We start from the raw sequence: 56,820 nt of genomic DNA on the forward strand, positions 1-56,820 counted from the left end.
GTCACCTTTTCGCCCCTCGGCGACCTACTTTGATGGGGCCAAAGTAGGCAAAGCCCGCAGCTCCGTTTCCGGCCCGACTTCGTCGGGTTCCTTCGCCCTGTCATTGATCCGGGGGTCGCCGCAACGGGCCCTCCATGGCCCGGTGCGGGTAGCCTGGCGTCCTGCCAGGCTACCCCCGGATCAGCGCCAGGACTCAGCCGTCACTTACGTCGCACTCTGCGCCGTCAGTGCCATCGCGTTAAAAAGCGCTTTCAGGCGCGGCGCTGCAGATCAATTCAGGCCCAGTTTGCCGCGCAGGGTCGAGAGGTCTTCTGCCAGGGTGTTGACCGGACCGATCAGGGCTTTGCGATCGTTCTCTTTGACCTTGTCGTAGGTCTCAAAGCCACCGTCCTTGGTTTTGTACTTGGCGAGGATCTTGTCCACGGTGGCGAAGTTCTTGTCGACTTTGCTGGAGAAGGCCTTGTCCTGCTGTTCGATCTGCGGGCGGAACAGGTCGACGATTTTCTTCGCACCATCGATGTTGCCCTGGAAGTCATACAGGTCAGTGTGACTGTAACGGTCTTCTTCGCCGGAGATCTTGGTCGCTGCCACTTCTTCCAGCAGGGCTGCTGCGCCGCCGACGACTTTTTCAGGCGGGAAGGTCAGGTCGGCCACGCGCTTTTCCAGGTCCTTGACGTCGCTCAACAGCTTGTCGGCGATAGGGCCCTGATCCTTGGTGGTGTTCTGCGAGAACAGCGCATATTCCAGACGATGGAAGCCAGTAAAGTCTTCTGCCGTCACGCCTTGTTCATGGTCGTCGACGCGTGAGTCGATGGACGCGTCCAGGTCACTGAACAGTTCGGCAATCGGTTCTACCGACTCGTAGTAAACGCGGGTAGGGGCGTAGAGCTTTTTGGCTGTCGCGATGTCGCCTTTTTTCACGGCATCGGTGAATTTCTGGGTGTGGCTGACCAGTTCTTCAATGTTTTCGGTCACGTAAATCTTGTAGTCCGACACCGGGCCTACCAGATCCAGCGGCGCGGTGGCGGCAAAGGCAGCCAGCGGGGTCTGGAGCAGGCCAAGGGTCAGGAGCAAAGCCAGGGGCGTCTTTTTCATGAGTGTCTTCCGGGTCAGGAGTGGATAGGTCATGCGTTTTTAGTGGGCGCTACGGCCGCCAGCAGTGAGCGACCGATGTAATCCTGGTCGCCGTTTACCCCCGGCAGGGTGAAGAAATAGCCGCCACCGACCGGTTTGAGGTATTCCTCCAGCGGCTCGCCGTTAAGTCGGCTCTGTACCGTAATGAAGCCTTTTTCCAGATCGGCCTGGTAGCAGATGAACAGCAGGCCCATGTCCAGCTGACCGTTCTTGTTTACCCCGTTGGAGTAATTGAACGGGCGGCGCAGGATCAGGTTGCGCTGGCTTTCGGCGGTACGCGGGTTGGCCAGGCGGATGTGCGAATCCAGCCGGGTTTTCTTGCCTTCCGGGTCTGCCGCGTAGTTGGGCACATCGCTCTCGACCTTGCCGTCCATGGGTGCACCCGTGCTTTTGCTGCGGCCGAAAATCGATTCCTGCTCCTGCAATGGCGTGCGGTCCCAACGCTCGACGAAGTTGCGGATGATGCGCACCGCCTGATAGCTGCCATTGGCGGCCCAGGCCGGTTCATCGCTGCCCGGCTGCACCCAGACCAGCTCGTTCATGGTCTTCTGGTTGTTGGAGTCCGGGTTCGCCGAACCGTCCCGGAAACCCAGGAAGTTGCGCGCGCTTTCCGGCGGCTGACCGGGTTTTTTCGGTGCCTGGGGCGGCACGGTGCCTTCCTGTTTCCAGCGCACCAGCAGCAGGTCGGGGAGGTTCTTGACGATGTCGCGCAACGCATGGATGTTGCTGTCGGCGGTGTTGGCGCAGAACTGAATGCTCAGGTCGCCGTGGCAACTGGCCGGATCCAGCGCATCGTTGGGGAAACCGGTCATGCGGCTCAAGCGTTTCGGCTTGAGCGGGGCCAGGCCGAAACGCTCATCGAACAGCGATTCGCCCACCGACACGGTGATGGTCAGGTTGTCCGGGGTCACCACCGGACCGAGAATGCCCGAGTCTGGCGGCGGCAGTTTCGGATCGATCTCCGGCACCGGGCCACCGGTCATCAGGAACGCGATGCGCTCGTTCAACGTGCGGAAAAGACGCTCCAGGTCTTCACGGTCGGCGGCCAGAACATCGAACGCCACCAGCATGCCCGCTGCCGGGCGCGGGTTGACGATACCGCTCTGATGCAGGCCGTGAAACTCGTTGTGGTCCTGCGTTTTCTCACTGTTCGGCGCTTCGGCGACTTGCGCAGGTGCTGCGCCAAGTACATTGCCACTCAGGCTGCTGCCAGCCAGCGCGGCCCCTGCAGCGCCGAGCCCCATCAGAACGCGGCGGCGTTGCGCGGAGGCCGGAGCGTTGCTTGTGTCTGGATTGCTGTCCGGATTTTTCATCGTGGTGTGCTGTGCTCCAGTAAATCAGAGGCCGGAAAGGCCAAGTGCCGGGTCTATGCCATTGAGCGCGTCAGCCAGAGCGCCAGCCTTGGCTGCGATCTGCTTGCGCTGCGTCTCATCCACCTGATCGTAGGGGCGCACGCCACCATCGGCGGTGCTCAACGCATCAAGCGTGGTGTCCAGATCAGCCATGGCTGCATCGATCTTCTGCAGCAGATCGCCCGCACTGCGGGTCAGCAGCGGACGCAGCAGGTCGACGATCTTGCGGGTGCCGTCCAGGTTGGCTGCAAAGCCGTTGACGTCGCTGTGGCTGTAGCGTTCCTCTTCGCCGTTACTGCGTACCTCAGCCAGGCTGCGCAGTGTGCGAGTGGCAATGGCCGCCAGTTGTTCGGGTGCCAGCGATTGCGCCATCAACTGTTGCTTGAGCTGGGTGACATCGGTTTGCAGACGCTGCGCGACGGGCGCCAGGCCCTCGACGCTGTGTTGCTCGTACAGGCCGTATTCAATGCGGTGAAAGCCGCCGAAACCGGGGTCCTGTTCACGTTTCTCGTAATAGTCGGCGCGGGCATTGATCGCATTGTCCAGCTCGGCGAGGCGCTGTGCAGCCGGTGCAATGCGCTGGTAAGCGGTGCGGGCGGGCAGGTAGGCCGCCTGGGCGGCGCTCAGGTCGCCGGCATCAATGGCCTGTTGCAGAGCGGTGACGGCCTTGATCAACGCCGAACTCTGCAGGCTCAGGTACACGCGGTATTCGGAGAGCGGACCGATGAAGGCGGTCATGGACGGACGCGCTTTGGCCTTGGCGTCGGACTCTGCCGTCGGCGTGACGTGCAGGGTGCCGCGCGGGTTGCTCAGCAGACCGCAGGTAATCGCGTAATCGCCGGGTGCCAGGTTGGCGTTGATCACCTGGCTCAGCCCTGGGGCGATGTTTTCCCGTTCTTCAATTACCAGCACGCCATCGAGGATTTCCCATTCGACGGCGCGCTCGGAGCGGTTGACGATGCGGAAGGCGTTCTTGCCCGCGGCAACCGTCAAGGCGTTCGGTTCGCAGTTGTGCGCGTGGATATTGACCACGGTTTCAGTACCGGCATTGGCTGCGCGCTTTTTGGCCGCGACCTGCGAGGCATAGTAGAACAGCCCGCCAGCGGCGATCATCAGGATCACTGAGCCGGCGACTGCCAATCGCAGGACACGGGGCGGCCGGGCTTTCCCGGAAGGCCCTGAAGGACGGTTAGACATGGAGGCCCTTATTCGTTCGTAACAGAAGATGTGTTTGGCTGCATGACCTTGCCAGCGGTCGGGGTATGCGGCTTGAAGAACAGCAGCAGCGCCCCGATCAGGTAAATCAGGTAAGCACTCAGGGTGCTGACCGTCGGCGCGTCCTGGTAACCGAACATGCCTGCCAGTACCGAACCGGCAGGGCCGTCCATCGGCAACAGCGCACTGATGTCGAAGACCACTTCCTGCAGGTGATTCCAGACCCCGGCTTCATGCAGTGCCTGAACGGAGTTGGCGAGAATGCCCGCCGCCACTACCAGAATGAACAGCCCGGTCCAGCGGAAAAACAGACTCAGGTTCAGGCGCATGCTGCCGCTGTAGATGGCCACGCCGAAACCGACCGCCAGCAGCAAGCCGAGCAGGGCGCCCAATGGTGCACCGGAGCCTTCGCTCTGCTGGAATACGGCGAGCAGAAAGAACACGGTTTCCAGGCCTTCGCGGGCCACGGCGAAAAACACCATGGCGATCAGCGCGTAGGTCTGGTTTTTCGAGCCGGTGAGGGCAGCGTCGAGTGATTCGTGCAGCGCGTGTTTGATCGACCGTGCGACCTTGCGCATCCAGAACACCATCGAGCTGAGAATGCCGACCGCGATCAGGCCGACGATGCCTTCGAACAGTTCCTGTTGCTTCTGCGGAAACTCGGCGCTCATCAGCTCAAGCCCGCCACCGACGAACAGCGAGAGCGCGGCAGCCAGAAATACGCCGATCCACACCGCAGGCATCCACTCGCCGCGGCCGGTCTGCTTCAGGTAACTGGCGATTATGCCAACGATAAGCGCGGCTTCGATGCCTTCGCGCAGCATGATCAAAAAGGGAACGAGCATATCTCACCGGGTCAAAGCTGAAGGGTGAAGCTGTCGCAGCAGGCCATAGACCTGAAACACTGCGTAACATAATGATACTCATTCTTGAATGCGGATAGTTGTTTTTTATCTGTCTTTGGTTTTTAGCAGGTCGTTCAGGTCAGGTTCAGCTAATCGATCACGGTGTTTTGAACGTTCCGCTGTCTTCGAAAATCAGCGATCATTTTCAACGCCTTTGTAAACCGTAGATGCCCTTCAGGCTGCCTCAATCCGGAAATCATCATGTCATCAGAATCAGACAGCGCTGACCGCGAGCATGCCCAGGCGGTGGCGTCGCTCAGGTCCATAGACCCGCAATGGCAATTGCTGATCGACCAGGTCGGACCTTGTCTGCATCCGGTCAGCGCAGCGCAGGACCCGTTTCAGGCGCTGGTCAAGGCCGTTGCCTATCAGCAATTGCATGCCCGGGCGGGCGACGCGATGGTCCGTAGATTGCGCGCGCTGTTTCTGGACGACAGCTCTCCAGAGGTCAGCTTTCCCGGGGCACAGGCGCTAGTCGAGCTGGATGACCAGGCACTGCGCTCCTGTGGCTTCTCGGCGTCCAAATGCCGGGCGATCAAGGCGATTGCCGCTGCGCGGCTGGACGGTCTGGTGCCCGAGGTCAGTGCTGCGCTGGCGATGGGCAACGAAGCGCTGGTCGAACGCCTGATCCAGCTACCGGGAGTGGGGCGCTGGACCGTGGAGATGATGCTCATTTACGGGCTCGGTCAGCGGGATGTGATGCCAGCCAGCGACTTCGGCGTGTGCGAAGGCTATCGGCGACTGTATGCTCTCGAACTCAAACCGTCTCACCGGCAAATGGCCCGCCTTGCCGAGCGCTTCGCGCCTTACCGAACCATCGCTGCCTGGTATCTGTGGCGAGTGCCGGTCGATTTCAGTGAAATCGGCTCATCTCGAATTTGAAAGCAAGACTCGGAGTGCCCAGTGGCTCTGACAGGCGCAGGCTTATCGAAACTCAAGGCGGGCTCCACCATGGACAGCACAGAACGCACTCAAACGGCACGCGCCCTGCGCACTGAAGACGACCCGCGCTGGGACATCCTGGTCAATCGGCGTTCACACGCCGGCGCTGACTTCGTTTACGGCGTGCTGACCACCGGCGTCTATTGCAACCCGTGCAGCCCGACCCGGCTGCCGCGTCCGGAAAACGTGGTGTTTTTTGATAATGCACGCGAGGCCGAGGCCGCCGGATTTCGCCCGTCCCTGCGCAACGCTGGCGATTCACATGCGCTGCAACTCAAGCATGCAGAAGCCGTTGCCCAGGCTTGCAGACTGATCGATGCCGCCGATGTGATGCCCAATCTGACCGAGCTCGCGGAGCAGGTCGGGATGAGCGGTTTTCATTTCCACCGTATTTTCAAAAAGCTGACCGGGCTGACGCCCAAAGCCTACAGTGTCGCCTCGTTGCGCTCGCGGGTGAAAGTCCAGCTCTCACAGGACGTAAGCATTACCGATGCGTTATACGAGGCGGGCTACAACGCCAACAGTCGTTTCTATGAGGCTTCGCAGAAAATGCTCGGCATGAAACCTTCCGAATATCGCGCGGGCGGCGCCAATGTCGACATCAGGTTCGCCCTGGGTGAAAGTTCGCTGGGCTCGATTCTGGTGGCCACGAGCAGCAAGGGCATCTGCGCGATTTCGCTAGGTGATGATCCGCATGCACTGATCGAAGCTTTCCAGGACCAGTTTCCCAACGCCAACCTGATCGGTGCAGACGCAGCGTTCGAACAGCTGGTTGCCGAGGTCGTGGGTTTTGTCGAATCACCGGCGACCGGCCTGGCGCTGCCACTGGATATCCGCGGCACGGTGTTTCAGCAGCGGGTCTGGCAGGCGCTCAGGGACATCCCTGCCGGATCGACGGCCACCTATACGCAGATCGCCACGCAGATAGGACTGCCCAGTGCAGTCCGTGCGGTTGCCAATGCCTGTGGTGCGAACAAGCTCGCGGTGGCCATTCCCTGCCACCGCGTGGTGCGCAGCGACGGATCGCTGTCGGGCTATCGCTGGGGCGTCGAGCGCAAGCGCAAGCTGCTTGAAATCGAGGCGGCCGAGGGGTCAGGGCTCTTTTCAGGGCGTTGAACAGCAGCCCATCTTCTGCAGGATCCGATAGGCCAGTTTCACCCGCTCCTCGTTCGGGTAATTCTTGTTGGCGAGGATGGCAATCCCCAACTGCTGTTCCGGAATGAACGCCACATAGCCGCCGAAACCGTTGGTTGAACCGGTTTTGTTGACCCAGACCGCAGATTGCGCTGCCTGCGGTGGCTCGATCATTTCGGCTTTGACCGTGTTCAGCATGGCGCTGGCATTGCCCTCAAGCAGCGCCTCCAGACGGACCGGCAGCGGATACTGCTCCCAGATCAGGTCCTGAGTCATGCCGCCGACCTTGAAATAGCCGGTCCGCGTGTCGCGCAGGGCTTTTTGCAGCGCGGCGTCGTTTTGACCGAGCCCGATGTTCGCTTCGACAAAACGGAGCATGTCCCGGGCACTCGATTTCACCCCGTAGGCTTCAGCCGCCAGTGGCCCTGGATTGACCCTGACCGGCTCGTCGAGTTTGTTGTAGCCCTGCGCATACAGCGCCTGTTTTTCATCGGGCACATTGATATAGGTATTACTCAGACCCAGCGCCGGAAACAGCCGCTGCTGCAGGGCTTTTTCATATGGCATCTTCATGCTGCGTGCCGCGACCATGCCGAGCAGGCCCACACTGGGATTGGCGTAGGTGCGCTGGGTGCCGGGCAGATATTCGGGCTGCCACGCCTTGAAATACTCCATCAACTGACGGGTGTTGTGCACTTTATCCGGCACCTGAAGCGGGAAGCCGCCAGCCGTATGGGTGCCCAGATGGAACACCGGCACCTTGCCCAGCCGCGAGGCCTGCAACTGCGGAATATAGCTGTCGATGCTTTGCGTCAACGACAGCTGCCCATTGGTCTGCGCCCAGGTAGCGAGGGTGGCGGTGAAGGTCTTGCTGATCGAGCCAAGTTCAAACAGCGTATCGCGCGTGACTGGCTGGCCGGTGGCTTTTGATGCGACGCCGTAAGCGTAGAACTGCTGTTTGCCCTGGCGAGTGACGGCGATCGACAGGCCCGCGATATGATTTTCCTGCATCACTTTGCTGGCTTCTGCCTGCACGAATGCGTCGACAGCCGCTGTGTCGTCGTCGGCAACAGCCATCGCACTGGCCAGCAGAAGTCCTGTGCAGAGCAGCGTTCCATTCCATTGCATCGGTTTACTCCTTGTTGTTTCAGGTTCGGGCCGATCATCAGAGAGCCTTCCTGGAAGCCCCGCCGTGGTGGTCGGTCATCAAAGGTTTGCGTAATATGCCCACTTTTTTGCGCTTCCTCCATGGAGCGCCGCTCAGGTAACCCATGAAAACGATCCGAATACGTGCCGAAGTCCTGGCAGGCCTCACCACATCTTTTGCATTGGTGCCCGAGTGCATCGCCTTTGCGCTGGTGGCCCATCTCAATCCGCTGATGGGGCTCTACGGCGCGTTCATCATCTGTACCCTGACCGCGCTGTTCGGCGGGCGTCCGGGCATGGTGTCCGGTGCGGCAGGTTCCATGGCGGTGGTGATCGTCGCGCTGGTGGTTCAGCAGGGGGTGCAGTATTTGCTGGCGACCGTATTGCTGGGCGGTCTGATCATGATCCTGTTCGGCTTGCTGCGGCTGGGCAAACTGGTGCGGCTGGTGCCTTATCCGGTGATGCTGGGCTTCGTCAACGGTCTGGCGATCGTCATCGCGATGGCGCAACTGGAGCACTTCAAGGTGGGGGAATCATGGCTCAGCGGTACGCCGCTGTACGTGATGCTCGGGCTGGTGGCTCTGACCATGGCCATTGTCTACCTGTTGCCGCGCGTGACCCGCGTTGCGCCGCCCGCGCTGGTGGCGATCCTCAGCGTCGGGCTGGCGGTCTACCTGCTCGGCCTGCCAACCCGCACTCTGGGCGACATGGCGCACATTGCCGGTGGCCTGCCGGTATTCGCCATGCCGGACATTCCGTGGAATCTGGAGACGCTGCGCATCATCGCGCCTTACGCGATCCTGATGGCGCTGGTCGGTCTGCTGGAAACCCTGCTGACCCTGAACCTGACCGACGAGATCACTGAAACCCGTGGTTATCCGGATCGCGAGTGCGTAGCGCTGGGCGCTGCCAACGTGGTCTCCGGTGCCTTCGGCGGCATGGGCGGCTGCGCGATGATTGGTCAGACTGTGATCAACCTGAGTTCTGGCGGCCGCGGTCGTCTGTCGGGCGTGGTCGCGGGTTTGATGATCCTGATGTTTGTGCTGTTCCTCTCGCCGCTGATCGAGCGTATTCCATTGGCGGCGCTGGTCGGAGTGATGTTCGTGGTCGCCCAGCAGACCTTCGCCTGGGCCTCTTTGCGTGTGTTGCGCAAAGTGCCGCTCAACGACGTGCTGGCGATCATTGCCGTGACCGTGGTCACGGTGCTGACCGACCTGGCCACCGCAGTGCTGTTCGGGATTATCATCGCGGCGATCAATTTCGCCTGGCAGCAGGCTCGCGAGCTATACGCCGACAGCCACATCGAAGCCGATGGCAGCAAGGTCTATCACCTGCATGGCACGCTGTTCTTCGCCTCGACCACACCGTTTCTCGACCAGTTCAACCCGGCCGAAGACCCTGCGCAGGTGACACTGGATTGCCGCCACCTGAGCTTCGTCGATTACTCGGCCATCGCCGCGCTCAAGACCCTGCGCGAGCGTTACGCCAAAGCCGGCAAGCATCTGCGTGTAGTACACCTGTCCGAGCGCTGCAAGCGACTGCTCAAGCGTGCCGGCGTGCAGCCTGCCTGAGTCGACTTGATGAGTTGAGTTGCGCGGCGCAGCCTCGTACAGGCTGGATATCTTTTCTCTGATACTGAAGGTGTGTGCCTGATGGATGCCGTCTCTCCTCTGCAAGCCTACGAACGTGCCGTTCAGCGTGGGTTTCAACCCGATCAGGCGCAGTTGCAGGCCGCCCGCCAGTTGCAGGCGTGTTATGAGGGGCTGGCTGCCGCTCGCGGTCGGGCACGCGGCGTTTATCTGTGGGGGCCGGTCGGGCGTGGCAAGACCTGGCTGATGGACCGCTTTTTCGAAAGCCTGAGCGTACCCGCCCGGCGTCAGCATTTTCATCATTTCATGCGTTGGGTGCATAAACGCATGTTCGAGTTGATGGGCACTTCCCAGCCACTGACCGTGGTTGCCAGGGAACTGGCGCGTGACGTGCGAGTGATGTGTTTCGATGAGCTGTTCGTTACCGATATCGGCGACGCAGTGATTTTGGGTGGGCTGTTGCAGGTGATGTTTGAAGAGGGCGTGGTGCTGGTCTGCACGTCCAACCAGCCACCGGAGCAGTTATACAGCCATGGCCACAATCGCGAACGCTTCCTGCCCGCGGTTGCGGCGATTCTGAAGTACATGGATGTCGTGCCGGTCGACGGCGGCGAGGATCACCGGCTGCACCCCGGGCAACTGCATCAGCGCTACTGGATTGCCGAAGCCGGTCGACCCAGCGCCTTGCAGGGTATCTTCGAAGCGTTGAGCGCGGATCAGCCGGTTCACGACTCGCAGGTCATGCTCGGTTATCGCAGCATCAACGTGGTTCGGCATTCCGACACCGCCGTGTGGTGCCGCTATCGCGACCTTTGCGAACAGCCGCTGGCAGCCATGGATTTCATCGCCCTGTGCGATCGCTTTTCAGTGATTCTGCTCAGCGAGGTGCCGCTGCTGGGGGCCGCACAGCGCGAAGCGAAAATTGCCCGCGGTACCGAGGATGGCGTCGAGCAAGTGATCGCAGGCGATCGCGAGCTACCGCAGTTGTCGCCCAACGATGATGGCGTGCGCCGTTTCATCGCGCTGGTCGACGAGTGCTATGACCGGCGCATTCCGCTGTATGTCGAAGCGCCGGTGCCGATGGACGAGCTGTACACCGAGGGCTACCTGTCGTTTGCCTTTCGGCGCACCCTTAGTCGACTTCAGGAAATGCAGCTGGAGCGTTTCACCGAGTCCTGACGCTCAGCTCGCGTCCCGGCGGCGCTGGGCCAGCATATGCTTGGCGCCTTCGATCATCAGGACCACGACGGCCATCCAGATCGGCAGGTATGTCAGCCACTCATCGCGACCGATACTCTCGCCCAGCAGCAGGGCGACGCCTACCAGCAGCACCGGCTCGACATAACTGAGCAGCCCGAACAGGCTGAACGGCAGCAAGCGACTGGCAAGAATGTAACTGACCAGCGCCGAGGCACTGATCACCCCGAGCAGCGGGATCAGCAGGTACAACAGCGGTGCCTGCTGAATGGCCTGCGGATGGCCGTTGGCGATGAACCACAGGCCGATGGGCAGCATCAGCAGCATATCGAACCAGAGCCCGCCGAGGTGATCGGTCTTGAGCTTGCGACGCAGCACGAAGTACAGCGGATAGCCGCCCGCCACCAGCAGGGTTTCCCAGGAGAAACTGCCCAGCCGCCACAGCTCATGCGCCACACCGATCATGGCAAACACCGCAGCGACTTTCTGCAGGTAGGAGAGGTGCTCGCCATACACCACGCGGCCAGTGAGAATCATGCTCAGCGGCAGCAGGAAATAGCCCAGTGATACTTCCAGACTGCGCCCGTGCAACGGTGCCCACATGAAGATCAGCAACTGCGCCCCGAGCAGCACCGAAGACAGCAGCAGCGCGAAGATCAGCAGCGGTTGCTGCCTGAGTCGGACAGCCACTTCGCGGACTCGCCGCCAGTCACCGCTGACCAGCATGAACAGGGTTGCGCATGGCACGGTGAGCAGCATGCGCCAGCCGAAGATCTCTTCACCGTCGAGCGGGGTCATCAGTGACGTATAGAAATACATGACCCCGAACAGCGTAGACGCCAGGACCGACAGCACCACACCTTTGTACACAACGGCCTCCGCAACAACTTATTCGACAGATTGCGCACCTGTCTGGTGCGCGTGGTCGCCAGTCTACTGGCCTGAGGTGCAAAAAGCTGCAAATCAGACGGCCCCGGCACGGCGATGGAACGAGCCTCCTTCAAGTGCATCAGAGGTTTTGGCTAATCGATCAGCTTTGTTAGGCTGTCGCGCTGGCCGGTGTGACCGTACTCGGTAAATTACAAGGAGCATGCATGACCTCTTTCAGCACCGCAGCCCAGGATGCCAAGGCTCGGGCGGAGCAGTCTTCGACGCGTATCGCGTTTTTCATTGCCGGTTTCAGTGTGGCCTCTTGGGCGCCACTGGTGCCTTACGTCAAACAGCGCATGGGCCTTGATGAGGGCACACTCGGGCTCTTGTTGTTGTGTCTGGGGGTGGGCTCGATCATTTCGATGCCGCTGGCTGGAGCGCTGGCGGCGCGGTTCGGCTGTCGGCGTTTGCTGGTTTGTTCGACGCTGCTGATCTGCCTGTGCCTGCCGTTACTGGCTACGATCTCCAGTCTGCCGCTGTTGATCGCCACGCTGTTTCTGTTTGGCGCGAGCATGGGCGGGGTGGATTGCACGGCCAACGTGCAGGCGGTGATTGTCGAGCGCGCCAGCGGCAAGACCATGATGTCGGGGTTTCACGGCCTGTTCAGCCTTGGCGGGATTGTCGGTGCGGCGGGTGTCGCCGGCTTGCTCAGCCTGGGCATCTCGCCATTCACGGCGATGCTGATCGTGGTATTCCTGACCTTGATTGCGCTGGCGAAAGCGGCGCCGAATCTGTTGCCTTACGGCAGTCCGTCCGATGGGCCAGCCTTCGCAATCCCGCGTGGTGTGGTGCTGTTCATCGGCCTGCTGTGCTTCACCGTATTTCTGGCCGAAGGCGCGATGCTCGACTGGAGCGCGGTATTCCTGACCTCATTGCGTGGTGTCGAGCCTTCCTATGCCGGGTTGGGTTATGCGGTATTCGCCGCGACCATGACGCTGGGGCGTCTGTTTGGCGATGCGGTGGTAAAACGGGTCGGCTCCAATCGAGTGATCATTCTCGGGGGGCTGTGTGCTGCGGCGGGGCTGGCCGTCGCGACGTTGATCCCGGTCTGGCAGGCTGCGCTGCTGGGCTATGCATTGGTGGGCGCGGGTTGTTCGAACATCGTACCGGTTTGCTACAGCGCGGTCGGCCGGCAGAAGACCATGCCCGAAAGCGTGGCGATCCCGGCCATTACCACAGTCGGTTACGCCGGGATTCTGATCGGTCCTGCGGCAATCGGTTTCATCGCCCATGTCAGCAGTCTTGAACTGGCGTTCATGATCGTCGCGGTGATGCTGTTGGGCGTGGCGATCGGTGGCAGCAAACTCAGGACCTGATCCCGGTTACAACCTGCGCGCCATCCCTGACACCCGGATCGAGCTCCCCGGTTGCTGCGGGATTTCGGCGCGCAGGCGCGACGGGCTGCCCATGTCCTCGCCCTGAACAATGTCTATCAGGCCGCCGTGCGGCCAGCCGATATCGCGCAGATAACCGCCCAATGCTGCAGTGGCCGCACCGGTGGCCGGGTCTTCATAAACACCGCCGAAAGCAAACGGGTTACGGGTGTGGAACAACTGATCGGTTTCGGCCCACACCAGCAGAATCGTCGCCCAGCCTTCACGGACCATCAGGTCGTGACCCGCCTGCTGGTCATAGCGCATGGCCTTGAGCCTGGCCCGGCTGTTCAGCGCCAGCAGCAGGTGTCCGGCACCGCCATTGATATGCGCGGGCGTAATACGCTCATCCAGATCGGCATGGCTGTAGCCGAACAGCGCCAGGGCTTGTTCCAGCAACGGCGTACTGACCGGCTTGCTGAACGTGGGCGGCGATTGCAGCGCCGCCGACGTCAGCGAACCCTGCGCATGGCCCTCGACGGTAATCTGCGCCTGATTGAGCGTCAGCTGAAACACGCCATCGCCTTGCTGTGCCGCCAGCGCTGCGCCCAGGGCGATGGTTGCATGCCCGCAAAAAGGTACTTCTGCGAGCGGCGAGAAATACCGCACCCGCCAACCGCTTTCGACAGGCGCAGCGAACGCCGTTTCGGAGAAACCGATGTCGGCGGCAATCTGCTGCATGACGGCATCATCGGGTAACGCATCGCCAATCCACACGCCTGCCGGATTGCCTCCGCGATCGCCATCGCTGAACGCCGCCAGTTTGAGTACTTCAGTTGTCATCGAAGGGTGTCCTTGCCTGGGTCAGTGGGGAACAGTGTGCAATGGCGAGGATTTGATTATCCAGTAAGAACATTTGATGCACGGCATGCGTGTGCCTGATGCATTACACCTCACACCTTGCCAGACGTCGCTGTACCAAGCGCTCACGCAGCGTGTCGTATGCCCAGTTGAACAGCAGGGTGTAGGGCAGAAACATCAGCAGCAGGCCGATGTCCAGCCAGAACGCTTCCATCAGGCTGATCGTCAGCCACCATGCGGCCAGCGGCACCACGGCCAGAATGAGTCCGGCTTCGAAACCCGTTGCGTGCAGGACGCGCACCGTCAGGCTCATGGTAAATCCGTAGCGGTTGCGCAGGCGGTCGAACAGCGCGTTGTAGGTCATGTTCCACAGCATGGCGATGGTCGAGATCATCACTGTCATGGCGCCCATCATTGCCAGCGACTGGTTCATCAGCCAGGCCAGCAGCGGTGCGACCAGAATCACGCCGCCGACTTCGAACAGGGCGGCATGCAGTGCCCGCTCACGCAGGGTTTTGCTGACTGCGCCGGGTTGCCGGTCGATGTGCGGTTGGCTGTTACTCATGACTGCGCTGCCCTTGGTACTGATGGATGGCAGTATTATCATCGGTGTTTGCGTTAAGCTGAAAATCAATACCATCGGTTAAACCGATATGAGAGCGCCATGAGTTATTCGCCAGAAGCCCTGGAAGCCTTCGTTCAGATTGCAGCGCTGGGTTCGTTCAGTGCCGCCGCACGCCGCCTGGGCAAGAGTCAATCGACCATCAGTGAAGCGATCGCCCGCCTGGAAATCGATCTGGGGCTGGAGCTGTTTGATCGTTCTTCCAGGCAACCGGTGCTGACCGAAGCGGGGAGGGTCATGCTTGGTCGTGTCGATGATCTGCTGTGCGCCTCGGACCGGCTGCGTCGTGCTGCCGCGCGGCTTGCGGCAGGCGTCGAGCCACGGCTGACGCTGGTGCTGTCGGATGCCAACCAGTTTGCCGATTTCGAAAGGCTGATGACCGAACTCGATCAACGCTTTCCAGAGCTCGAGATGGAATGCGTGTTCGCCGAGCACGGCGACGCCATCAGCCTGGTGCAGTCCGGGAGGGCGTCACTGGGGCTGCTGTCGGCGCAAGCCAGCTATCCACCGGAGATCGGTCACGCGACCATCGATGAAAGTGCCGATTTCGGCCTGTTCGTGTCGCACAAACATCCGCTTGCCGCGCTGGAACGGGTCGATTACCAACAGCTGGCCCGCTATCGCGCCTTGCGCCTCAATACGCTGATCGAGCACAGCATCCCTACCGACGATCTGCCCACCAGCGGCCATCGGCATTGGTCGGCGCCCAATTACCTGCTGTTGATGGACATGGCTGCGTTCGGTTTTGGCTGGTCGGCATTGCCGCGCTGGCTGGTGTCGCGCTATTCGGGCGGCCTTCTGAAAGAGCTGCAAGTCTCCGGCTGGCCGCGGCGCTCGGCGGTGGACGTTATCTGGTCGTTCCAGCGCAGTCTGGGGCCTGCGGGCGCGTGGCTGCTGGAGTCGCTGGTGCCGTTTGCGGGAGAGTGAGGCGGGTTTGCGCAATTTCCTGTACGCCACGAGCTTTTCCAGCCTCGCGACTGCAACAGAATCCCGCTATAAAGAGTGCCTGCAACCCGACAGCACAAGGAATCAGGCATGGCTTTCGATTGGCACTCCGATCTCATTACGCGCGATACGCCGGTGAATGAGCATTATCGGAATACGCAGAACGTGAGGCGCTTCATGACCGGACAGTGCGGGACGTCGTTCAGGTTCGACCGGCCATTCATGGCGTGGATCAACAATGGCGAGCCCAAGAACATGGGCCAGGTCGCAGACCAATGGCTGCGCCTGCATGCCACCGCCGCAGCGTCGAACTGAGACCACGCGCGGCACAGGATCCGTCCGGCAGGGCATGCTCCTGTTCTTCTCAATGCCGTACACACAAACCTGTCTCGCGCTGGTTTGGCGAAAACCAACAAATTTGAGCTCAAAACGCCATTGTTTTTGCATGCGATCGGTTTTTCTCGTAGCGTGCTCGTGCCGCCCCGCATGACGGGAAAGCGGCGCAACCAATACCTCAGGTGCTGCCGCTGTGACCCCGACAGATTTACAACATCTCCAGAGCCGGTTAGCGGCTCTGGAGCAGGAAAACGCTTCGCTCAAAGAGAGCCTGAGCGTCACCGGTCGGGAGGCCGAATATGCCCTGGCACAATCCCAGGAGCGTTATCGTTTTCTGTTCAACGCGATGGATGAAGGCTTTTGCATCATTGAGTTCTTTGACGGGCCGCACGGTCCGCTGAGCGATTACATTCACGTTGAAGCCAACCCGGCCTACGAGTACCACGCCGGCATTTCCAATGTGGTGGGCAAGAAGCTGCGCGAGATGGTTCGCGAGGAGGCCGATGGCTGGGTGGAGTTTTACGGCGACGTATTGCGGACTGGCAAGCCGATCCGTTTCGAGCGCGAACTGGTGGCCACCGGGCGTTATCTGGCCTTGACTGCGTTTCGCATCGAGCCGGCCAGCCGCCGGCAGGTCGCTGTGCTGTTTCAAGACATCACTGAACGCAAGCGCGCTGAACTGGCGCTCAAGCAGTTGAACGAGACACTGGAGGCGCGCATTGTCGAAGCCGTTGCCGAGCGCAATGTGCTGGCCGATGTCGTCAACGGCACCAATGCGATCATTCATGTCGTGGACTGCAATTTTCGCTGGATGGCCATCAATGGCGCAGCGCTGCGCGAGTTCGAGCGCCTGTTCGGCATCCGGCCGCAAGTCGGTGACAGTATGCTCGACTTGCTCGACGACCGGCCGCAGAGCAAGGCTGACCTTGAACGGCGCTGGACGCGCGCATTAGCGGGCGAAGAGTTCGCCGAAAGCGTCAGCTTCAGCGACTCGAACGATCCTGCCAGCCATTTTGAAATACGTTACAGCACGCTGCGCAATGCTCAGGGGCAGGCTATTGGCGCTTACCTGTTTGCCTACGATGTCAGCGAACGGCTGCGCGAGCAGAAGCGCCTGAGCCAGGCTGAAGAAGCCTTGCGCCAGTCGCAGAAGATGGAAGCCGTAGGCCAGTTGACTGGCGGTATCGCCCACGACTTCAACAACCTGTTGACCGGCATCACGGGCTCGCTGGAACTGCTCAAGACGCGGGTGAGCCAGGGCCGCTTCAATGAACTGGATCGCTACATAGGGGCTGCGCAGGATGCCTCGAAACGTGCGGCGTCGTTGACCCATCGATTGTTGGCGTTTTCGCGTCGGCAGACCCTGGACCCCAAACCGGTCGACGTCAATCGGCTGGTTATCGGCATGGAAGAGCTGATTCGGCGCACGGTCGGGCCGCACATCACCGTGGAGGTCGTGACCTCGGTCGGGTTGTGGTCAACGTTCATCGACGCACCGCAGCTGGAAAATGCCTTGTTGAACCTGTGCATCAATGCCAGGGATGCCATGCCGCGAGGCGGGCGGATCACCATCGAGACAGCCAACCGTTGGATTGACGAGCGCGGCTCACAAAGCCGCGAACTGATCCCCGGGCAGTATCTGTCGTTGTGTGTCAGCGACACTGGTACCGGCATGTCGCCCGAGGTCATCAATCGGGCATTCGATCCTTTCTTTACTACCAAGCCACTGGGGCAGGGCACGGGGCTGGGGTTGTCGATGGTGTACGGTTTCGTGCGCCAGTCCGGCGGCCAGGTGCGCATTTATTCCGAGCCTGATCAGGGCACGAACATGTGCCTGTACCTGCCGCGTCATTACCTTGGGGCGCCGGAAGAGATCGAGTCTGCGGATGCCTCTGAATCGACGTCGGTACAGACCGAGCGCACCGTGATGATTGTCGACGATGAGCCGACCATCCGCATGCTGGTGGCTGAAGTGCTGGAGGATCAGGGCTACATTCCGATCGAGGCGGGCGAAGGCGCATCTGCGCTCAAGGTGCTGGAGTCGGATGCGCGTATCGACCTGCTGGTGACTGACGTCGGGTTGCCGGGTGGCATGAATGGCCGGCAACTGGCCGATGCCGCGCGCATCATTCGACCCGACCTCAAAGTGCTGTTCATTACCGGGTACGCAGAGAACGCCATCATTGGCAATGGCCACCTGGATCCGGGGATGTGGGTGCTCACCAAACCCTTCACCATGGAAGCGTTTGCCAGCCGCATCTACGAAATGATCGAGCGCGAAGACTGATGCCAATAGCCGTCAGCGGGTAGGCGGCGCCTGGAATTCACCTTTGGACAAGCCTTCCACATCGTTACCCATGCTGTCACGAATGCTCAGGTCTGCGCCCTTGTCGGTCAGCTCCTTGAGCACTTCAGTGCGTTTGAACAGGGCGGCGTACATGGCGGCGGTCTGCCCGGCATTGTTGGTGAGGTTCGCACCACAATCTGCCTGAACCAGACGCTTGGCGATGCTCAGCTCACCTTTGAAAATCGCACCCATCAGCGCCGTGTTGCCGCGATTATCCTTGGCGCAAGGGTCTGCTCCGGCGTCTATCAGGCGTATCACCGAGTCCTCATGGCCGTGATAGGCCGCCAGAATCAGACCGGTATAGCCTTGTTCGTCACGGATGTTGAGGTCGTAATGAGCCTCGATAAACGTGTCCAGCATCGGGTTGTTGCCTTCGCGGGAGGCATCGAAAAACAGCGTGCGCAGCTGGCTGGCAGTCTGTTCGGCGGTCAGTTCCGAAGGCGGTGGAGTGGGGGTGGGTGTCGATGTCGGCGGTGTGGCGTGCGCGGCTGCGGCAAACAGCAGCAAGCCATAGATCAGATGTTTCATGGGCGTTCTCCTGACGGGAACCGTCCCGGCGACTGAGCACCGGGACGGGGTATCAGATCATCAGTCCTTCAGGCTTGCAGCCAGAGACTTGACCTTGCTCAGATCGCCTTTGGCGACTTCGGCTACCCGAGTGCCGTAGTCCGGATCTGCCTTGTACAGGTACGACAGCATGATGTTCTTGCTTTCGGTGTCGGTGTCGGCCAGCGACTCGCCAAAGCTCTGCACCAGGTCGGTCTTCTCTTTCGCGCTGTAGGAGCGATACAGATCACCCGCCTGCTTGAAGTTCTGCTCACGCGTGATCTTCGCCTGCTGGGTAGTACCACTGAGCGGCAGCTGGCTGTAACGCGCCTTGTCATCCGCTGGACGCGGTTCCAGACGGCTCGGCTCGTAGTTGACGCCGCTGGTGGTGTGACCGGTATTCAGCGCACCATCCTGATTACCGTTGTTGACCGCAACCTTGGGCTGGTTGACAGGCAGGCTCAGACCATTCGCGCCCAGGCGATACATCTGGGTGTCCGCGTAAGAGAACACACGGCCTTGCAGCAGACGGTCTTCGGAAGGTTCGATACCCGGTACCAGATTGGCCGGAGCCATCGCGACCTGCTCGGTTTCCTGGAAGAAGTTATCGACGTTCTTGTTCAGGACCATCTGCCCGATCTTCTTCTCGGGAACGTCCGGCCAGATCTTGGTAGCGTCCAATGGATCGAAGTCGAATTTCGCCAGCTCTTCAGGCTTCAGAACCTGAACGTACAAGTCCCATTTCGGGAAGTCACCCTTTTTGATCGCGCCGACCAGATCGTTGGTCAGGTGGCTGTAGTCCTTGGACTGGACCTGAGCGACTTCCTTGGGATCAAGGTTCTTGAGGCCCTGCAGGGATTTCCAGTGGAACTTGACGTAGTGCACTTCGCCCTTGGCGTTGACCAGTTTGTAGGCGTGCACACCGTTGCCGTCCATGAAGCGATAGCCCGCCGGGGTACCCTCGTTCGAGTACAACAGGGTCAGTGTACGGGTGGCTTCCGGTACGTGAGAGAAGAAGTCGAAGCGACGTGAATCGTTGTCCAGGTTGGTACGCGGGTCAGGTTTGAACGCGTGGACCATGTCCGGGAACTTGATCGCGTCACGGATGAAGAAGGTCGGGAAGTTGTTGCCAACCAGGTCCCAGTTACCGTCAGCCGTGTAGAACTTGGTGGCGAAGCCGTGCGGGTCGCGCAGGGTTTCAGGCGAGTGATTGCCGTGAACCACGGAGGAGAAGCGAACAAATACCGGGGTCTTCTCGCCGGATTTGAAAACGGTCGCCTTGCTCAGATCGCTGATGTCGGCCGAGGCAGTGAACTCGCCTTTGACACCGGTACCACGGGCATGCACGACGCGCTCAGGAATGCGTTCGCGATCAAAGCGCTGCAGCTTTTGCAGCAGTTGTACGTCTTGCAGCAGGACGGGCCCTTCGGCGCCTGCGGTCTGAGAATTCTGATTGTCTCCGACGACGGCGCCATTGTCGCGGGTCAGGGTGTCGGCTGCAAAAACGGTCGGAACAGTAATCAGACCGGCTGCAGTTAGACACACCATGTGTCTGGACCAGTTTAATAACGGCATTTTGAATCCCTCATATTTTTAGTAGGCCGGATAATCTTAGGCGCGTGAGGGAAACGCGGTGATTATAAAAATGTATGGGGGTGATTGATATAAATACCCGGGCAAAAGGTGGACCCGGTAAAGAAAGTTTGCACCGGTATCGCCTGATGCGCTGATTGCACGTTCGGATGCCGGGAATCAAGTTATATTTCAGTAGTCCCGCTAGTTCTGCATCCATTTGAAAAATATATATTTTTATAAAATGTCGATAATCATTAAATTTGCGTGCGTCGCCTGGTGCGGGTAGATGTGAATCATTATCAACTTTATTATTTGGTGACAGACTGGCGACCGTGATGTGTGCTGGTACGATCGTACTGATAATTGCGGTCGACTTTTTGGTGGGTGGCTATTTGACATTCTTTTTTTCAGGTCATCGTATAAGTTGCAACTAAGTTGCCGCGCGGCAGGATGCTGGCCATATGACAATATCGGTCTTGAATGCCTCGACGCGCTATCATGTGGCAACTTTCTGTACAGACACACCTTTTAATGGAGCCCCTTGTCCCATGCCGACGATCATGCTGCTACAAACCCCGCCGCCGGAATTCATCCGCAGCCAGATCCAGCAGATGGTTGTCGACTACGTGACGGACATCAGTCTGGTGGCCATCGCCCCGAGCAACCCGCTGTACAACCTTTATCAGTACGGCGTGGGCTACGAGGTGCATTTGTACCTGAATGCCATGGACGGTTCGCAACAGCTGGCAGTAGAGCTGATCGTCGCGCTGGACGACGAAGATCCCGAAACCGTATTGGGCTTTTTGCTTTACCTGCCCGTGCAGGATGATCCGCAGGCCTGCGCCGTAGCCTACATGGCGGTGCGCGACAGCCATCGTCGCCAGGGCATCGCACGCGCGATGCTGGAGAAAATGACCGGTCGCTATCCGCACGCAGAGCTGTATTGCGTGGTCGACAAAGCCGCGTATTTCGAGGCAATGGGCTTTCAGGTGCTGGGCGCGCGTGGTCCGCAGGTCATCATGAACACGCGTGATCACGGTACTGACGGTCTGCTTGCGGTCATGGATATCGAGCCGATCTACAACTCCGTGGAGGTGCGACAGATTCACGCCTACCTGCTCAAACAGCACGGCAAGAGCGCGATGGTCGATGCGGAGAAGCAACGCGATCGCCATTTGGACCGCATGACCCTTGAGGCGAGAACGTTCGTCGAGCAACGTCTTGGCGAAGGTGAGCTGGCAGACGGCGTGCCGCAGACTTTGCGGCTGCACTGATAAAGAAGGGCGACGACGCAGGACCGATAGAGGGCATTAGGCGCACAAGTGCTACCTGTCAAAGTTTTCTATCAAAAAACGGGAGGAGGTGGAACGATCCAAATGAGGTGAAGTCATTATGACATCATCGCTATTTGATCAATTCATTTTGGCACTGACACCACTCCTCATTCAGCAACAGGTAAGCCCCATGAACGTCCTGCGTCAGTCCAAGTTCTCTACCAAGCTTCTCTCTGCTTTCATCGTTTGTGCATTGATCACGCTGGCCGTCGGCGCTCTGGGGATGGTCGGAGTGACCCGCCTGGGCAATAACCTTGAGCTTACTTTTTCCAACAACCTCGTCTCGGTTGGCAACACTAATGAAGCGCTGACCAGCTTCACCGCTCACAACCGCGGGCTTTACCGTTTGCTGGATGCGCAGGATGGCGGTGTCTCCGAAACGGACAAGGATCGCGTTCGTCAGGCGTTAAGCGATGACCTGGCCCGTGCGCAAAAAGTGTTCGCGACTTACCGCGCCACGCCACTGGAAGATGACGAGCGCGCCGCCGGCGATCAGTTGGAGCTGATGCTGCCCGCTTATGTTTCCGGTTCTCAACAGGTTGTGGACCTGATGAAGGCGGGTAATTACGAGGCTGCCCGGACCCAGTTGAACAGCCTGTCCTCGGAAAGCTTTACCAAGGTGCGCAGTTACCTGCGGACCATTATCGATTCCAACAATCGTCAGATCAAGGAAGGCGCAGCCGCTGCTGCCGACCTGAAGGCCAATTCGGTAATGATGCTGGAGATTGGCGTGGTGATCGCCTTTCTGGTGGCCATCATGCTGGGTGTGCTGATTACCCGCATGATCACTCGTCCTTTGGCTGTCGCAGTCGCCAGTGCTCAGCGCATTGCGGGTGGTGATCTGACTCAACCTATTGTTACTGACCGTGGCGATGAAGCCGGACAACTGTTGAACGCACTGTCCGATATGCAGAACGGTCTGAAAAATACTATTCAACAGATTGCCAGTGCCTCCGACCAGCTGGCTTCCGCTGCCGAAGAACTGAGCGCCGTCACCGATGAAAGCACCCGCGGGCTGACTCGCCAGAATGACGAAATCCAGCAGGCGGCAACGGCCGTCAACCAGATGACTGCCGCAGTGGAAGAAGTGGCGCGCAACGCGGTGTCCACGTCCGAGGCTTCGAAGTCTGCTACAGATGATGCCGTCGATGGCCGTGGTCAGGTCGATCACACGGTCAAGGGCATCACCACCATGGTCCACGAGATCACCGCGTCCACCGGCGCTGTATCCGAGCTGGCCGGGCATGTGCGGGAAATCAGCAAGGTGCTTGACGTGATTCGCAGTATCGCCGAACAGACCAACCTGCTGGCCTTGAACGCCGCCATTGAAGCTGCGCGTGCTGGCGAACAGGGTCGTGGTTTTGCGGTGGTGGCTGACGAGGTTCGGGCCCTGGCGCACCGTACCCAGGCATCGACAGTGGAAATCGAAGGCATGATCAGCACCGTACAATCGGGTGCCGACGGTGCGGTTGCGGCGATGGGCAAGAGCCTGTCGCTGGCCACCAACACCCAGGAACTGGCCCTGCGGGCGGGCGCAGCGCTGGAGAAAATCACCCTCGGTGTGGCAACCATCAACGAGCGCAACCTGGTCATTGCCTCCGCTTCGGAAGAGCAGGCTCAGGTGGCTCGCGAGGTGGACCGCAACCTGATCAATATTCAGGACCTGTCGACCCAGAGCGCTGCAGGTGCCAACCAGACCAGCGCGTCCAGTCAGGAACTGTCGCGACTGGCCACTTCGTTCAACTCACTGGTTGCCAATTTCAAGCTGTAAGTCGTTCCCGCAAGGCATTGTCTGGCGCACGTCCTGGCCTGATCGGTTGTGAAATTCCGGTCAGGCATAAAAAAGGCATTGCGCCCGACCGGGTCATTTCGCGCATCATAGGCGGACTCAGCCCGAGAGAGACTTTTCATGCCTGTCATTCATTACCTTCTGCGCCTGTCGCTCCCGCGAGTGTCGTTATCCTTTCTGGCAGTGTTGTGCTCTGGCGTGTTTGCCAGTGCTGCGCTGGCCGGTGACGAAACACAACTGATCGAATCCCTCAATGCCTATCGCGGCCAGGCCCAGCGCTGTGGCGAGCAGGTATCCATGGAGCTGCCACCGCTGACCAGCGACGCACGTCTGGTGCTGCCGGCCAGTGGCAATCTGGACCTGCAACAGGCGCTGACGCGTGCCTCCTATCCGATGGTTACTGTGCAGGCGATAAGCCTGTCCGGCCCGAACACTGCAGACGCTGCACTCAAGGCAGTACTGGAGAGTTTCTGCCGCGTGGTGCTGGACCCGCAGTTCGTCGACATCGGGGTCAGCCGCGAAGGGCGAGACTGGCGTATCGTGCTGGCGCGCTCGCTGGTCGCGTCGCGTCTTGGCGACTGGCAGACAGAGGGGCAAAAGATTCTGGAAATGATCAACAACGCCCGCACTCAGGCACGCCAGTGCGGCACACAATCCTTCGCCGCTACCACGCCGCTGGCCTGGAACCTGGTTCTGGGCACCGCTGCGCAACGTCATTCCCAGGCGATGGCCAATCAAAACTTTTTTGACCACAAGGATCGTGACGGCCGTACACCTGGCGACCGGGCCGAACTGGCCGGGTACGTGGGGCAGCAGGTGGGGGAGAACATTGCCGCCGGTCAGGACAGTGCGCGCAAGGTGGTGGATGGCTGGCTGCTGAGCCCGGGCCACTGCGCCAACCTTATGAATCCGGATTTCCGCGAGTTGGGCGCAGCCTACGCAATGGACCCCAAAAGTGACGCAGGGATCTACTGGACGGCAATGTTCGGTACGCAGCAGTAGCGTCTATAGCTGCGCAACGGACTGGCAAACCTGGAATCAGAAACGGAATGCCTGACGGCCGATGAGCAACCATTGGCCGTTCTGCTTTTGCCAGATCTGGAAGTTCTCGATTTCAGTCGGCACAACCTTGCCGCTATTCACCGCTTCTGCCGAAAAGTGATTGCGCACCAGCGCAACGTCGCCGGACAGGGTGATCTTTTGATTGAGCATCTTCAGGTCATTGAAGGCGCTCTTGCCGGTTTCGATGTCCGCGATGAACGCCTTCTTGTCCTGAATAGTACCGCCGGAGTGGCCATACGTGAGGTTGTCGGCGGTCAGCGCATTGAGTTGCGCTATGTCCTTGTGCCACATGGCCTGTGTCAGTTTGTCCACGGCATTGGCGACATCGGCCTCGTCGGAGGTTGAGGCTGCGACGTAACCGGTAAACAGGCACAGAAAGCCCATCAGCAGTGTCAGCTTTTTCATGTTCATCCCTTTTCTTGTCGTTATTGAAGGTGAGTGAAACCGGCGCAGGTGAGGAGTTCATCTGTCGTCGTACAACTTAGATGAGGGCAGGCCATTCGACAAGGGGAGATGCCGGGAAGCGTACTTCCCGGCATAGGGTATTAGATGCGGAATTGCTTGGTGAGACGGTTCAGGCTTGAAGCCAGGGTCGACAGTTCGGCAGTGGCAATGGCCGTCTGGTTGGAGCCCTCGGACGTCTGACTGGACAGATCACGAATACTGACCAGGCTCCTGTCTACTTCTCGAGCGACCTGAGCCTGTTCTTCGGCGGCGGTGGCAATCATCAGGTTGCGTTCATTGATCTGGCTGATGGAATCGGTAATTTCCAGCAGCGCCTTGCCGGCGCCATTGGCCATCTCCAGCGTCTTGTGGGCCTGAACGCTGGTCTGCTCCATCGCGCTGACGGCATTGCCGGTGCCCGTCTGAATCGAGCCGACCATCTGTTCGATTTCACGGGTCGATTGCTGGGTGCGATGCGCCAGTGCCCGGACTTCGTCCGCAACCACCGCAAAACCACGTCCGGCTTCACCTGCGCGGGCCGCTTCGATGGCTGCGTTGAGTGCCAGCAGGTTGGTCTGTTCCGCGATGGCGCGAATCACATCCAGCACCTTGCTGATGTCCGTCGCCATGACGGCGAGGCCTTGTACCTCGGTCGAAGTGATCTGCACTTTGGAAACCATCAGGTTGATCGCCGTGACGGTCTCATCGACCTGCGCGCGTCCGGCCATGGCTGCAGTGCTGGATTGTGAGGTCACTTCCGATGCCGATGCGGCGTTACTGGCTACTTCTTCCACCGCCGCGCTCATCTCGTTGACGGCGGTGGCTGCCATTTCGATCTCGTTGGTCTGGCGCTGAATGGTGCGCGATGCGTCTTCCGTGACCGCATGCATTTCTTCGGAAGTGGCCGCCAGCTGGGTGGAGGAGTCGCCGATCAGGATCAGGGCATCGCGCAGGTTGGTTTGCATGGTGGCGAGTGCGGCAATCAGTTTCGCCGCCTCGTCAGTGCCCTGTTGCGGGATATCCTTGCTCAGATCATTGGAAGCGATGCGTTGCGCGATACTCAACGAATCGCCAATCGGGCCAGTCACACTGCGCGTGTACATCCAGGCGAGGAGCAGCGTGGTGATGACGCCCACGGCGATGAAGATACCCACCATCCACAGCGTCTGCTGATAGGCGGTCTCAGCAGCATCACCGGCTTTCTGAGCCTTGGAGTCATTAACGCCAATGAGTTTCTTCAGCCCGGCTTCAACCTGATCGGCCGCGCTTCTCATTTCGCCATTGGAGGTTGCCACTGCAGCTTCCAGATTACCGGCTGCCACCGAAGCCAGGTAGCGATCCTGCGCCACCTGGTACCCAGCCTGTGCCTGGGACAATTCGTCGAATGCCTGGCGCCCTTGCGGAGTCACGATCAGTTTGCCGAGCGTGTCAAAATAGCCAGCGATCAGCGAGCGAGACTGCTGGATATCGCTGAGCGCCTTGGTCTTTCGATCCTGCGGTTCAATCGGATTGCGCACGCGGGCGTTGTTGCCCCGGATGCTGACGAACTCCCGGTCAATAGATGCGAGCTGTTTCACGCTCGGAAGCACATTGGTCTCGATGAATTTTTCCGCCGCATTGAGCTCGGCCGCCTGACGCAGGGCGAGCAAGCCCAAGGAAATGATCATCAGGCAGAACACGCCGAAACAAAGCGTCGAGCGAGCGGCCAGGTTGAGTTTTCGCAGGATCATGAGTATTTCTCCGAGAGGGTAAACAGCTATCGCCCTCATTCGGATTAACTTGGCCGTGAAAGAGTAACAAGGTGTTTCAGATGGGTTGCAGTTTCGGCTCTTATCTGTACCGCTTGGTTCTTTTTTGCGGGCTTAACGTTTCTCCATACCCAACATGAATGTATCCACTGCGCGTTCGACCATGGCGCGAATTTCTTCGATGCTCAACGGCATGGGCGCCTGTTGGTAAAGGCGAATGTCGGTCTCGGCAGTCAATAGCGAGGTCAGCTGCAAGGCGGCGATATGCGGGTCGGCGTCACGCAACTGACCTCGTCGCATCGCCAGCGCCATCAGTGAGGTGACTGTCTGCAGGCACTGGGTGGGGCCGGACTCGTAGAACATCATGCCGATGTCCGAGTGTCCGGACTCGGCCACCACCATGCGATACACGGCCAGGGCTTTATCATCATTGATCAGCACCATCAACATGCGCTCCCCGAAACGCGTGAACAGGTTCCTCAGATCGATCTGTTGGTCATCCTGGATCACCAGCTCTGAAACCGCGTCGGCCAGATGAGCGGTTGCAAGCCTGTTGACCACGGCGATGAACAGTTCTTCCTTGGAAGGGAAGTAACTGTAGATCGTCGCCTTGGAGCCACCCATTCGTTTGGTGACCTCATTCATCGAGGTACGCTCGTAGCCCATTTCGAGGAAGACGCTTGCTGCGGCATCAATGATGGCTTCGCGTCGAGCTTCAGTACGAACCTTCATTTATATCCTCAATTCTTCAGTGAGCAGACCATGTACAAAATTCTCTAGACGGGAACTGAACCGTTCGGTACGATTTCAGCCGACTCCGTGGAGCTTACTGGAAAAGCAGGCTTAGATAAATGCCGATGGACTGCACCCGGCCATTCGTTGCCCGAATCCATTCAAAGATGGAGTGAACAGTTCTATGACCATTATCGACTTCAACAAATCCGTCAAACGCTCTTTTCGTGGTAATACGGCAACGGCTCCTCAGCTGGAAAAAATGCTGACGGTGATTCTGAAGACCGATGCTCCTGTGCTCATGGGCATATGCAGCGATGGACTGCGTAGCAACAGCACTGTTTTGGGCGGGGAGTTTTACGGCGAAAACTTCAGCGGCTCGGTACTTTCCGGCGGTAGCAATACGCTAGTTGAGTTGTCATCCGAGCTGGCCTTTCTGGAAACCCGTTTCACGCTGGTTACCCAACTGGGTGAAATGATCAACGTTGAAAGCAGAGGCGCTCTGCTCGTTGACGAAACGGGCCAGCACGAACTGCAGAACGGAGTATGGCCAATCAGCGAAGGCCATTACCGGTGCACTTGCACACCCCGCTTTCAGGTCGCTCTGGGCCCTAACGAGTGGCTGGAGAAGAGCGCGTTCATCGGCAGGTTCGAATACCTGTATGGCAATGAAGCGCTGATCAGCTTTTACCGAATGAAGTTCTGATACATCCCTTCAAGTCCACCGAGCAAGCCCGCGCAGGCCTGCTCCTTGCAACCTGTTAAAACGTGACGCTGGCGCTCAGGCGTGCGGTACGCGGCTCCCCCACATTGACTTGCAACTGGCTACCGGTACTGGACGGGTAGTACTGCTTGTCGAACAGGTTATCCACGTTCAACTGCAGACGCGTTTTATAACCGGCCATGGGCACGTCCCAGCGCAGAAACGCATCGGCCACGGTATAGCTGCTCATATAGAAAGTGTTGGCATCGTCGCCGGCGCGTTCGCCGACATAGCGTGCGCCGCCACCGGCGTGCCAGTCGCCCAAGCCGGACGGGACTTGCAGATGGTGGGTGAGGTACAGGCTGGCCGTGTGCTTGGGTGCCTGAATGAGACGATTGCCCTCGTTCTTCGGATCGTCGAGCACTTCGGTATGGGTGTAGGCGTAAGTACCGATCATGTCCCAGCGCTCGGCGATGCGTCCTGTCACGTCCAGCTCCACGCCCTGTGAGCCCACTTTGCCAGCCGCTTCGCTGACGCCAGTAGCAACGGTGGTCACAACGTTTTTCTTCTCGATGTCGAACACGGCGAGGTTGAAGTCGAGCTCCGGTGCCAGTGCATATTTGGCCCCGACTTCGTAGCTGCGGCCTTCTTCCGGGTCGAAGGTGGTGCCGTCATCGTTAACGGCCTCGTTTGGGACGAAGGAGCGGCTGTAGTTGCCGTACAGCGACAGGTCTTCATTGACCTTGAACACCAGGCCCGCCATCGGCAGGAATATATCGTCATTTTTGTTCAGGTTAGTGTTGCGGCTTGCGCCGAGGCCTTGGGCGATGTACTGGTCGTAATGCTGGTAACGGCCACCCAGGACCAGAATCCAGCGGTCATTCAGGTGCCAGTTGTCCTTGAGGTAAACGGACGACGAGGTCAGTTGATTGCTCAGGTTGCTGGTGGTCGTACTGACGACACTGGGCTCTGCCAGGCTGCCATAGCTGGGCGAAAAGATATTGAAGCCACCCTGGACGGCGTTGCGGTAGGTCTTGCCGCGGTACTTGTCGGAATCCTCCTGCTCGGCGCCGATCAGCAGATCATGTTGCTGACCGAATACCTCCTGCTTGCCGATGAAGTCCCAGCTGGCATAACGCGTTTCATAATCGTAATGGCCGCCATTGGCCTGGCGGCGCAGCACGCCGCTGCTGGACAGCGTGCTCGGCTGGGCAATCGAGAGGCTGTAGCGGTCGTTGTTCCAGCCGTAGGTCAGGCGGGTTTTCCAGTCATCGCTGAGCTGGTACTCGAAGCGCGCGGTTGCGGTTTCGCTGATGCCGACCGTATTTGCCCATTTTTCGTCCAGGCGCTTGTCGTAGCTGATATCGGCCGGATGGCCGTTCGTGAATACCGTGCCACGATCGAAGGGGCTGACGTAGTCGTTGTATTCGTAAGCCAGCGTCAGGCTGGCGCGCTCCCCGGTCCAGGACAGCGACGGTGCAACCAGCGTGTGCTGATCAACGCCATAGTTACGCCAGTAGTCCTCGCTCTGACGCTCGGCCACCAGGCGGTAGGCCAGCCCCGAGTCGCCCAGCGGGCCGGTGGTGTCGATGCCGAAACTGCCGCCGCCTTCGCTGTATGCCGAACCACTGAGCGTGGTGCTTTGCACGTATTGCGGCTGTTTGCTGATCACGTTGATCACGCCACCCGGCTCCATCGCCCCGTACAGCAGCGAGGCCGGGCCTTTGAGTACTTCAACGCGTTCGGTCGTGGCCCCGAAATTTTTCGACACCACTGAACGCACGCCGTCACGCAGCACGGAGCCATCATCGTTGGTGCCAAAGCCGCGCTTGACCAGTGAGTCCTTGGTATTGCCGAGCGTATTGCCCTGGCTGACGCCACTGACAAACTTCATGGCATCGTCCAGCGAGCGCACGTTGTAGTCGGCGATGGTCTGCGGTGTCACCACGTTGACCGACTGCGCTTCTTCCTTCAGGGGTACATCACTCTTGCTCGCGGTGCTGGCGCTTTTGGCGCTGTAGCCTTCCTGCGCTTCGGTCGCGGTTGCCGACACCTGCGTAGCGGGCAGCGTTGCAGTTTCGGCTGCATGTACTGCGCCGCCGGAGAACATCGCCAGAGAAAGCGCGGACAGCAGAAAAGTGCCGGGACGGCGAGGGCATTGCAAGGAAGTGCTCAAGGGAAATGCTCTGCTAGGACGTTAATAGCAATAATTGTAATTTGATATTAATTCTCATGTAAATAAATGATTGAAGCGCCCGATGGTTGCGGTCGCCTCGGCAAACAAAGGGCGCGACGCTCAGGACTAAGCCGTTACGTTGGCATCGATCCGCTTGCCCATGCTGATAATGAGCTCAGGCGTATAACCCAGGGTTTGATAGAAGGCCTGCACGCTTTCATTGAAAGTATGGATCTGCAGGTTGATCTTCACGCAGCCAAGATCCGCAAGCGCCTTTTCTGCATGCCTGACCAGCCGGGTACCGAGGCCTTTGCCGCGCTGTTGCGGATCAACGGCAACCGAATACAGCCAGCCGCGATGACCGTCATAGCCGGCAAGGAGGGTACCGACCACCTCGTCATTGGTGAGAGCAACGAAGAACAAATGGTCGTCGACAGCCAGTTTCTTGTCGATCGACAGGTCTGGGCGATTGTGTGGCATGTCGTCATTGAATACGGTCTTCCACAGCTGGATGACCGCGAGGCGGTGATGCGGGTCTGAGTACTCGACAATACAGTTCATTGCGTGGTCCTTCGGCCATGAATCCGAAGACTACTGCCACGCGCCCTGAACTGTCTAACCGGCAGTCTTTGAGCTTTTGCCCTGTTTTGTCACCTGAGGCAGTGATGCGGGTGTATCGAGCAGGGCACGGATGGCCCGGCTGTAAGCGGGCTGCCCGAGTTGCATGCTGTTGTTATGCGTACCGCCAGGTACCAATAGCAGTTTCTTCGGTTCCTGCGCGGCTGCAAACAGCTGTTCGCTGAAGCGGGCCGGTACATAGCGATCCTCGGTGCCATGCACGATCAGCACCGGCATACGGATGTCTGCAATCTTGTCCAGTGAGTCGAACTTCTGCGACAGCAGCCAGCGTACCGGCAGCGAGGTATTGGCAAGCGCGGTGGCCACATCGGCCAGGTTGGTGAAGGTGGATTCTATGATCAACCCGCGGGCCTGAATCGGCGCATCGCCCTTTTCAGCGTCTTCGCCCAGCTCCGCGGCCAGGTCCACTGCCACCGCACCGCCCAGAGAGTGTCCGTAAATCAGCCTGCGCTGCGGATCGGGTTGCAATTGCTTCAGGCGTTCCCAGGCGATGCGTGCGTCTTCATACACGGACTTTTCCGACGGCAACTGGCCCATGCTTTGCCCGAAACCCCGGTAATCGATCGCCAGTATCGAGTAGCCCTGAGCCTTGAGTTGCTGGATACGGAACAACTGGCCGGTGAGGTTCCATCGTGATCCATGCAGGTACAGTACCGCCGGGGCGTTCTTGTCCGCAGCGGGCCACCACCATGCGTGGATATTCTGCGAGGTACCGAATGACGGTGTACTGAGTTCGATCTCCTGCACATCTGCCGGCAAACCGCTGTACCAGCTAGCGGTACCGGGCTCGATGCGAAACACCAGTTCGCGCTCCTTGTGTTCAAGCACCGCACAGCCGACGGGCAGGCCGAGGATGATGGCTATCATGCACACCCATCTGAGCGGACGAGCCTTGAAGCGAGCCAGAGGCGAAATCGACATAAGAGGGATATTCCGGTCAACAAAGTGAAATAAATGCAGAATCTGCATCCGGTATGCAAGACCAGCCGACGAACACCGGGTTACAGGATATTGCGTACATGCGCCGGAAATACCCATAGGCTGAGCGGCAATCCGATATGCGAGTAAAGCCCGATGCGTCAATACCTTGCGCGACGTGGGCCAAAGGCAACCTCGATAACCACGCTCTTTAGCACGATTCGTTATTGAGGTAGCCCTTTTCGATAGCCACGGATTATGCTGTGTCGGCGAGGGCGCTGTGTTTTTGTCACCTACCGCCGCCTGATTCGCCCATTTGCTTGCCGTATACCCGCGCTTTCTTCAATTTCTTCAAGAGGTTACCGCCTATGTTCACTCACCGTCCCCTGGAAGAAAAAGACGTCCCCCTCATCTGCGAGCTGCCGCAGAATGCCGATGAGCTGTTCTATATGTTCCCCAGGGCAACGTACCCGCTGACCGCCTCGCAACTCAGCGAAGCGCTTGAGACGCGGCATGATTCGACCGTCATTGAAATGGACGGCGAAGTGGTAGGTTTTGCCAATTTCTCTCAATGCACCTTCCGTGGCCGCTGTTCGCTGGGTAACGTCATCATCGCCCCGAAAGCCCGGTCCAGAGGGGTAGGGCGCTTCATGATCACCACCATGATGGGGATCGCGTTCGACAAGCATGAAGCTACTGAAATGGTCGCTTCCTGCTACAACCATAACGTCCCTGGCCTGCTGTTCTATCCGCGGATGGGATTCCGTCCATTCCATATCGAAGAAAAGCGCGATAAGCGCGGCGAGCGTGTCGCGTTGATTCATCTGCGGTTGTCCGGCCACGACGCGAAAGAAAACATACCTGACAAACAAGAATAAGTTTTCGAGCAGGGCACGCCCCATTCTCTTCGAGGAAACGGTCGTGCCCGGTTAGAGCAGCATTTTTATTCTTCGACCGTTCGTCAGTCTTTCTTCCCTTCCTCTACTACGCGCGTTTCATCCGCTGCTGTTCACGCCGAGTCCCGTTTTGTTGAAGAGCATGACGGTGAATCGTTTTTTCTGTGCGTGCCTTTAATAAAAAACAGCGTTAAAAGGGTTATGGATATTCAGATATGGAAGTTGCTTGACGTACAGGGGGCAGTGTATAAGGGGTTTAAGCATCAAGTGAGTGGCGACAGATAATTGGCGGGCTGGCGCGGGCCGTTTTTAAAAAGTCATCAACAATAAAAATTATCAAAAAATTGTCACTGTCGGGACATGCTTACACACATAAGGAGATAAAGAAATGATCGCGAGTGGACTGTCCGAGTTGGAACTCAGGAGCATTGTTGAGCGTGCTTTCCTGCCATTGCGTTGTACCTGCACGATTGCCAATGATCAGATGACGGTGCAGATAAGCGACCCGGTATCGGGGCGTACCCAGCGTCAGAAGAGCCTGCCGCTCAGCCGTATCAATACCGTTCGGGACATCTCGGCACTGGTGGCCGAGTTGCGCGAAGAGCCGGTAATGCAACGTGTCTCGAAAGCGTATTACAGCGCTGCCTGATACCGCTGCACCCCGCTGATGCTCTGGCATCACATTGCATGGCCCTGATCATCGCTGATCGGGGCCTTGTCGTTTTTACGGGCCACCCTGTCGCCTTGGATCAGCGCGAACAACAGGCTCGGCTGTCTTCATGGCCGCTAACCTCTGGTGGTAGATAGTCGCTGGGTGCTCGTCAAATTAACAGCGTCGAAAGAATGCTGTTTTAAGCGCAGACGATAAAAAATAAGTTGAACGCATTGAATGCGTTAATGTCACCGAAAACTGTCCTTTTGAAGGTGCATTCAACGATTAAAAGATACAAGGTCATTCAAATCATCGGGTTATAAAGCGTTACTGAGGCATTGCCGCCGCTTGCAGCTCATTTGACACTCCCGCGTTTCTTTGCAACTATTCAATTGCCCGATTTATTTTGTAACGCATTGTCACTTTTTTTAGGTTGATAAAAGCGCTGTCTTAAGAAGGGCGGTAGCATGACGCCTCCTTCTTGTCAGGCCGAACTTCAGGCCTTTGTCCGTTGGACCTAGTGTAACTTTTTGTGAATAACACCCTCTCCGCGCATGGCGTCTCCTCAGTGCCGTGAATGAGTGCGTGTGTATTCTGCTGCATATGTTTCGCCCCGAATCGTGCATGGACGCTGGTTCGCTTTATCAGCCAGGTATTCGATCATCCAGAACTTCTGGAATGCACCAACGTATGAAAATGACGATGGAGCATCATTATGTTTGATAACTGTATGGAAACAGCCTGCGGTTGCGTGGTGGGCGGTGCCGGGCTGGCAGGCATGGGATTTTTGTTCAACGCCCTGAAGAGCGGCGCGATGCCCGGGCTTGCTGCGAAACGACTGATTGTCATTGATGCAAGTGACCAGCCCGGCGCAGGTGCGCTGGGCGACTATCGGATCACTGCCAACTCGGTAGGCGATGTATTCATCGATTGCCTTCGCGATCCGGCATTGCGCGAGGTGTTCGAACCCCTGGAAAACTCCGCAGCCTACTGGCGCATCAAGGCGCAGGCACAGAGCGCGCCGCAACTGTCGGATGTGGGCCTGCTCATGGCCGAGGCAGCCAGGCTGGTGCTGGACCACATCGTGCAACGTTATGGCGTAGAGGTCTGGCCCGGTACCCGCATCGATGAGGTCATTTGCGGGGACGACGAGTTTTGCCTGCACGTTGACAGTGTGTACGGCAAAAGACGCGTGCGCTGCCGGGCGCTGGTACTCAATCTCGGCGGGCGCCAGGATCCACACCACCTGATCGATGATCTTGCCCGACAAGGTCTGGCGCTGGCGGACCACTGCACTGTCCAGAGCGCCGACCGCTTGCTGCGCATGAACGCGGTGCAGTTACGCGAAGTATTTGGCCCGGCTTTGGCCGATAACGGGCGCATAACCATCGTCGGGGGATCGCACAGTGCGTTCTCGACACTGGAAAATCTGGCGGATGCACTGGAGTTTGCCGGCCTGCAGGAACTGACACTTGTTCATCGAAGCAGCATCAGGCTGTTTTACGAAAGTGAAGAACTGGCTCACGCTGCCGGTTACATATTCGACCCGCAGCATGATGTCTGCCCGGTTTCCGGTCGGGTCAACCGTTCCGGTGGCTTGCGTTACCGTGCGCTGGAGATCGGCCGCGAAGCGCTGCAAAGCGGTCGCGTAGGCAAAACCGGTGTGCGTGTGCAGATGTTGCAGACACTGGGCGGACGACCCGATGAACATGAGCAGGCCCGACTCGCCCTGGCCGACTCCACTGTGGTCGTGCAGTGCTCGGGCTATCAACCCGTGTTGCCGAGACTGAGGGATGCCGAGGGTGACCTCGTCAGCCTTCGCGAAACCAAAGGTGGTCTCGACTCGGACGCTGGCGGTTGTCCGCTTGATCAGCATGGTCGTCGACTGAAGGGCCTGTATCTCTTCGGTCTGGGCGCGGGACTGGGCGTTGACCCGCTATTGGGCAGTGAACCGGCCTTCGACGGCCGCATATACGGCGTCTGGCAGTTTCACCACGATGCCAGCCGAGCGGTGCTTGAAGCGGTCACGCGCAGACTCTCTCATCAGCCTGTAGCTGCCGAGACGTGCGTTTCGGAAGGGTTCATGCAGGCAACGTTCCGCCTTCAGGCCGGGTAAGCAGGTGTTGCAGCGAAGCGCAGAACGGCGGCCATAAAAAACGGCGTCCCAGGGACGCCGTACGGCCGGTCTGCCAATGAACGGCAAATCAGCATTGAATAAGGGGGTAATGCGGGAATTATTGTGGGTCCTGGTTGGGAGCCAGTTCTGCCTGGATACGTTTGTAGATTTCTTCACGATGCACTGAAACGTTTTTGGGTGCATTGATGCCCAGGCGGACTTGAAGCCCTTGAACGCCAAGAATCGTGACGGTGATCTCGTCACCGATGTTTATGCTTTCGCCTACTTTGCGAGTGAGTATCAACATAATCTTTTCCTTGATGGCCTCTTGAAAACGCCTCTCTCAAGAGGCTGGCGTTTGCCTTTGCGTGGTGATTGTTGCCGAGTGCATCCAAATGCATCCGTCTTATGACGTCGCACAGGTCAATTAAATTCCCTCGGTTCATTTTCTTGTCATCGAGATTTGCATCCCGGGTACGACGAGTGCGCCAATTCTGCCCGTTTCGACGTGAAAATGCCCGTATTTACTGGCGTCATATAAAAAGTAACGTGAACCGCTGCACCGTTCCGGGTCGTCATCGTCTCAGTCGACGGTGCCGCTCAAGCAATTTCGAGATGAGTACAAGCGTAGGCACGACTTCACCAGATTGCCCGGGCTTTCTGAAAATACAAATGAAAGTGGTGAACGAGGGTGTAGGAAGAGGCTGCGGATCAACGTCGTGTCCACGCTGATGCGGGGTATTGGGGGGGGGGGGCTGGGAAGGGGATGCACAACTGTGAAGCGAGGAGGCCTTCGCGGGTTTCAGCACCCGCGAAGGTTCGTCCGGGGTTTAAACCGCCATTGACAAGAGCAGGATGAAAATCAGGCCGACCACCGAGAGGATGGTCTCCATCACCGTCCAGGTCTTGAAGGTCTCGGCAACGGTCATGTTGAAGTATTGCTTCACCAGCCAGAACCCGGCGTCATTGACATGCGAGAGGATCAGCGAGCCGGCACCGGTTGCCAGCACCAGCAGCTCGCGATTGACGCCTGGAATCAGACCGACCACCGGCGCTACGATGCCGGCGCCGGTAATGGTTGCCACAGTCGCCGAACCGGTTGCGACGCGGATCACCGCCGCTACCAGCCAGGCCAGCATGATCGGATTGATCTGCGCCTGCACAGCCATGTGCCCGATAACATCACCCACGCCGCTGGCCACCAGCATCTGCTTGAAGCCACCGCCTGCGCCCACAATCAGCACGATTGCCGCCACCGGAGCCAGACTCTGGTCCAGCAACTTCATGATTTTGCTGCGATCAAAGCCGCGCGCGGCACCAAAGGTGTAGAACGCCAGCAAAAGCGCTGCAAGCAGGGCGGTGATCGGGTGACCGATCAGGTCCATCCAGATGCGGAACATGTTGTTTTCCGGCAACACCACGTCGGCAAAGGTCTTGAGCAGCATCAGGAAGACCGGCAGCAGGATGGTCACCAGCGTGATACCGAAGCCTGGCAGATTTTCAGTGCTCGACTCCTTGGCGATCTGATCCATCAGCTCCTTGGACGGTGTGCCAGGGATGCTTTTGGAAATCCAGTTACCGAAGATCGGGCCAGCGATGATGGCCGTCGGCAGCGCAACGATCAGTCCGTAGAAAATGGTTTTGCCGATATCAGCGCCGAAGATGCCGATGGCCAGCAGCGGACCCGGATGCGGCGGAACCAGGCCGTGTACGGCTGACAGGCCAGCCAGCAGCGGAATGCCGATCTTGACGATGGGCACGCCGGTGCGCCGCGCGACGATAAACACCAGCGGGATCAGCAGGACAAAACCGATCTCGAAGAACAGCGGGATGCCCACCAGGAAGGCAGCGAACATCATTGCCCAGTGCACTTTCTGTTTGCCGAAGGTGCGTATCAGCGTTTGCGCAATCTGATCCGCGCCGCCCGAGTCGGCCATCAGCTTGCCGAGCATGGTGCCCAGGCCAAGGATAATACCGACGAAGCCCAGCACGCCGCCGAAGCCGTCCTGGAAGGATTTCATGACTTTTTCGACCGGCATTCCCGAGGTCAGGCCAAGAAAGCCTGCCGCCAGGGTGAGCGCGACGAAAGGGTGCACCTTGAAGGTGGTGATCAGCAGCACCAGGCCGACGATGGTCACCAACGCATCGACGAGCAGGAACGTCTCATGGGTCATACCGAACATGGGGTGTCTCTCCGGTTTATTGTTTTAAGGAACTGTAAACAGCGCCGAATTCAATCGTGTGTGCGCAAGACAGCGCTGTCTTTTGCACTCACGCCTTTATCAGGCGTGAGAGCCTTTCCACCATGCTGCGGCTTGTTTGCCGATGACATCGATAGGCTGGGACGCGTCCACGATCAATGTCAGCGGTTCGCCATAGGGCGGTTCGAGGGTCGCGAACTGGCTGTCCACCAGGCTGGCGGGCATGAAGTGTCCAGGCCGGTGCGAGCAACGTTCGGCGGCGAGTTCCTTGCTGAGTTCCAGGAAAACAAAACCCAGGCCAGGCACCGCATCACGCAGGCGCTGGCGATAGATGAGCTTGAGCGACGAGCAGGTCAGCACCGGGTGTTCACCCTTGGCGAGGGCGGCAGCCATCTCTTCGCCCAGGCGGGTCAGCCAGCCGGCACGGTCTTCGTCGTTGAGGGGGGTTCCGGCGCTCATCTTTTCGATATTGGCCGGTGGATGGAACGCGTCGCCTTCGATCAGGCGGCCGCCGCTGTTCAGGGCAATCTCGGCACCCACGGCGCTTTTGCCGCAGCCAGACACGCCCATCACCACAAGGGCGGAAATAGCAGTATTCGCAGTTGTCACAGTAGGCACCTCATCTGGAGACAGCGCTGTCTTTGTCCGGTGGACGTGAGTCTCAGCCCGGGCTGTTCCAGTTATTTGTCGTTGTTTTGGGCTCATCAATAAGCATGGGAGGCTGTTCTCCGCGGCGACCCGAACCGGGTGACCCCTATGAAACCAGCGATAAAGCATTGTCACGTTCCATGAGACAGCGCTACCTTATGGGGCATTCGACACATTTGGCAACCCCTATGTTAGTTGGCAACGCATGATACGTATTGGTTCCCGCTCTACCGGTCGCCCGACGCTGAATGAAGTGGCGAAGCTGGCGGCCGTCTCTCCGATCACTGCCTCGCGTGCGTTGCGCGGCATCGCCACAGTGGCGCCTGAACTGGTCGAAAAGGTCCGTGCTGCGGCGCAGAGCCTGGGGTATGTGGCCAACCCGGCGGCCAGGGCGCTGGCCTCTTCCTGCAGTCAGACCGTCGTGGTGCTGGTGCCTTCGCTGTCCAACCAGTTGTTCATCGAGACGCTGGAAGCCATTCAGGATGTGTTGCGCGTGCGTGGCCTGGACGTGGTCATCGGCAACTACCATTACTCGCCTGAAGAGGAAGAGAAGCTGCTGCGCAACCATCTGGTCAATCGCCCGCGCGGTATTTTGCTGACCGGTTTCGACCACACGGCAGCGTCCCGCCATATGCTTGAAACCAGTGGCATACCGTGCGTACACATGATGGAGCTCGACACCCGTCTGGGCGCCTATTGCGTAGGCTTCTCGCAACAACAGGCCGGTGCCGAAGCCGCGCGTCACCTGCTAGGGCGTGGCCGCCGTCGGCTGGCGTATATGGCCGCCCAGCTCGATCCCCGCGTACTGCAACGTGGCGCCGGGTTCCGTCGCGTGCTGGAAGACGCGGGGCTGTTCGACCCGGCGCTGCAGGTCTCGACACACCAGTCCTCCTCGATCGGTCTGGGCGGAGAGTTGTTTGCGCGCCTGCTTGACCAGCATCCGGATGTCGACGGGGTATTTTTCTGTAACGACGATCTGGCGCAGGGCGCTGCGCTGGAGGCCTTGCGGCTGGGCGTCGCGATTCCCGAACGGGTCTCTCTGGTGGGCTTCAACGACCTGCCGGGGTCCGCGCACATGGTGCCGCGCCTGACCTCGATCCGCACGCCCAGGGAAGCAGTGGGGCAGCGCGCTGCTCAGGTATTGCTGGGCCTGCTGGACGGGGTGATCCAGCACCCGCGGGTGGATCTCGGGTTTGAGCTGGTGGTGCGGGAAAGCTCTTGAGGACTTTTTCCGGCCAACCCTGGCGAGCCTTCCCCAGATAATTGCGCTGACCAATGGTAAGGGGCTCTGCGGGCTCCCTGCCTCCGGGCTGGAGTGCCCGACCGCGCTGTCTGCGCCGCCGTCGATACCCTCATTTGAACGGTTCCGGTACATTTCGACTGTTATTTCTGACAGTACCCATCCCCCCGTGTTGAGTATTCAATGACCCTACGTTTTTGGCTCGGAGCGGCATAAGTGTCTTGGCCGCATCGTTGGATGACGGGGATATATCTTCTTATCTATTCCCCGTTCTGGCGGTCTTACAAGACCTATTGAAGGGTGAGAGAAATGCAAAAAAAAGCATCTCAGAACGTTAGAGCCTTGACGCATATCGCCGACCCCGTCGGTTCAGGTGCTCCCCTGGACATCGCGTGGCTGACCGGGATCATCCCGCTGGGCTTTGTACCCGCAGAGATCGCTATCAGTCCTGATGAAACCACGTTGTATGTCGCTCATGAAAGTGGTCGCGAAGTCAGTGTGGTCGACATCGCCAGTGCCAGCGTGACGGGCGCCATCAAGCGAGCTGGGGCAGGCGCGATTACCCTGAGCCCTGACGGCAAAAGGCTTTACACCATCGGCCAGAAAAGGTGCTACGTGGTCGATACGCGCATGCGCGAAGTGATCAGGATACTCCCGGCAGCCAACGTCAACAGGATCCTGTGCAGTGCCGATGGACGTTTTATCTGCCTGTCCTTTCAGAATGCGCTCGGCGGGTTGATTCGCCTCATCGAGACCGAGAATTACACGGTCGAAAACGAGTTCGATCTGGGCGCCCTGACCAACGCATCGCTGGCCCTCGGGATCAGCCCGTTGAACGACAGGTTTTACGCGACCATGCTGGTTGACCGGAACGCGCCTACCGATGTTCTTGCGATCAGCAAAGTCGACTACCTGCAACATGATATTCCCGGGTTTTCCGACCCGCGTTCGATGGTTTTCAGTTCCGATGGCGCCTGGCTGTATGTCGGCGGCATCGACGAGGTCTACATTATCGATGCCGCGACCAATAAAACCTTCTATCGGGAAAGGATCGGCACGCAGGGCTACCCGGTGAAAGTCGTCGGAGTGACGCCGGATGACCGTTATGTCTACGCGATCTATACCTGCAATTACGACGTCTACCGGATCGACACCGTGAAGGGGATCGCAACCTGTATCGCTTACTTTCCGTCGGTAGGTGGTGCAGTACTCAACAAGACCGGCACGTATATCTATTCCACCCATCCGGACATGAGCTGGATTTCGATCTACCGGCTATGAATACGCCTGCAGTTGCCTGGTTTTCGTGTTGCCAGCCGGGTCGACCGTCAGTCGGCGTCGAGCGCTGCGACACCGGCTTTGGCGACCTGGGCATCCTGTTCGGCCTTCACGCCTGAAACCCCCAACGCACCGATTACCTGCCCGTCGACAATGACCGGCACACCGCCTTCCAGCGAAGTCAGCAGTGGAGCACTCAGGAATGAAGTGCGCCCGCCATTGACCATCTCTTCGTAACCCTTGGATTCACGTTTGCCGAGTGCCGAGGTGCGTGCCTTTTCAATCGCGATGTAGCTGCTGATCGGTGCGGCGTCGTCCAGCCTCTCGAATGCCAGCAGATGGCCGCCGTCATCAACGACGGCGATGGACACGGCCCAGCCATTGGCATGCGCCTCTTCACGTGCAGCACCGAGCATCAGGCTGACTTCGGTCTGGGTCAGGACGGCTTTGATCTTCATGGGACTCTCCGGAGCAGTGATTATTGAATAGGGATTCAGTGTGATTCAGGCGTGCCAAGTGCCGCGTCGATCAGTTCGATCCAGTGCCGCACCGGCGTTCGACCGGCGCTGGCCAGATGGGCCTGACAGCCGATATTGGCGGTGGCAATCACCTGCGGTTTGCCGCTTTCCAGCGCGTTCATGCGCTTGTCGCGCAACTGGCGGGCGATGGCAGGCTGAGTGATGGAGTAGGTGCCTGCAGAGCCGCAGCATAGATGACCGTCCGGCACTGCGGTCAGATTGAAGCCTAGACGAGTCAGGACGCGCTCGACTTCGCCGCCGAGTTTTTGCGCGTGCTGCAGCGTACACGGGCAGTGAAACGCCAGGCGCTGGTCGGCCTTGATGCCGAGGGTTTCCAGCGGTTCGTCGCGCAGCAGTTCGACCAGGTCCTTTGTTCGCGCGCTGATCTGCTCGGCTTTGTCGGCATAGGCTGGATCATGGCGCAGCAGGTGGCCGTAGTCCTTGACGAACGCTCCGCAGCCACTGGCCGTCTGGATCAGGCTTTCGGCACCGCTCTGCAGCGCGGGCCACCACGCATCGATGTTGCGCCGTGCCCGGTCCAGCCCGGCCTCCTGTGCATTGAGGTGGTAATCCACGGCACCGCAGCAGCCGGCTTGGCTGACCGCCGTAATGCCGATGCCCAGACGATCCAGCACCCGCGCCGTGGCGCTGTTGGTGTTGGGCGACAGGCCCGGCTGAACGCAACCTTCCAGCAGCAGCACCTGGCGCGCATGACCGGTGTGCGGGCGAAGTCCGGCAGGATGGACAGTCGCCGGCAGCTTGGTAGCCAGGGTCTGTGGCAGCAACGGCCTGAACTTCAAGCCCATGCCGGCCAGGGATTTGAACAGCCCGGGATTGGGGATGACCCGACGCAAGCCTTCACGCAGCATGCGTTCCGCGAGTGGCCGCGGGACCAGGGCGTCAACCGCGGCGCGGCCGATGTCCAGCAGGTTGTGGTAATCCACGCCGGACGGGCAGGTGGTCTCGCAGTTGCGACAGCTCAGGCAGCGGTCCAGATGCAGACGGGTTTTCTCGGTGACCGGCTGACCTTCGAGCACCTGTTTGATCAGGTAGATCCTGCCGCGTGGACCGTCCAGCTCGTCACCCAGCAATTGATAGGTCGGACACGTGGCATTACAGAAGCCGCAATGCACACAGCTGCGCAGGATACGTTCGGCTTCTGCGGCGCGCGGCAGGGTTCTGGCGTGTTCACTCAATGTGGTCTGCATGTTTCAAAGCTCCGCGTACAGTCGGCCGGGGTTGAAAACCCCCTGCGGGTCGAGTCGGGTCTTGAGTGCCTGATGGTAACGCAGCACGGGTGCGGCCAACGGCTCGAAGGGGCTGTCGACGAAGCCCTGGCTGTAGCAGGTCGCATGGCCGCCAACCGCTTTAGTGATCGCTCGAATGGTTTGTCCATCAGCATCCGACTTGAGCCAGCGTTGCGCGCCACCCCAGTCGATCAACTGCTGGCCCGGCAGCTCCGGCAGGCGGCTGTCGGCAGGTACACAGAGCCGCCACAGGGGCCGCGGGTCGTGGAAGAAGGGCAGGCGATGCGCATTCAACTGTTGCCAGTACACGCCATCGAGTAGCTCGCCGCCGAGCCGGTCCCGGGCTGCTGCCACTGAACCTTCGCCGCCTTCCAGGCGCAGGCGCAATACGTGGCCATCATGGCTGGCCGCGCTGATCGGTATCGGTTGCTGACCCCATTCTGCGAGGCGGGCCAGGGCATGCGCGCAGTCCATTTCCAACGCGATGCTGCTGCACAGACGTGGTTTGGGCAGCACCTTGAGCGACACCTCGGTCAGCAGCCCCAGGCAGCCGAAACTGCCTGCCATCAGGCGCGAAACGTCGTAGCCTGCGACGTTCTTCATGACTTCTCCGCCGAATCGCAGGTGCTTGCCAAGACCGGTGATGACGCGTGTGCCGAGCACGAAATCACGCACCGAGCCGCTCCATGGGCGGCGCGGCCCCGAGAGGCCCGCAGCGACCATGCCTCCGAGCGTTGCAGCGCCGAAGTCGGGCGGTTCGCAAGGCAGCATCTGGCCTGCGCCATCCAGCGTGTGCATCAGCTCGCTCAGTGGCGTGCCGGCGCGCGCAGTGATCACCAGTTCTGTCGGGTCATAACTGACAATGCCACGGTGCCCGCGGGTATCGAGTAGCTCGCCAGCGGTTTCACGACCGAGCGAAGCCTTGCTGTTGCCGCCCTGAATACGCAACGGCGTGTTGTCGCGCAGCGCCTGAGCGACCCGCTCGAGCATTGCCTGGCTTACGTCCTTGTCCACCGTGCTCATCAGAAACGCTCCAGGTTGGGGAACGGCAATTGCCCGGCGTGAATGTGCATGGCGCCAAATTCCGCGCAGCGATGCAGGGTCGGGATGTTCTTGCCGGGATTGAGCAGGCCGCTGGCGTCGAATGCCGCCTTGATGGCATGGAAGAAGGTCAGCTCGTCGCTATTGAACTGCGCGCACATCTGATTGATCTTCTCGCGACCGACACCGTGCTCGCCGGTAATGCTGCCGCCGACCTTGACGCACAGCTCGAGGATTTTGCCGCCCAATGCTTCGGCGCGCTCCAGCTCCCCCGATTGATTGGCATCGAACAGGATCAGCGGGTGCATGTTGCCATCGCCCGCATGAAACACGTTGGCGACGCGCAAGCCGTATTGCTCGGATAGCTCCTTTATGCTGCGCAACACGCCCGGTAACTCACGGCGCGGAATGGTCCCGTCCATGCAGTAGTAGTCCGGTGACAGGCGACCCACGGCCGGGAAGGCGTTCTTGCGCCCGGCCCAGAAGCGGACCCGCTCGGCCTCGTCCTTGGCCTGGCGCACTTCGGTAGCGCCGGCCAGTGTCAATACCTCGCTGACCCGTTCGCAGTCGGCGTGCACGTCTGCTTCGACGCCGTCCAGTTCACAGAGCAGGATGGCTTGGGCATCGACCGGGTAGCCTGCGTGAATGAAATCCTCGGCAGCACGAATCGCCAGATTGTCCATCATCTCCAGCCCGCCGGGGATGATGCCTGCGGCAATGATATCGGCCACTGCGCGTCCGGCCTTTTCCACTGAATCGAACGCCGCCAGCAGCACCTTGGCCACCTGCGGCCTGGGCAACAGCTTGACCGTGACTTCGGTAATCACGCCGAGCATGCCTTCAGAGCCGGTAAACAGTGCCAGCAGGTCGAAGCCCGGTGAGTCCAGCGTGTCGCTGCCCAGCGTCATGGGCTCGCCTTCCACCGTCAGGATTTCGACCTTGAGCAGGTTATGCACGGTCAGCCCGTATTTGAGGCAATGCACGCCGCCGGCATTTTCCGCCACATTGCCGCCGATGGAACATGCGATTTGCGAGGACGGGTCCGGCGCGTAATACAGGCCGTGGGGCGCTGCCGCCTGGGAGATGGCCAGGTTGCGCACGCCGGGCTGAACCCGCGCCAGGCGCGCTGAATGGTCGATATCGAGGATCTGGTTGAAGCGTGCCATGACCAGCAGCACGCCTTTTTCCAGCGGCAACGCGCCACCCGATAGTCCTGTGCCGGCCCCGCGAGCGACTACCGGTACGCGACGTGCGTGGCACAGCCTGAGCAGCGTCTGTACTTCTTCCACATGACGTGGCAATGCCACCAGCATCGGTGTGGTGCGATACGCCGACAACCCGTCGCACTCGTAAGGCCGCAGCTCTTCGGGGCGATGCAGGATGTCCAGGTCGGGCAACTGCCGTTGCAGCGCCTGCAACAGTTGTTGCTTGTCGACGGCGGGCAGCACGCCGTCGATGCGTTCGTCGTACAGAATATTCATCGAGCCACCCTGGGTTGTTTTTATCGGGTTAATGCATCCTAGCTCATTCGCTACGAAGCTTGAGTTGACAGCGAAGGTCTGATCACGCAATTTACGCATTACGTAATGTGGTTACGAAAATAACAAGACCGCACCCATGCGTCAGGCAGGCGACTTCCGTGGACCTATTCACTTATTACCGCTCGACCTCCAGTTACCGTGTGCGCATTGCGCTGGCCCTCAAAGGGCTGGATTACACTGCGATTCCGGTCAACCTGTCGCGCGAGGGTGGCGCGCAGCACACAGCTGATTACAAGGACTTGAACCCGCAGGGCAGGGTGCCTGCACTGCGGCTGGACGATGGAGTGATCATCACTCAGTCGCTGGCGATCATCGAATACCTGGAGGAGCGTTATCCGCAGCCTGCGTTACTGGCGCAGGAGGCTGTGATGCGGGCTCGACAGCGTGCCGTATCGGCGCTTATCGGCTGTGACATCCAGCCCTTGCACAACCTTTCGGTGCTCGACCGGTTGCGTACTCTCGGTCACGACGAGGATGCTGTCCTGGTCTGGATCAGGCACTGGATCGGCGAAGGGCTGCAGGCTGTCGAGCAGTTGATCGGGGACCACGATTTCTGTTTTGGCGCGAGCCCGGGTCTCGCGGATATTTACCTGTTACCCCAGTTGTACGCAGCACATCGTTACCACGTCGACCTGACTGCATTTGCGCGCATTCAGCGGGTCGAGCATCTGGCCCTGCAGCACCCGGCCTTTCAGCAGGCACATCCTGATGCACAATCGGACAAGCCGGAGTAGGCTGCCCTCATGAAGATTCTTGGTCTGCAACTGATATTTGGTGATTTTCTCGCACGCAGTGTGCGAGGCATCCCGTGCGCGCCGCCCGCAGGACAGTGATTGCCAGGGTTACCCACTCTCACTTTCCTGCAAGGAGCCAGTCATGGCTGATCTCTACGAAAACCCGATGGGCCTGATGGGCTTTGAATTCATCGAATTCGCATCACCGACGCCCAACAGCCTTGAGCCCGTGTTTCAGATGATGGGCTTCACTAAAGTCGCGACCCACCGCTCCAAGGACGTATCCCTGTATCGTCAGGGTGCGATCAACCTGATCCTCAATAACGAGCCGCACAGCCTGGCATCATACTTTGCCGCCGAGCATGGTCCTTCGGTATGCGGCATGGCGTTCCGCGTGAAAGATGCGCAGAAGGCCTATAACCGCGCACTTGAACTGGGTGCACAACCGCTGGAAATCGCTACCGGGCCCATGGAGTTGCGCCTGCCTGCGATCAAGGGCATAGGTGGCGCGCCGTTGTACCTGATCGATCGCTTCGGCGAGGGCACGTCGATCTACGACATCGATTTCAACTTCATCGAAGGCGTGGACCGCCACCCGGTCGGTGCCGGTCTGAAATTCATCGATCATCTGACCCACAACGTGTATCGCGGGCGCATGGCGTATTGGGCCGGCTTCTATGAAAAGCTGTTCAATTTTCGCGAGCTGCGTTACTTCGATATCAAGGGGGAATACACCGGCCTGACCTCCAAAGCCATGACCGCGCCGGACGGCATGATCCGCATTCCGCTCAACGAAGAATCGTCCAAGGGTGCAGGCCAGATTGAAGAGTTCCTGATGCAGTTCAATGGCGAAGGCATTCAGCATGTGGCGTTCTTTACCGATGACCTGATCAAGACCTGGGACGCGCTGAAAGCAACCGGCATGCGCTTCATGACTGCGCCGCCGGATACCTACTACGAGATGCTTCAAGATCGTCTGCCCGATCACGGTGAGCCGGAGGCCGAGCTCAAGTCACGTGGCATTCTGCTCGATGGCTCTTCCGAAGGGGGCGAGCGTCGCCTGCTGTTGCAGATATTCTCCGCTACGCTGATGGGGCCGGTGTTCTTCGAATTCATTCAGCGCAAGGGCGATGACGGGTTTGGCGAGGGCAACTTCAAGGCACTGTTCGAATCCATCGAACGCGACCAGATCCAGCGTGGTGTACTGACGCCGGATTGAGTCATCACCGGAAGCGTCCGTCTTGCCCTACCAGACGAGCCTGCTCGGGCTCGTTCTGGGTCATTTATGCTTGAGCATGTCAGCTTGCCGATTGTGAGACGGGATATAGCGCTCGGTGAATGCATGAGCCGGCATGGGGCGACCGTACAGATAGCCTTGGCCTTCGTCGCACACATAGTGGCGCATCAGACTTTCCTGCTCAGGGGTTTCTATGCCTTCTGCCGTGACTTGAAGATTGAAGCCGTTCGCCAGCCTGACAACGGCCTCGATGATGACTTCGTCTTTTTTGCTGCGCTCCACGCCACTTACAAATGAGCGGTCAATTTTCAGCCGTGTCACCGGATAGTCTTTCAGCAGGCTCAGGGACGCATAGCCTGTACCGAAATCATCGAACGCAATGCCCACACCCAGTGAGCGAAGGTGGCGCAGCGGTTCCATAATGCGCTGTTCGTTCCGCAGGATGATGTTTTCCGTGATCTCCAGCTCGAGTGAGTGTGCCGGCAGGGAAAAGTCTTCAAGCGCACTTTCGACCATTTCGGCAAAGTCACGCATGCGAAACTGCGCGGCGAACAGGTTGACGCCGATGCGGAATTCGTCACAGCCGGTATTTCGCCATTGAGCTGCCTGCTCACAGGCTGAACGCAGTATCCATTCGCCCACCGGCACCGCAAGAAGACCGGCTTCCAGTGCAGGTAGAAAAACTGCCGGGGACACGACACCCAGCGTCGGATGGTTCCAGCGTATGAGGGCTTCGGCTCCAGTGATACGACCATCCGCAAGTCGTACCTGAGGTTGGTAGTACAGCTCGAACTCTTTGTTGGCCCATGCCTGACGCATCGATGAGCTGAGTGCCCCTCTTCTTGAAGCGGTCTGTCGATGCTCGGAGGTGAAGGTGCGGACCAGGGAGCGTCCGTCAGACTTGGCCTGGTAGAGCGCCAGATCCGCATTACCGAGCATTTGCTCTTCGTCGTAGTCAGAGCCACACCTTACGGAGACGCCGATGCTGGCGCCGATATAGACTGAATTGTCTTCAAATTCTATCGGCTCCTCGATGACGGCGATGAGCGCCAGGCCCAGCTTAATCGCCTTTTCAGGATCTGCCGTATCTGAAAGGAACACGACAAATTCATCGCCGCCCAGACGCGAGACCATATGACAGGCCGGTACGTGTTCGCGAAGTCGGTGAGAGGTCACCTTGAGCACAAAATCACCTGCAGCGTGGCCCAACGTGTCGTTGACGTCCTTGAAGCCGTCCAGGTCGATCAGCAGGATGGCTGCTGACAACTGCGCGTCGCACGCCTCCTTGATCCGTCTCTTGAGGGTCGATCGATTGGCAAGGCCGGTGAGATGGTCGTATTCGGCCGCATGCTTGAGCAATTTGTCCGCCTCGACACGCTGGGTGATGTCACGAATGATCGCCCCGAATTGTGGCTCGCCGGCGTACATCCATTGTGAGAGCGAGAGCTCGATGGGGATGGTATGACCGTCGCGATGAATGGCCGTCAGGTTGATGGATTTACCGATGATGGAGGTCGGGCCGCCTGCAGCCACCCTCGACAAACCTGCGTGATGCCTGGAGCGCATCTCGGGCGGAATAATGATGTCGAGAGGCTTTCCCATCGCATCTTCGGCTCGATGCCCGAAAATAAGCTCGGCCGAGTTATTCCATGAGGTGATCCGGTTTTTGCTGTCCGAGCAGATGATCGCGTCGGGTGAAGTCGACGTGATACTCATGAAGCGGGTGTGGTTGTCTTCATTCTCGAGCTCGAGCCGACGCAACTCCATTTTTTCGATGACCATGATCGCCAGGTCCTGAAGAACCCGCTGATCCCTCTCCGAGAAGGTTTCTCGAGGTTTATCGTCAATCAGGCACAGGCTGCCCAGCACATGGCCGCTGGCGGTTATCAGCGGCGCGCCTGCATAAAAGCGAATATAGGGAGCGCCTGTAACCAGGGCGTTTGAGCTGAACCGCTCATCCTGCAAGGCATCAGGTACCAGAAAAACGTTACGGCCCATGAGCGCAAAATTACAGAATGAGACGTCGCGGCCCGTTTCGCAGACATCGAGGCCAACGCGCGCCTTGAAGAATTGTCGGTCGCGATGAACCAGAGAAATCAGAACAATAGGCACATCGAAAATCCGCGATGCCATTTGCACGATCTGATCGTATTCGTGCTCAGGTGGGGTATCCATCAACGAAAAAGCATTCAACATGCGAATACGTTCTTCGTCATCATCGCCGACCGGGTAAGTATTCATTTGAGGCCATCGCTGGAAGCTGATCGCATCTGAAGCACGAAGCGATCGACGGGCAACGTCGCTTTGTCGGCACCGGTGTAGGTACCCTGCCAGCATGCGCTTGCGCCACGCCGGAAAAGGAAAGTCAGATACATGCGGCACCTCTCACAGTAGCATCGGTAGCTGTCTCAAGCAGCCTAGAAGCTATATCGTCAAAAAACCGGATACCTGTAACAACTTATCGAGCAACTAGCGTGGCGGGTATGGATCCAACTAAGGCCAGTATTACCTTGGTGCAACAAGATGTTCAGGTTCAGTGTCGCAAAGGTATGGAAACTGCATAGCGGGTTTCACTGCCAATTTGATGACAACCCTATGAAACGGCTTTCCTTTATTTCGACGAGGCTTACACCTTCGGCGCTCAGCAAAGCTCTGATCGGCTTCATTGCCCTGGTCTGTCTCTCGTTGATCCTGGCCACCGCCTGGCAGATGAACCAATCCAAGCTGGAGCGCGTCGCCACTGCCAGGATTGCGGTGTCCAATATTGTGCTTGCCGCTGAGCAGCAGGCTCAGGACACCCTGCAGCAGGCTGACAATACGCTGCGTGACCTTGTCGAGCGGGTGGAGCAGGATGGCGTCGCTGGCGAGCAGCAAAGCCGCTTGACCAGGCTGATGGCCCAAGACCTTATCAACGTCAAAGGGCTTCAGGGGCTGTTCATCTACGATGCTCAAGGCAACTGGGTCGCCAATTCCTTTGCCAAGGGCGTACAGACCAGAAACAACGAAGACCGCGCCTACTTCATTTACCACCGCGACAACCCTGACCCGTCCATTCATGTAGGGTCCATTGTCGAAAGCCGCAATACGGGGGATATGATCATCCCGGTCAGTCGGCGTATCAATGCGGCGGATGGCAGTTTTGCAGGCGTTGCACTGGCCACGGTGCCGGTGACTTATTTTCAGGCGTTTTTCCAGCGCATGGATGTAGACGACAAGGGTGTAATCTTCCTCGCTCTGAATAATGGCGACCTGCTCGCGCGGCGGCCCACGTTAACCGCACTGATGACCACCAATGTGGCCAAGGGCGATATCTTCACTCGCTATCTGCCGTACAGCGACAGCGGCACCGCGGTGATCAACTCCGTGGTGGATGGGGTGGAAAGGATCTACGCCTATCGGCGCGTGTCAGGATTACCCATCGTCGCCGCTGCCGGTATCTCCTGCCAGCATGTGCTCGCGCCCTGGTGGATTTATGCACAGCGGTCCATGACCATTACCGGCATCATTACCCTGGCGCTGGTTTTTCTGGGCGTCCTGCTGTACCGGCAAATCCAGCAGTTGATCACTGCGGAGGGTGAACTGAACAGCGCCAGAAACGACCTGGAGATCATCGCTCACACAGACAGCCTGACGCACCTGGCCAATCGACGCTGCTTCGATACGGCCTTGCAGCAGGAGTGGGGGCGGGCGAGCCGGAATGATGCAACCATCGCAATTATTTTGCTGGATATTGACTGGTTCAAACAATACAACGACACCTACGGTCATCTACAGGGTGACGACTGCCTGAGGCAAGTGGCGGGGCTGATTGGCAACAGTCTTGACCGGTCTGGGGATATTGCAGCACGTTACGGCGGCGAAGAGTTTGTCATTCTGTTGCCTGAAACCGACCTGGCAGGCGCGCTGAGACTTGCGGAAAAGATCAGATCATCCATTGAAGCCAGTTGCATAGAGCACTCGTCCAGCCCGCTGTGCAGGCTGAGCATCAGCTCGGGCGTGGTGGCGGTCAACGCAGCAGAGCAGAATCGGCATACCGCTGCGCTGGAGGAAGCTGATCGACTCCTTTACCTGGCCAAAACCAAAGGGCGTAACCGCGTCGAAGGTCGCTTGATTCAAGGGTGGCAAGCAGATAGCCATTTTGCCAGGGTATCCAGCGCTTCTACCTGATGGTCAATAGAGTGTCACGGATCTGTACCTGCACAGGGTTGCTATCAACAGGTTCGGCAAACCAACGTGCGTCGCGGCAGGCGCAACGTCAGTCTGACGGACGGCTACCTCCCATGCGTTCGCTGATTGCCACCGCCGTTTGCAAAAGCCGCCTGGCCGCCAGAGTCTGCGTCTCGTCGTTCAACAGCGATCCCGGCCCAACCACGGTGATCACGCCCACCAACTTGTCGCCCATTGCGAACAGCGGTGACGAGGCTGCGTTTATGCCCGGCATCAACAAGCCCTGAATCTGGTGCACGCCAGTGGTACGAATCTGCTCGACATGCTGCTCGACCTCACGCAACTGCCCGGCGTTCAGCAAAGGCACTTCCTGTTCGCGAAGCGCAGCGGTTTCGCGGTCGTTCAGAAAGCTGTCGAACACCAGCCCGGTAGACGAACCAAGCAGCGGCAGCACCGAGCCGATCTGCGTGACCAGCGTCACCGCACCCATCGAGGGCTCAACATAGACCACGGTCGGGCCCTTGTTGCCCCATACCGCCAGAAAGCAGGTCTGGTTCAGCTCATCGCGCAGGCTGGCCAGCCAAGGTGCCGATACCTTGAGGACATCCAGCTTGCCAAGCGAAGCCAGTCCCACCTGTAACGCCTCGCGGCCCAGCCCGTAGTGATTGTTGACGGCATCCTGTTCGGCAAAGCCACTGGCAATCAGCGCCTGCAGATAACGGTGAACCTTGCTGGCAGGCATGCCCAGGTGTTCGGCAAGTCTCGATAAGGATGTGGCAGGGGAGAGTTCGGCGAGCGCCTTGAGCACGCCCAGCCCGACTTCGGCGGCCTGGACCTTCTGCTGACGTCCGCCTGCGGGGCTTTCGGTTTCCTGGGTCATGGAGTGCTGTGCGCCGATCGGGAAAGGCAGCTTTATAGCTTGACCGGCTGGCAAACTCAAATTACGTTATGCGTAATCCGCTTACGTTAAATTATGTTTCTTCCTGTCTCTGCCCGACCCCATAACAACAAGAGGTCCAGATGGCTATCCACTCCAGTTCCGAAGCGTTGGTTTATCAGTCGGGCTTCGGCAACCAGTTCAGCAGCGAGGCGCTACCCGGGGCCTTGCCGATTGGCCGGAATTCGCCGCAGAAGCATCCGCTGGGTCTGTATGCCGAGCAGTTCTCGGGCACCGCTTTCACGGTCGCGCGTAGCGAAGCCCGACGTACCTGGCTGTATCGGATCAAGCCGTCGGCCGCCCATCCGCGCTACCAGCGCATGGATCGGCAGATGGCCGGGCAGGAGCAGGGGCCGATCAACCCCAATCGGTTGCGCTGGAATGCCTTCGATATACCGGTCGCACCCACCGATTTCATCGACGGTCTCATCCCCATCGCCAGCACCTCGGCGGCGGAGCAGGCTGACGGTGTCAGCGTTTACCTGTACACCGCCAATACCTCCATGCAGCGAGCTTTCTTTAGTGCGGATGGCGAATGGCTGGTGGTGCCCCAGCAGGGCCGGCTCAGAATCGTCACCGAACTGGGCATGCTGGACATCGAACCTCTGGAAATCGCCGTCTTGCCGCGAGGGCTGAAGTTCAGCGTGCACTTGCTCGACAGCAGCGCCCGTGGATATCTCTGCGAGAATCATGGTTGCGCCTTGCGCCTTCCGGAACTGGGGCCGATCGGCAGCAACGGGCTGGCCAATTCACGTGATTTTCTGACCCCGATCGCCTGGTTTGAAGACAGTAGCCAGCCTATGCAGCTGGTGCAGAAGTTCCTCGGTGAGCTGTGGTCGACGCAACTGGAGCACTCACCGTTCGATGTGGCGGGCTGGCACGGCAACAACGTCCCGTACAAGTACGACCTGCGGCGTTTCAACACCATCGGTACGGTCAGCTACGATCATCCGGATCCGTCGATTTTCACCGTGCTGACCTCACCGGGAGTTATTCACGGCCAGGCCAATATTGATTTTGTGATCTTTCCACCGCGCTGGATGGTGGCGGAAAACACTTTCCGCCCGCCGTGGTTCCACCGCAACCTGATGAACGAATTCATGGGCCTGATCGACGGAGCGTACGACGCCAAGGCCGAAGGCTTCATGCCCGGTGGCGCTTCGTTGCACAACTGCATGAGTGCACACGGCCCCGATAATGTCACCGCCGAAAAAGCCATTGCCGCCGAGCTGAAACCGCACAGGATCGACAACACCATGGCCTTCATGTTCGAGACCGGAAAAGTCTTGCGCCCCAGTCGCCACGCACTCGACTGCCCGCAACTGCAAACTGATTACGATGCCTGCTGGAAGGATATGGCCAGGACATTCACCAAGGAGCCACTCTGATGACGACCGTGCTGAATCGTCGTAGCTGGGTCGAGTCTGCCAACGGGCATGTCGATTTCCCGCTGCAGAACCTGCCATTGGGTGTGTTCAGTCATGGCCAGACCGGTGCGCGTGGCGGGGTGGCCATAGGCGACTGGATTTTCGATCTGCGCGCAGCAACGGACTCCGGGGTGTTTCAGGGACCGGCCGCCGAGGTTGCCGAAGTCGCCAGCCGCGACCAGCTCAATGATTTCCTTGCGCTGGGCGCCGCCGCGCGCCAGGCATTGCGCGCCGCCTTGTTGCAGTTGCTCGATGAAGACAGTCCGCAACGCGACAGGCTGCAGGGCGTTGCCGGTTTGTTGCTGCCGATCAGTGAGTGCACCCTGCACATGCCCGCTCGGGTGGGTGATTACTCGGACTTCTACGTCGGTATTCATCATGCGCTGAATGTCGGCAAGCTGTTTCGCCCGGACAACCCGCTGCTGCCCAATTACAAATACGTGCCGATCGGCTATCACGGCAGAGCGTCGACCTTGTGCCCCTCCGGTACGGCGGTGCGGCGACCCAGTGGACAAACCCTGGCGGCAGGTCAGGAGTTTCCCGTTTTCGGTCCCTGCAAACGCCTCGATTACGAGCTGGAACTGGGGGTCTGGATCGGGCCGGGGAATGCGCAGGGCGAGGCCATCGGGATCGATCGGGCTGCCGAGCACATTGCCGGGTTGTGCCTGCTCAACGACTGGTCGGCGCGTGACATTCAGGCATGGGAATACCAGCCGCTGGGTCCGTTTCTGTCCAAGAGCTTTGCCACCACGATCTCGCCCTGGATAGTGACCGCCGAAGCCCTTGAACCGTTTCGTCGCGCCCAACCGCCACGCCCGGACGGCGATCCGCAACCGTTGGCGTATCTGCTGGATGACCACGATCAGCAGGGCGGGGCGCTGGATATCGAGCTGGAAGTGCTGCTGCTGACTGCACAGATGAAAGACGCCGGGCTGGCGCCTCACCGGCTGGGTCTGAGCAACTCGCTGAACATGTACTGGACAGTGGCGCAGATGGTCGCGCATCACAGCGTCAATGGCTGCAAGTTGCAACCGGGCGACCTGCTCGGCACCGGTACGTTGTCCGGCCCCCAGGAAGGTCAGTACGGCAGCCTGCTGGAGATGACCGCAGGCGGCAAACAACCGGTGACCTTGCCCAATGGTGAAGAGCGAATGTTCCTGCAGCGTGGCGACGAGGTGCTTCTGCGTGCCCGTTGTCATCGCGAAGGGCACGTCTCGATTGGCTTTGGCGAGTGCCGCGGCGTTGTGCTCGACTGAAAATACCGTGCTCGACTGCTTCAGCGTCAGCGGGTTATTTCGTACCAGCCGAGAAACATGTCCAGCGTCGATTCGACCACATTGTGCTGCTCCTCGGGGGTAAGCATTGCAGCACTGAACGTTACCTGCGGCCAGAACGCGAACGACTTGAGCAATGCGTGCATTTGCGTCGCGGCAAAGGCCGGGTCGACCGGTTTCAGGCGGCCGTCCTTCTGCGCGGCGCGAATCCAGGCACTGAAGGTTTCTTCTCGTTCATTGATACGCGCCATCCACACCTGTGCCCGCTCGGGCGAGTGAATGGTCGCGCCTACCACCACGCGGGCCAGGTCGAGAAAGTGACTGTTGGTCAGGTTGCGCATCTTGCCCCACAGCAGTTCCCGCAACTGTTCGCGCAGGCCGATCTGCGGGCGGAAAACCACTTCGGCCTGCGGCGGGGCGCAGCTCCAGAGGCGTTGCAGCATCTCGGCGAACAGTTCTTCCTTGCTGGGGAAGTGGTTATAGACCGTACGCTTGGAAACCTCGGCCCGCGCGGCGATCCGGTCCATGCTGGTGATCTCGAAGCCACGATCGCCAAATTCGGCAATTGCCGCCTGGACGATGGATTCGCGTTTCTGATCGGTGAGGCGCATGGGTTCGGTCATAGGTTCGCTTCAAACGTGCGTTTAGAGAAAATTACACTCAGCAGTTTACTTGTCGCCAAGGATCATGCAAGCTTAAAACTACACCGTGTAGTGTAAAACACTGTTACATATTTTCCCTCGGGCATCCTGCAACAGGATCACGTACGAAGTATGCACAGCTGGAGCCTCAACCTGCCCCCAGGAGTCAGCGAACCATGGCCTCGACACATCAGAAAAAGGACGCATCTTCACTGCCTGTCTTGTCCCGTCACGAAGGGCGATATCGCAATCACGCGACGATGAAGCCGTCGAGTCTGTGGCGCACGCTCGCTATTTTCTGGGATCAGGTATTCCACAAGCCCAAGGACACACGCCCGGCAGGGGAAATTCCGGTCCAGCCGCTGTCGCGTCAGCAATTGCTGGCTGCACCGAACAACACGGTGTATCGCCTGGGGCATTCGACCGTGCTGCTCAAACTGCGTGACCAGTTCTGGCTGACCGACCCGGTGTTTGCCGAGCGTGCCTCGCCCGTGCAGTGGGCGGGCCCGCAGCGCTTTCATCAGCCGCCGATCAGCCTCGAAGAGTTGCCGCCGATCAAGGCGGTGATTCTTTCACACAACCATTACGATCACCTGGATCGCATGGCCATCAAGGCGCTGGCCGACAAGACCGAGCACTTTCTGGCGCCACTGGGCGTGGGCGATACGTTGATCGAATGGGGCGTGCCTGCGCACAAGGTGCGTCAGCTGGACTGGTGGCAGTCCACCGAAGTCGCGGGCATCGAGTTCGTCGCCACGCCCTCGCAGCATTTCTCGGGGCGCACGCTGCTCGACAGCAACCGAACCCTGTGGGCGTCCTGGGTGATGATCGATGGCGATCAGCGGATCTTCTTCAGTGGCGACAGCGGTTACTTCGATGGCTTCAAGACCATCGGCGAGCAATACGGGCCGTTTGACCTGACCCTGATGGAAACCGGCGCCTACAACGTCGAGTGGCCCGATGTGCACATGCAGCCCGAGCAGACGCTGCAGGCGCACCTGGACCTGCGCGGTCGCTGGTTGCTGCCGATCCACAATGGCACCTTCGACCTGTCAATGCATGCCTGGCACGAGCCGTTCGATCGCATTCTGGCTCTGGCCTGGGAGCAGAATGTCTCGATCACCACGCCGATGATGGGCCAGCCGTTCTATGTGCAATACCCGTGTCGCGGTCTGACCTGGTGGTTGGGCGTGGATGAGGTGGCTGAGTCCGAAACCGAGCCGGCAGATGGCGCAGAATCCTGCAGATGCCGTCGGCAGAACGCCTGAAAACCACCTGTGGTAACGGTGAACTGATTTTTAAATGGCAAGGCCCAGATTTTGATTTGTCCCCTGAGCATGCGCCCGGCCTAATCGTGACCTCGATAGCAGTGGTGACGGTATGCAGATACG

General features: G+C 59.1%; 50 protein-coding genes and 1 pseudogene (1 of these 51 cut by a window edge). 25 read left to right on the forward strand and 26 right to left on the reverse strand.

Features of this window, described 5'->3' with window-relative positions:
• Positions 1-270: 270 nt before the first annotated feature.
• The 4 genes from efeO (BLR20_RS13995) to efeU are packed head-to-tail and all read right to left on the reverse strand — an operon-like array spanning position 271 to position 4,546.
• Entirely contained in the window at positions 271-1,095 is an 825-nt protein-coding gene (gene efeO, locus BLR20_RS13995) for an iron uptake system protein EfeO (RefSeq protein ID WP_003417764.1), read from the reverse strand.
• Positions 1,096-1,124: 29 nt separating this feature from the next.
• Entirely contained in the window at positions 1,125-2,447 is a 1,323-nt protein-coding gene (gene efeB / locus BLR20_RS14000; RefSeq protein WP_032611691.1) for an iron uptake transporter deferrochelatase/peroxidase subunit, read from the reverse strand.
• A gap of 24 nt (positions 2,448-2,471) precedes the next feature.
• Positions 2,472-3,683, reverse strand: coding sequence for an iron uptake system protein EfeO (gene efeO / locus BLR20_RS14005; RefSeq protein WP_054992845.1), 1,212 nt, complete (start codon positions 3,681-3,683; stop codon positions 2,472-2,474).
• Positions 3,684-3,691: 8 nt separating this feature from the next.
• Positions 3,692-4,546 (reverse strand): iron uptake transporter permease EfeU, encoded by an 855-nt coding sequence (gene efeU / locus BLR20_RS14010; RefSeq protein WP_003417759.1) that lies wholly within the window; start codon positions 4,544-4,546, stop codon positions 3,692-3,694.
• Between the two features lie 261 nt (positions 4,547-4,807).
• On the opposite strand from efeU, the gene BLR20_RS14015 reads away from it, so the two are divergent.
• Both BLR20_RS14015 and ada read left to right on the forward strand, forming a co-directional pair.
• Positions 4,808-5,488: a DNA-3-methyladenine glycosylase family protein gene (locus tag BLR20_RS14015; RefSeq protein WP_032611687.1), complete on the forward strand. Its 681-nt coding sequence runs from the start codon at positions 4,808-4,810 to the stop codon at positions 5,486-5,488.
• 69 nt (positions 5,489-5,557) lie between these two features.
• On the forward strand, positions 5,558-6,664 hold the full coding sequence (ada, locus tag BLR20_RS14020) for a bifunctional DNA-binding transcriptional regulator/O6-methylguanine-DNA methyltransferase Ada (protein WP_032611684.1): 1,107 nt from the start codon (positions 5,558-5,560) through the stop codon (positions 6,662-6,664).
• Here ada and ampC read toward each other — a convergent pair.
• A complete protein-coding gene (gene ampC / locus BLR20_RS14025) occupies positions 6,653-7,810 on the reverse strand; it encodes a class C beta-lactamase (RefSeq protein WP_054992844.1) in 1,158 nt (385 codons plus the stop codon). The genes ada and ampC overlap by 12 nt on opposite strands.
• A 143-nt stretch (positions 7,811-7,953) precedes the next feature.
• Between ampC and BLR20_RS14030 the strand changes: the two genes are divergently transcribed.
• A complete protein-coding gene (locus BLR20_RS14030; RefSeq protein ID WP_054992843.1) occupies positions 7,954-9,399 on the forward strand; it encodes a SulP family inorganic anion transporter in 1,446 nt (481 codons plus the stop codon).
• Between the two features lie 81 nt (positions 9,400-9,480).
• Complete coding sequence (gene zapE / locus BLR20_RS14035; protein ID WP_054992842.1) at positions 9,481-10,596, forward strand: cell division protein ZapE; 1,116 nt, start codon at positions 9,481-9,483, stop codon at positions 10,594-10,596.
• 3 nt (positions 10,597-10,599) lie between these two features.
• Here zapE and rarD read toward each other — a convergent pair whose 3' ends face one another.
• Positions 10,600-11,484 (reverse strand): EamA family transporter RarD, encoded by an 885-nt coding sequence (gene rarD, locus BLR20_RS14040; RefSeq protein ID WP_010431982.1) that lies wholly within the window; start codon positions 11,482-11,484, stop codon positions 10,600-10,602.
• A gap of 224 nt (positions 11,485-11,708) precedes the next feature.
• Between rarD and BLR20_RS14045 the strand changes: the two genes are divergently transcribed.
• On the forward strand, positions 11,709-12,860 hold the full coding sequence (locus BLR20_RS14045; RefSeq protein WP_010431980.1) for an MFS transporter: 1,152 nt from the start codon (positions 11,709-11,711) through the stop codon (positions 12,858-12,860).
• A gap of 6 nt (positions 12,861-12,866) precedes the next feature.
• Here the strand turns inward: BLR20_RS14045 and BLR20_RS14050 are convergent, their stop codons facing one another.
• Together BLR20_RS14050 and BLR20_RS14055 are read right to left on the reverse strand one after the other, a co-directional pair.
• A complete protein-coding gene (locus BLR20_RS14050) occupies positions 12,867-13,700 on the reverse strand; it encodes a PhzF family phenazine biosynthesis protein (protein WP_054992841.1) in 834 nt (277 codons plus the stop codon).
• 103 nt (positions 13,701-13,803) lie between these two features.
• Positions 13,804-14,283 carry a multidrug/biocide efflux PACE transporter gene (locus BLR20_RS14055; RefSeq protein WP_025990966.1) on the reverse strand — a complete coding sequence of 160 codons (480 nt, stop codon included), beginning with the start codon at positions 14,281-14,283 and terminating at the stop codon, positions 13,804-13,806.
• Positions 14,284-14,382: 99 nt separating this feature from the next.
• On the opposite strand from BLR20_RS14055, the gene BLR20_RS14060 reads away from it, so the two are divergent.
• From BLR20_RS14060 to BLR20_RS14070, 3 genes are all read left to right on the forward strand, one after another.
• Entirely contained in the window at positions 14,383-15,267 is an 885-nt protein-coding gene (locus BLR20_RS14060) for a LysR family transcriptional regulator (RefSeq protein ID WP_054992840.1), read from the forward strand.
• A 108-nt stretch (positions 15,268-15,375) separates the two neighbouring features.
• The gene (locus BLR20_RS14065; RefSeq protein WP_010431968.1) at positions 15,376-15,600 is read left to right on the forward strand and encodes a DUF6434 domain-containing protein; all 225 of its coding nucleotides are present in this window, start codon (positions 15,376-15,378) and stop codon (positions 15,598-15,600) included.
• Positions 15,601-15,814: 214 nt separating this feature from the next.
• A complete protein-coding gene (locus tag BLR20_RS14070; RefSeq protein ID WP_054992839.1) occupies positions 15,815-17,908 on the forward strand; it encodes a hybrid sensor histidine kinase/response regulator in 2,094 nt (697 codons plus the stop codon).
• Between the two features lie 12 nt (positions 17,909-17,920).
• Here BLR20_RS14070 and BLR20_RS14075 read toward each other — a convergent pair whose 3' ends face one another.
• Positions 17,921-18,496, reverse strand: a complete 576-nt coding sequence (locus tag BLR20_RS14075; RefSeq protein WP_054992838.1) for an ankyrin repeat domain-containing protein — start codon at positions 18,494-18,496, stop codon at positions 17,921-17,923.
• Between the two features lie 60 nt (positions 18,497-18,556).
• Positions 18,557-20,062, reverse strand: a complete 1,506-nt coding sequence (gene katB / locus BLR20_RS14080) for a catalase KatB (protein WP_010431959.1) — start codon at positions 20,060-20,062, stop codon at positions 18,557-18,559.
• Positions 20,063-20,637: 575 nt separating this feature from the next.
• Here katB and BLR20_RS14085 point away from each other — a divergent pair.
• The 4 genes and pseudogenes from BLR20_RS14085 to BLR20_RS14095 all read left to right on the forward strand — a co-directional run bounded on the left by BLR20_RS14085 (position 20,638) and on the right by BLR20_RS14095 (position 24,214).
• Positions 20,638-21,363: a GNAT family N-acetyltransferase gene (locus BLR20_RS14085; RefSeq protein WP_054992837.1), complete on the forward strand. Its 726-nt coding sequence runs from the start codon at positions 20,638-20,640 to the stop codon at positions 21,361-21,363.
• A 190-nt stretch (positions 21,364-21,553) separates the two neighbouring features.
• A pseudogene (locus BLR20_RS28480) lies at positions 21,554-22,336 on the forward strand (MCP four helix bundle domain-containing protein); the annotation flags it as partial.
• The gene (locus tag BLR20_RS28485; RefSeq protein WP_411326961.1) at positions 22,331-23,194 is read left to right on the forward strand and encodes a methyl-accepting chemotaxis protein; all 864 of its coding nucleotides are present in this window, start codon (positions 22,331-22,333) and stop codon (positions 23,192-23,194) included. The pseudogene BLR20_RS28480 and the gene BLR20_RS28485, both read left to right, overlap by 6 nt.
• Positions 23,195-23,332: 138 nt before the next feature.
• Positions 23,333-24,214 (forward strand): CAP domain-containing protein, encoded by an 882-nt coding sequence (locus BLR20_RS14095; RefSeq protein WP_010431950.1) that lies wholly within the window; start codon positions 23,333-23,335, stop codon positions 24,212-24,214.
• Positions 24,215-24,250: 36 nt separating this feature from the next.
• Here BLR20_RS14095 and BLR20_RS14100 read toward each other — a convergent pair whose 3' ends face one another.
• From BLR20_RS14100 to BLR20_RS14110, 3 genes are all read right to left on the reverse strand, one after another.
• On the reverse strand, positions 24,251-24,679 hold the full coding sequence (locus tag BLR20_RS14100) for a nuclear transport factor 2 family protein (protein ID WP_032611700.1): 429 nt from the start codon (positions 24,677-24,679) through the stop codon (positions 24,251-24,253).
• 140 nt (positions 24,680-24,819) lie between these two features.
• Entirely contained in the window at positions 24,820-26,487 is a 1,668-nt protein-coding gene (locus BLR20_RS14105; RefSeq protein ID WP_420875066.1) for a methyl-accepting chemotaxis protein, read from the reverse strand.
• A gap of 93 nt (positions 26,488-26,580) precedes the next feature.
• Positions 26,581-27,198: a TetR/AcrR family transcriptional regulator gene (locus BLR20_RS14110; RefSeq protein WP_054992834.1), complete on the reverse strand. Its 618-nt coding sequence runs from the start codon at positions 27,196-27,198 to the stop codon at positions 26,581-26,583.
• Between the two features lie 184 nt (positions 27,199-27,382).
• Here BLR20_RS14110 and BLR20_RS14115 point away from each other — a divergent pair, with 184 nt between their 5' ends.
• Positions 27,383-27,904 (forward strand): DUF3237 domain-containing protein, encoded by a 522-nt coding sequence (locus BLR20_RS14115; protein ID WP_010435364.1) that lies wholly within the window; start codon positions 27,383-27,385, stop codon positions 27,902-27,904.
• A 55-nt stretch (positions 27,905-27,959) separates the two neighbouring features.
• Here the strand turns inward: BLR20_RS14115 and BLR20_RS14120 are convergent, their stop codons facing one another.
• From BLR20_RS14120 to BLR20_RS14130, 3 genes are all read right to left on the reverse strand, one after another.
• Entirely contained in the window at positions 27,960-30,077 is a 2,118-nt protein-coding gene (locus BLR20_RS14120) for a TonB-dependent siderophore receptor (protein ID WP_025991057.1), read from the reverse strand.
• Between the two features lie 126 nt (positions 30,078-30,203).
• A complete protein-coding gene (locus tag BLR20_RS14125) occupies positions 30,204-30,638 on the reverse strand; it encodes a GNAT family acetyltransferase (protein WP_054992833.1) in 435 nt (144 codons plus the stop codon).
• A gap of 54 nt (positions 30,639-30,692) precedes the next feature.
• Positions 30,693-31,637, reverse strand: coding sequence for an alpha/beta hydrolase (locus BLR20_RS14130; protein ID WP_054992832.1), 945 nt, complete (start codon positions 31,635-31,637; stop codon positions 30,693-30,695).
• Positions 31,638-32,002: 365 nt separating this feature from the next.
• On the opposite strand from BLR20_RS14130, the gene BLR20_RS14135 reads away from it, so the two are divergent.
• From BLR20_RS14135 to BLR20_RS14145, 3 genes are all read left to right on the forward strand, one after another.
• Positions 32,003-32,512, forward strand: a complete 510-nt coding sequence (locus BLR20_RS14135) for a GNAT family N-acetyltransferase (protein WP_032611662.1) — start codon at positions 32,003-32,005, stop codon at positions 32,510-32,512.
• Between the two features lie 406 nt (positions 32,513-32,918).
• Positions 32,919-33,179 carry a DUF1652 domain-containing protein gene (locus BLR20_RS14140; RefSeq protein ID WP_010435352.1) on the forward strand — a complete coding sequence of 87 codons (261 nt, stop codon included), beginning with the start codon at positions 32,919-32,921 and terminating at the stop codon, positions 33,177-33,179.
• 718 nt (positions 33,180-33,897) lie between these two features.
• Positions 33,898-35,298: a pyridine nucleotide-disulfide oxidoreductase gene (locus BLR20_RS14145; RefSeq protein ID WP_054992831.1), complete on the forward strand. Its 1,401-nt coding sequence runs from the start codon at positions 33,898-33,900 to the stop codon at positions 35,296-35,298.
• 118 nt (positions 35,299-35,416) lie between these two features.
• On the opposite strand, the gene csrA is transcribed toward BLR20_RS14145, so the two are convergent.
• The 3 genes from csrA to BLR20_RS14160 all read right to left on the reverse strand — a co-directional run bounded on the left by csrA (position 35,417) and on the right by BLR20_RS14160 (position 38,069).
• Positions 35,417-35,605, reverse strand: a complete 189-nt coding sequence (gene csrA, locus BLR20_RS14150; RefSeq protein WP_002554157.1) for a carbon storage regulator CsrA — start codon at positions 35,603-35,605, stop codon at positions 35,417-35,419.
• A 523-nt stretch (positions 35,606-36,128) separates the two neighbouring features.
• Entirely contained in the window at positions 36,129-37,481 is a 1,353-nt protein-coding gene (locus BLR20_RS14155; RefSeq protein WP_010436493.1) for a GntP family permease, read from the reverse strand.
• A 99-nt stretch (positions 37,482-37,580) separates the two neighbouring features.
• The gene (locus BLR20_RS14160; RefSeq protein ID WP_024638672.1) at positions 37,581-38,069 is read right to left on the reverse strand and encodes a gluconokinase; all 489 of its coding nucleotides are present in this window, start codon (positions 38,067-38,069) and stop codon (positions 37,581-37,583) included.
• Between the two features lie 283 nt (positions 38,070-38,352).
• Here BLR20_RS14160 and gntR point away from each other — a divergent pair, with 283 nt between their 5' ends.
• Together gntR and BLR20_RS14170 are read left to right on the forward strand one after the other, a co-directional pair.
• Positions 38,353-39,369 carry an HTH-type transcriptional regulator GntR gene (gene gntR / locus BLR20_RS14165; protein ID WP_054993083.1) on the forward strand — a complete coding sequence of 339 codons (1,017 nt, stop codon included), beginning with the start codon at positions 38,353-38,355 and terminating at the stop codon, positions 39,367-39,369.
• A gap of 327 nt (positions 39,370-39,696) precedes the next feature.
• Positions 39,697-40,668, forward strand: coding sequence for a YncE family protein (locus BLR20_RS14170; protein ID WP_054993082.1), 972 nt, complete (start codon positions 39,697-39,699; stop codon positions 40,666-40,668).
• A gap of 47 nt (positions 40,669-40,715) precedes the next feature.
• On the opposite strand, the gene BLR20_RS14175 is transcribed toward BLR20_RS14170, so the two are convergent.
• Genes BLR20_RS14175 through glcD form a run of 4 tightly spaced genes read right to left on the reverse strand, consistent with a single transcriptional unit; the run spans position 40,716 to position 44,952 of the window.
• A complete protein-coding gene (locus BLR20_RS14175; RefSeq protein ID WP_054993081.1) occupies positions 40,716-41,123 on the reverse strand; it encodes a heme-binding protein in 408 nt (135 codons plus the stop codon).
• 35 nt (positions 41,124-41,158) lie between these two features.
• The gene (gene glcF, locus BLR20_RS14180) at positions 41,159-42,391 is read right to left on the reverse strand and encodes a glycolate oxidase subunit GlcF (RefSeq protein WP_054993080.1); all 1,233 of its coding nucleotides are present in this window, start codon (positions 42,389-42,391) and stop codon (positions 41,159-41,161) included.
• Between the two features lie 3 nt (positions 42,392-42,394).
• Positions 42,395-43,453, reverse strand: coding sequence for a glycolate oxidase subunit GlcE (gene glcE, locus BLR20_RS14185; RefSeq protein ID WP_054993079.1), 1,059 nt, complete (start codon positions 43,451-43,453; stop codon positions 42,395-42,397).
• Positions 43,453-44,952 carry a glycolate oxidase subunit GlcD gene (gene glcD / locus BLR20_RS14190; protein ID WP_054993078.1) on the reverse strand — a complete coding sequence of 500 codons (1,500 nt, stop codon included), beginning with the start codon at positions 44,950-44,952 and terminating at the stop codon, positions 43,453-43,455. The genes glcE and glcD overlap by 1 nt, the downstream gene beginning before the upstream one ends.
• A 158-nt stretch (positions 44,953-45,110) precedes the next feature.
• Between glcD and maiA the strand changes: the two genes are divergently transcribed.
• Positions 45,111-45,746: a maleylacetoacetate isomerase gene (maiA, locus tag BLR20_RS14195; RefSeq protein WP_054993077.1), complete on the forward strand. Its 636-nt coding sequence runs from the start codon at positions 45,111-45,113 to the stop codon at positions 45,744-45,746.
• A gap of 142 nt (positions 45,747-45,888) precedes the next feature.
• A complete protein-coding gene (gene hppD, locus BLR20_RS14200; RefSeq protein WP_054993076.1) occupies positions 45,889-46,965 on the forward strand; it encodes a 4-hydroxyphenylpyruvate dioxygenase in 1,077 nt (358 codons plus the stop codon).
• Between the two features lie 60 nt (positions 46,966-47,025).
• On the opposite strand, the gene BLR20_RS14205 is transcribed toward hppD, so the two are convergent.
• On the reverse strand, positions 47,026-49,224 hold the full coding sequence (locus BLR20_RS14205; RefSeq protein ID WP_032611645.1) for a putative bifunctional diguanylate cyclase/phosphodiesterase: 2,199 nt from the start codon (positions 49,222-49,224) through the stop codon (positions 47,026-47,028).
• A 354-nt stretch (positions 49,225-49,578) separates the two neighbouring features.
• On the opposite strand from BLR20_RS14205, the gene BLR20_RS14210 reads away from it, so the two are divergent.
• Complete coding sequence (locus BLR20_RS14210; protein WP_032611643.1) at positions 49,579-51,150, forward strand: sensor domain-containing diguanylate cyclase; 1,572 nt, start codon at positions 49,579-49,581, stop codon at positions 51,148-51,150.
• Between the two features lie 88 nt (positions 51,151-51,238).
• On the opposite strand, the gene BLR20_RS14215 is transcribed toward BLR20_RS14210, so the two are convergent.
• Entirely contained in the window at positions 51,239-52,030 is a 792-nt protein-coding gene (locus BLR20_RS14215) for an IclR family transcriptional regulator (protein ID WP_025991139.1), read from the reverse strand.
• A gap of 140 nt (positions 52,031-52,170) precedes the next feature.
• Between BLR20_RS14215 and hmgA the strand changes: the two genes are divergently transcribed.
• Positions 52,171-53,475: a homogentisate 1,2-dioxygenase gene (hmgA, locus tag BLR20_RS14220; RefSeq protein WP_054993075.1), complete on the forward strand. Its 1,305-nt coding sequence runs from the start codon at positions 52,171-52,173 to the stop codon at positions 53,473-53,475.
• Positions 53,475-54,770 carry a fumarylacetoacetase gene (fahA, locus tag BLR20_RS14225; protein ID WP_054993074.1) on the forward strand — a complete coding sequence of 432 codons (1,296 nt, stop codon included), beginning with the start codon at positions 53,475-53,477 and terminating at the stop codon, positions 54,768-54,770. Before hmgA ends, fahA begins: the two co-directional genes overlap by 1 nt.
• Before the next feature lie 26 nt (positions 54,771-54,796).
• Here fahA and BLR20_RS14230 read toward each other — a convergent pair whose 3' ends face one another.
• A complete protein-coding gene (locus tag BLR20_RS14230; protein WP_010438684.1) occupies positions 54,797-55,411 on the reverse strand; it encodes a TetR/AcrR family transcriptional regulator in 615 nt (204 codons plus the stop codon).
• A 194-nt stretch (positions 55,412-55,605) separates the two neighbouring features.
• Here BLR20_RS14230 and BLR20_RS14235 point away from each other — a divergent pair, with 194 nt between their 5' ends.
• Both BLR20_RS14235 and BLR20_RS14240 read left to right on the forward strand, forming a co-directional pair.
• Positions 55,606-56,697: an MBL fold metallo-hydrolase gene (locus BLR20_RS14235; protein WP_032611634.1), complete on the forward strand. Its 1,092-nt coding sequence runs from the start codon at positions 55,606-55,608 to the stop codon at positions 56,695-56,697.
• 112 nt (positions 56,698-56,809) lie between these two features.
• Positions 56,810-56,820, forward strand: the start of a protein-coding gene (locus BLR20_RS14240; protein ID WP_032611632.1) for a cyanate transporter. Its footprint extends 1,207 nt past the window's final position; 11 of the gene's 1,218 nt are visible here — the first part of the coding sequence; it begins with the start codon at positions 56,810-56,812; its stop codon lies beyond the right edge, outside the window.

This window comes from Pseudomonas congelans (assembly GCF_900103225.1).
Lineage (GTDB): Bacteria > Pseudomonadota > Gammaproteobacteria > Pseudomonadales > Pseudomonadaceae > Aquipseudomonas > Aquipseudomonas congelans.

What these genes read in the sequence shown, in the direction of transcription:
- BLR20_RS14105 (WP_420875066.1), bottom strand. Translation starts at nt 26,487, where the DNA reads ATGAGGGCGATAGCTGTTTACCCTCTCGGAGAAATACTCATGATCCTG.
- BLR20_RS14075 (WP_054992838.1), bottom strand. Translation starts at nt 18,496, where the DNA reads ATGAAACATCTGATCTATGGCTTGCTGCTGTTTGCCGCAGCCGCGCAC.
- ada (WP_032611684.1), top strand. Translation starts at nt 5,558, where the DNA reads ATGGACAGCACAGAACGCACTCAAACGGCACGCGCCCTGCGCACTGAA.
- hppD (WP_054993076.1), top strand. Translation starts at nt 45,889, where the DNA reads ATGGCTGATCTCTACGAAAACCCGATGGGCCTGATGGGCTTTGAATTC.
- BLR20_RS14130 (WP_054992832.1), bottom strand. Translation starts at nt 31,637, where the DNA reads ATGTCGATTTCGCCTCTGGCTCGCTTCAAGGCTCGTCCGCTCAGATGG.
- BLR20_RS14230 (WP_010438684.1), bottom strand. Translation starts at nt 55,411, where the DNA reads ATGACCGAACCCATGCGCCTCACCGATCAGAAACGCGAATCCATCGTC.
- BLR20_RS14160 (WP_024638672.1), bottom strand. Translation starts at nt 38,069, where the DNA reads ATGGGCGTGTCTGGCTGCGGCAAAAGCGCCGTGGGTGCCGAGATTGCC.
- csrA (WP_002554157.1), bottom strand. Translation starts at nt 35,605, where the DNA reads ATGTTGATACTCACTCGCAAAGTAGGCGAAAGCATAAACATCGGTGAC.
- glcD (WP_054993078.1), bottom strand. Translation starts at nt 44,952, where the DNA reads ATGAATATTCTGTACGACGAACGCATCGACGGCGTGCTGCCCGCCGTC.
- BLR20_RS14115 (WP_010435364.1), top strand. Translation starts at nt 27,383, where the DNA reads ATGACCATTATCGACTTCAACAAATCCGTCAAACGCTCTTTTCGTGGT.
- glcF (WP_054993080.1), bottom strand. Translation starts at nt 42,391, where the DNA reads ATGCAGACCACATTGAGTGAACACGCCAGAACCCTGCCGCGCGCCGCA.
- BLR20_RS14085 (WP_054992837.1), top strand. Translation starts at nt 20,638, where the DNA reads ATGCCGACGATCATGCTGCTACAAACCCCGCCGCCGGAATTCATCCGC.
- BLR20_RS14155 (WP_010436493.1), bottom strand. Translation starts at nt 37,481, where the DNA reads ATGTTCGGTATGACCCATGAGACGTTCCTGCTCGTCGATGCGTTGGTG.
- efeB (WP_032611691.1), bottom strand. Translation starts at nt 2,447, where the DNA reads ATGAAAAATCCGGACAGCAATCCAGACACAAGCAACGCTCCGGCCTCC.
- gntR (WP_054993083.1), top strand. Translation starts at nt 38,353, where the DNA reads ATGATACGTATTGGTTCCCGCTCTACCGGTCGCCCGACGCTGAATGAA.
- BLR20_RS14140 (WP_010435352.1), top strand. Translation starts at nt 32,919, where the DNA reads ATGATCGCGAGTGGACTGTCCGAGTTGGAACTCAGGAGCATTGTTGAG.
- BLR20_RS14110 (WP_054992834.1), bottom strand. Translation starts at nt 27,198, where the DNA reads ATGAAGGTTCGTACTGAAGCTCGACGCGAAGCCATCATTGATGCCGCA.
- BLR20_RS14055 (WP_025990966.1), bottom strand. Translation starts at nt 14,283, where the DNA reads ATGAGTAACAGCCAACCGCACATCGACCGGCAACCCGGCGCAGTCAGC.
- BLR20_RS14045 (WP_010431980.1), top strand. Translation starts at nt 11,709, where the DNA reads ATGACCTCTTTCAGCACCGCAGCCCAGGATGCCAAGGCTCGGGCGGAG.
- ampC (WP_054992844.1), bottom strand. Translation starts at nt 7,810, where the DNA reads ATGCAATGGAATGGAACGCTGCTCTGCACAGGACTTCTGCTGGCCAGT.
- fahA (WP_054993074.1), top strand. Translation starts at nt 53,475, where the DNA reads ATGACGACCGTGCTGAATCGTCGTAGCTGGGTCGAGTCTGCCAACGGG.
- BLR20_RS14205 (WP_032611645.1), bottom strand. Translation starts at nt 49,224, where the DNA reads ATGAATACTTACCCGGTCGGCGATGATGACGAAGAACGTATTCGCATG.
- BLR20_RS14135 (WP_032611662.1), top strand. Translation starts at nt 32,003, where the DNA reads ATGTTCACTCACCGTCCCCTGGAAGAAAAAGACGTCCCCCTCATCTGC.
- katB (WP_010431959.1), bottom strand. Translation starts at nt 20,062, where the DNA reads ATGGTGTGTCTAACTGCAGCCGGTCTGATTACTGTTCCGACCGTTTTT.
- glcE (WP_054993079.1), bottom strand. Translation starts at nt 43,453, where the DNA reads ATGAGCACGGTGGACAAGGACGTAAGCCAGGCAATGCTCGAGCGGGTC.
- BLR20_RS14175 (WP_054993081.1), bottom strand. Translation starts at nt 41,123, where the DNA reads ATGAAGATCAAAGCCGTCCTGACCCAGACCGAAGTCAGCCTGATGCTC.
- BLR20_RS14100 (WP_032611700.1), bottom strand. Translation starts at nt 24,679, where the DNA reads ATGAAAAAGCTGACACTGCTGATGGGCTTTCTGTGCCTGTTTACCGGT.
- hmgA (WP_054993075.1), top strand. Translation starts at nt 52,171, where the DNA reads ATGGCTATCCACTCCAGTTCCGAAGCGTTGGTTTATCAGTCGGGCTTC.
- BLR20_RS14050 (WP_054992841.1), bottom strand. Translation starts at nt 13,700, where the DNA reads ATGACAACTGAAGTACTCAAACTGGCGGCGTTCAGCGATGGCGATCGC.
- BLR20_RS14145 (WP_054992831.1), top strand. Translation starts at nt 33,898, where the DNA reads ATGTTTGATAACTGTATGGAAACAGCCTGCGGTTGCGTGGTGGGCGGT.
- BLR20_RS14125 (WP_054992833.1), bottom strand. Translation starts at nt 30,638, where the DNA reads ATGAACTGTATTGTCGAGTACTCAGACCCGCATCACCGCCTCGCGGTC.
- BLR20_RS14215 (WP_025991139.1), bottom strand. Translation starts at nt 52,030, where the DNA reads ATGACCCAGGAAACCGAAAGCCCCGCAGGCGGACGTCAGCAGAAGGTC.
- BLR20_RS14065 (WP_010431968.1), top strand. Translation starts at nt 15,376, where the DNA reads ATGGCTTTCGATTGGCACTCCGATCTCATTACGCGCGATACGCCGGTG.
- BLR20_RS14015 (WP_032611687.1), top strand. Translation starts at nt 4,808, where the DNA reads ATGTCATCAGAATCAGACAGCGCTGACCGCGAGCATGCCCAGGCGGTG.
- efeO (WP_054992845.1), bottom strand. Translation starts at nt 3,683, where the DNA reads ATGTCTAACCGTCCTTCAGGGCCTTCCGGGAAAGCCCGGCCGCCCCGT.
- BLR20_RS14170 (WP_054993082.1), top strand. Translation starts at nt 39,697, where the DNA reads ATGCAAAAAAAAGCATCTCAGAACGTTAGAGCCTTGACGCATATCGCC.
- BLR20_RS14030 (WP_054992843.1), top strand. Translation starts at nt 7,954, where the DNA reads ATGAAAACGATCCGAATACGTGCCGAAGTCCTGGCAGGCCTCACCACA.
- efeU (WP_003417759.1), bottom strand. Translation starts at nt 4,546, where the DNA reads ATGCTCGTTCCCTTTTTGATCATGCTGCGCGAAGGCATCGAAGCCGCG.
- BLR20_RS14060 (WP_054992840.1), top strand. Translation starts at nt 14,383, where the DNA reads ATGAGTTATTCGCCAGAAGCCCTGGAAGCCTTCGTTCAGATTGCAGCG.
- efeO (WP_003417764.1), bottom strand. Translation starts at nt 1,095, where the DNA reads ATGAAAAAGACGCCCCTGGCTTTGCTCCTGACCCTTGGCCTGCTCCAG.
- BLR20_RS14210 (WP_032611643.1), top strand. Translation starts at nt 49,579, where the DNA reads ATGAAACGGCTTTCCTTTATTTCGACGAGGCTTACACCTTCGGCGCTC.
- BLR20_RS28485 (WP_411326961.1), top strand. Translation starts at nt 22,331, where the DNA reads ATGCAGAACGGTCTGAAAAATACTATTCAACAGATTGCCAGTGCCTCC.
- BLR20_RS14235 (WP_032611634.1), top strand. Translation starts at nt 55,606, where the DNA reads ATGGCCTCGACACATCAGAAAAAGGACGCATCTTCACTGCCTGTCTTG.
- zapE (WP_054992842.1), top strand. Translation starts at nt 9,481, where the DNA reads ATGGATGCCGTCTCTCCTCTGCAAGCCTACGAACGTGCCGTTCAGCGT.
- BLR20_RS14095 (WP_010431950.1), top strand. Translation starts at nt 23,333, where the DNA reads ATGCCTGTCATTCATTACCTTCTGCGCCTGTCGCTCCCGCGAGTGTCG.